We start from the raw sequence: 55609 nt of genomic DNA, 5'->3' as shown, positions 1-55609 counted from the left end.
ACGCGCGCAGCTCGGGTCGGCCGATCGCCGCCGGCAGCGCGCCGGCCATCGCTTCGGCCTCGCGCTGCGGCGCCGGCTGGCCGAGCAGCGCCGCGGCGCGCTGGCGCTTGCGGTGATCGGCGGCGGCGGTGCGATCCATCGGGCGATACAGGATGGCGTTGCAACCGGCCACGTAGGATCGCCGCGTCGCCGGCCGCAGCGCGGCGAATTCCGGGCTGCGCTGCCAGTCCTCGATTAGGTCGGCGACGGTGCGGCGCAGCCGCGGCGCCGGCGCGGCGGCGCGCGGCTCCTTTGACTTGCCCGGCTTCCCCTTGTCCGCCTTGCTGCCGCCAGCCTTGCCGGCCTTGCGTGCCGCGACGATCGCCCCATAGGTGCCGCTGCGGCCGTCCGGCCCGTAGAGCCAGAGGCGGACGTCCTCGAAGCTGTACCAGCGCCCGTCCGGGTGCTGCAGATCGCACCCCGAAAAACCGAGGGCGATCTCACGGGATGAGGGGGCGAAGCGCGGCCGGCAGCTCCGGTCGGGCTGCTCGCGCCACTGGATGAAGGGCGTCTTGGGCTGGGCCATCGGTAGGGCTCCGGTGCAGCGGAGAGGGCGAGGCGAAGCCTTTGCGCTTCGCCCGGCGCTGTCAAGGCGCCGTCGCGCCGGACGCGGCCCGCGCCGGGCCGTAGGCGGCCGCCAGCAGCGTCCGGTGCTCCTCGACGGTGACCGCCGCAGGCGGCGGCGCGGCGTCGTTGGCGGGCGCCTGAGCGGCGCGGGCAGGGTGGTGGCGCGTCAGCCACGCCATCATACCCGAACGCTCCCATGACAGCCGGCCCTTGCGGATCGTCGCTGGCATACCGTCGAGCAGCCGCCAGCGCTCGTGGCGCTTGTAGACGGTGCAGAGCGAGACGCCGAGCCGGTCGGCCAGCTCCTGCGCCGACACAGGGCGCTGATCGGGTTGGGTCATCGCGGCCTCCTCGGCAGCATGGCGAAGGTGAACAGGGCGAGCGTCGCGCAGGCGAATAGGATCTCGGGCCAGCGCGCGACGATCTCGGCGGTATTGAGCGGAGCCCATGCGGCGGATGCAGTCATTGCGGCGCGCTCCGCTGCGGTGACTGCGCCGGGCTGGTGGCGGCGTCGGGCGCGCGCCAGATGCCGAGCCGCAATTCCGGCGGGAGCGGCGTTGCCGGCGGCGGCGCGGCGGCGCTGGCCGCCAGCAGCGCGCGGCCGAACGCCTCGACATGCCGCGGCGTCACGCCGCCGGCTCCCCAGTGAGCTGCAGCACGCCGTCGGCGATCCACGCCGGAACGTGGCGGTAGTTCAGCGTACCGTCGGCGAACGTCAACGCCGGCTGGTACACCTTGCCACGCAAGAGGATCGCCAGCGGCGCGATGCCGCCCGCGATCGTCAGAGTGCCGACCGCTTCGACCTTGTCGCCACGCTCGTCGGTCAGCCGCACTGCGGCGACACTGATCGCAGGCTTATCGCCTCGCCGCTTCGGCAAATTTGTGGTTTGTGGAACAGTCATATCGCCCTCCGCTCAAATCGAACGCGGGCATGATATCAGTCAATTTTAGATATGCAAGAAGTCACATGACAGATGGTTTCGTTTCACATGAAACCTTATTCATCTGAGCTTATGCAGCCTTATTCACAGATCGCAGGCGGTGCCCGAGCACCACTCCCTTGATGTTGACGTTCTTGCCGTCGACCAGCGCCGGCTCGCCTAGATTGGGGTCGAACGACGCTGACACCAGAAGCTGTATATTTCCGCTGGTGCGGAGCCTTCGCCATACCAGATCGGGCTTAGAGCGATCGAAGTCGTAGATCTCCGCCAGCACGGCGTCGCCGTCGCTCGGGCGCGCATTGTGATCGACCAGCACCACGTCTCCCGGTAGGAAGCCGGCGGCTTCCATGGTGCGGGCGCGAACGGTCCATGCGGTCCAATCGATGCAGCCGGCGCGTAAGGCATCGAGCGCATGATCGAGCGGGGTTTTCACGCCCGACGACCTGTAGGGCTGGGCCTCGGCGGCAAAGCTCGTGCTGTCGACGCTGCCCGAAATGGTCGGATCAAGCGCGAATTGCCAGCGGTTGGCGAGCTGCTGCATCGTCAGCGGCGAGATCGTGCGCCCGTCTGTCGACTTGAAGCGCGTCAGGGTCGAGGGGTCGATATCGGCTCCCCGCGCCAACTCAGTCGCCGTCTTTTCCGCGTGACGCTCCAGCGCGTCCAGCCAGGCTAGCTGTGAAGTTCGCAGCGCAGCATTGGTTCGGCTCTTCGGCGATCTTCCCACAGGCCTCACCCTTGTGTGTGGTTGAAATCGTTGCCGAAAATGAACCGCACTGGTCCTTAACGCGACGTGATGATTTTCCACTTGCGTGGACGCCGCAAATCAGATTTGCGTGTGACAGAAGTCATATGAACAGACGGGCGGACCAATCGCAATGGATAAAACCATCCTCGAACGGGCGAAATCTGTCGGATTTAGTCAACTTTCGCTGGCCCGGGCGGCAGGCGTTCACGAACAGACGATTTCCGGTCTGGCCGCAGACCGCCGGCGCGGTCCTGTCGCCGCGAGCTTGCGCAAAGTCGAGGCCGCGCTGTCGGAGCGCGAGCGCGCTGTGCTCGCCGATCTGCTGCCGCGCCATTTCGACGCCGAGATGGCGACGATCGAGCGCCTGCTGATCGCCCGGGGCCTGCGCCTTACGCGGGGGCAGGCCGATGCGGCCTGATGCTTCCGCCTTCCCGAAAACAAACCGGCGTATGACGGCCGCCGAGGCGCGAAGCGACGAATTCCTGATCTCCGCGGCCGGTGATCTGTTCGCCGCCGGGTTCGACACGGCGCAGATCGCCTCGCGATTTGTCGCGCCGGAGGCGGCGATTGCGGCGGCGCTCGCCGTCGCGCGGCAGCGCCGCCGCGTCGCTATCGCGGGACTGATCTGCAACGCGCTCGCCCACGGATGCGCCCGATGACGCCTCGATCCCCGAAACACGTCTCCCCCGAGCAGGCCGAGGACGCTCGTCTTGCGGCTGCTTGGATCGCGGCGGCCGTCATGGCCGGCATCGCCGCCAACTGCCTCGCCGTCGCCGCCGCGGCGGCGAGGCTTTTTCATTCCTGACAGGAGAGGGCGATGGGCGCCGAACTGTTCGACGTGCCGCGGTCGCAGGACAAGCAGATGACGAGCCAGCGCGAGCAGATCCATCCGCTCGATCTCGACGGCTGCGGCATCGTCTACATCCACAAGCGGATGAACGAATTCGAGCTCAAGCAGGGCGGCGTCGCGCACCGCTTCGACACATGGCCCGACCATGTGCGCATCGACATCCAGCGCGAAATCGACGGCTGGATCGCGCGCAATCCGAACGCCGCCATCAAGGCGATCACCATGGGCGTGAACGACGGCGCCTGTACGCTGGCGCTGCACTGGCGGCCGAAATGAGAAGTCCTCTCGACCATCTGTCGGCACTGTCCGGCGCCGCTGCCGCATCGGCGCTGCCGACCGACGACGTCTCGGTACTCAACCGGCTGATCGCTTGCGCCGAGCGCGCTATGCAGCGCCGGCCGAATTTCGAAGAACACGTCATCGACGCACTCGCCGCCGACGTCGCCGCCGCGGCGCGCCGGCCAAGCGAACAGCCGGCGCGTGCGGTCGACGATCACAGCATCGCTTTCGCGGCGCTGGTGGTTCTCGCCGATCGCGCGCTGCACCGCCACGATCGCGAGCTGACCACTTACTACATCTGCGCGATCGGAACGATGCTGCCGCATGTGCAGAACGATCTCATCCGCGCGCTGGAGCAGCGCGCCAACACGAGGCCGACGCCATGAGATGCGTCATCATCCTATTCCCGATCGTGCCGCGGCCCCGGTTCGACTATCCGGACTGGATGGAGCAATTCGGCCGCGAGCGCGACGCGCGACTGGCGATGCGGTTCGAGCCGCCGCCGCGGACGCGGCCAGTGGCACTCACTGCCGCGCCTAAGCGACAGGCAGAGGCGATCGACCGCGACAACTATCAGCAGATGCTCGACAGCATCGCCGCATTCATGAACGAGGGCCGCGCGGCCTTCGAGCGGGAGGCGTGAGGCGATGGCGGGAAACGAGCAAGCGGCGATCGTCGCGAGTGTGCCGCCCATCAGCGCGGAGAACGCAATCAGCTACGCGGTCGATCTGATCGACGATCACTACGATCGGCTGGAATTCCTCGTGTGCTGGCGCGACGGGAACTGGCAGGCGCTGCGCGAGGAATGGCCCGAGGCGTTCAAGCACAAGAGGCCGCGATGACCACGGCTTCCTACCTGTCGGCCCCGACCGATCCGGCGCACGGCCGGGTCGCGCCGCGGCAGCTCGATATCGAAGCCGACACGGCACTCGGCGGCGTTGGTATCCATTCGTCAACTACGCCAAAAATCGCCATTGGTATCCATTCGTCAACCGGCCCAAAAGACGCCGTTGGTATCCATTCGTCAACCGCCCCGAAAAAGTCCGTTGGTATCCATTCGTCAACCGCGTCTTTCAAGCGCATCGACACGCGTCGCGCGTCGCTCGGCATTGCGGTGGCGCGCCTTTGCAGCGCCGCGCAGATCCATCCGAACACCTATCGAGAAATTCGGATCGGCAATTGCGTCGCGAAGTCCGCGACCATCGAAAGGCTGATGGGCGCGCTCGATCGGCTCGCCGCCGGCGCCGTCGTCGATGAGCAGCGCACGCTCTGTCTCGCGCTGCTGCGGATGATCCAAGGGCAGCTCGCCGACCGAACCGGCTGGGACCGCCAGGTGATCCTGTCGCAGGATCTGAAAAACCAGCGGCCGAACGATCCGCTCTATGTGCAGGCAGCGCGGCTGCGACGCTGCGCGGTCTACCTGCTCGCCGAAGGGCTGATGATCGGTAAGGCCGCGCTTGGCCACGCGCTCGGGATCAGCCGGCAGGCCGTGCACAAGACCGTCAGCGAGATCGAGGCCGAACGCGACACCTCGCCGGAATTCGACGCACTGATGCAGAGCATGATGGATCTGGTGAAGGGATAGGGACGATGAGCTGGGAAGCATGGGGCAGTGGCGACGAATTCTACGATGACGATCGTCAGATAGACCGTCTGATGGACGCTGGATGGCTGTCGCCTGACGGCGCTGAGGCGCTCATCAATGCGCTCAAGCAGTGCCGGACGGTGCTCGGCAACATGGCGCTGGAGAACGAGCGTTTCTTGGCGAAGTGGGGCTTCGCCCGTCGCTGGCCGATCAACCACGAACCGCTGCGCAACGACGCGAAGAACCTTCTTCTGATCATCGACGAACTGATCGTGACAAAGCCCGGCGCATGACCATCAACCTCCGCACCCGCCAGGGCTGGGAAGATCTCAAGCGGATACTCGACGACCGGATCGGCGAGGTGCTGAACCTGTGCGGGCTTGATCTGCCGCGGCGGGGTGGATGGACGGTGCTGGACGATCCGCTCGGGCAGGGCCACGACAGTTTCGGCCTGTGCCTGCGCGCCGACGGCCTGAGCTGGAAGCGCTTCAACGGCACCGAGAAGGGCCGGGCGCTGGAGCTGATCGCCTATTGCAACGGCTGGTACGATCTGGCGAACCGCGGCGCCGAGCCGGCGGCGCGGCTGGCGATGCAGCGGCTCGGGCTCGGGCGGATCGACGAGGCGCAGCTCGCGCGCGACCGCGCCGCCGCCGCCGAACGCCGCGCGCAGGCCGAGAAGGACGGCCGCGATCAGGCCGAGCGCCGCGCCGCCGCGGCGTTCGCAATCTTCGTCAATGCCCAGCCGGTGCTGGGCACCGTGGCCGACTATTACTTGCGCGAGCGCCGCGGCATCGACCTGTCGGCGCCGCCGTTCATCGGGCCGCGCGGCGGCTGCCTCGCGCCGGGCTCGCTGCGGTTCGCCCCGCAGCACCGCTACGTGATCCGCGACCGGCGCAATCTGCGGGTCGGTGAGTATTTCGGGCCGGCACTGATCGCCTGCTGCACCGATGCGGAAGGCCGCGTCCGCGCCGTGCATCAGACCTGGCTGCGGCCGGACGGCAGCGACAAGGCGGACATCCCGCCCGCGCCCGATGGCAAGGCGCAGAAGGCGCGGCGCGTGCTCGGCGACTTCAAGGGGCTGGTCATTCCGCTGTGGCGCGGCGACGGGCATCTGTCGGTGCGAGAGGCTTGCGAGCATGGCGTGCTGCAGACGCTCGGCTTGTCCGAGGGCGTCGAGGACGGCCTGACCGGCGTGCTGGCGAAGCCGGACTGGCGATGGTGGGCAGCGATCTCGTTGTCGAACATCGCCAACGTCGCGAGCCGGCTTCCGGACTGCATCGACGCCGTGATGGTGCACCGACAGAACGATTGGGACAAGCCGGAGGCGGTCGCCGCCTTCGACGCCGGTATGGCGGCGCTGCGCGCGTCCGGCCGCGCCGTCGCCGACTTCGCCGCGTTCGGCGGCAAGGACATCAACGACACGTTGAGAGGAGAGGGATGATGCGGTTTCCCCTGCGCGATCAGCGCCGATGGCACCGCATCTTCGCAATCATCCCGCGAGAGATTGAGGGCGAACTGGTTTGGCTCGAATGGATCGAGCGCAGAACGGTCGGCATCCGGTTCAGTTTAGGCTTTTTCGCTGAGGACTACGAGTATCGAACGATCACTCGTTGAGAGGAGAGGGATGATGGAGGACGAAACGACATTGGTGGAGTTGCATGCGCATGGCGCTCCCGGCAGCGGCAAGTCGACGCTACTCAACTACATCCGGGATTTGCTCGGCAATGATGGGTTTGTCGTGGCGAAGTCGTTGCCCAATGAACGCCTCTCCTGCCACATGCCGGCGAACTTCGCTACCGAACGCGCTTTCCGTGATAAGCACTGCTTGAAGCCGCAGGACATCCGCGACATGGCAGCCAAGGTCGCCGAGTTGCAGACGCTGCTGGCGCACAGCGGCCGGGCGCTGTGGATGGCGCACGAGATCTTCGCGCGGGAAAACCAGGACGGAGAACTGGCGTCGTTCTTTTACGCCAGAGGCAAAAAGGCGATCGAAGCCGCCGGCTGCGCCCATCAGTCCGACGACGACATTCCGTGGTGAGGCCAAGACCGGCGGCAGGGACATCAACGACACGTTGAGAGGAGAGGGATGATGGACGCAGTTACTGGTGCATCGGTGCAGGATGAACCGGCGGTGCGGATCGCCAAAGATCAGCTCAAGGCGATCATCGAGCGGATCGAGCGGCTGGAGGAGGAAAAGAAGACGATCAGCGACGACATCCGCGAGGTCTACGCCGAAGCCAAGGGCAACGGCTACGACGTCAAGGCGCTGCAGACGATCGTGCGCATGCGCAAGCAGGACGCCAACGAACGCGCGGAGGCGGAGACGATCCTCGAAACCTACATGCAGGCGCTTGGGATGCTCTAGCGGTGCGCGATCGACGGCCGGGCTCGCCCGGCCGCACCGCCTCTCTCTGACTTTCCGGAATTCCCGTGGCCGATCCGAAGAAAACATCCGCCGGCAACCGCGCCAACGTCGTGTCCATGGACCGGGCGGCGCGGGAGATCGAGCGGCAGAAGAAGATGCGGCGCGACACGCCGCCGATGGAGCCGCGCGGGCCGAACAAGGTGCTGGCCGGGCAGTGGACGCCCGACCTTTACGGCATGCCGTCCGACCCCGAATGCGAAAGCCCGGTGATGCCGATCGGCTTCGAGGGCGCCTACAAATACGTGATCGACAGCATGGGGCAGTTCCGCGTGATGAAGGCCGCGGACTTCAATCAGGTCGGCATTCAGGATCTCTACAGCGATACGCCGAACTATCCGAAATGGATGTGCCCGCGCTGGTCGAAACCCGTCGTCGACAAGAAGGGCGTAGTTACCAAGCCGGCCGAGATCGTCTCGTTCGAGGCCGACGACATCAAGGAAATCCTGTTTCAAGCCTGCGCGCGGATGGGCTTCTTCTCGCCGAACGACAAGATGCGCGGACGCGGCGCGTGGACGCTGCGCTCTGGGGCGCTGGTCTACCACGCCGGCAACGCGATCTGGCAATGCCGCCGCGGCAAGTTCTCGACCCTGCCGACCGGGATGATCGAGCAGCACCTTTACCCGCGGCTGTCGGCGCTGCCCGAACCTTGGACCCAGCCGATCGGGCTGGAGGACAACCCCGCCGGCAAGCTGCTCGCCACCTTCCGCAAATGGCACTGGACGCGGCCCGAGGTCGACCCGGTGCTGCTGCTCGGCTGGATCGGCGTCGCGTTTTTGGGCGGCGCGCTGGACTGGCGCAGCGCCTGCCTGCTGCTTGGCGACCGCGCCACGGGTAAGAGCACACTGCAGGCCGCACTGCGCGACATTTTCGGCGAGGCGCTGTTTCGGTCGGCCGATACCACGGCGGCCGGCATCTATCAGGCGATGGCGCACGACGCTCGCCCGGTGGCGCTCGACGAATTGGAGCCCGACGCCGACAGCCGCAAGCTCGACAACGTGGTGCACCTGATGCGGACGTCGTCGAGCGGCGATATCGGCCGGCGCGGCGGCCCGACCAAGGGCGAGGCGAGCGAATTCCAGATGCGCTCGGCGTTCCTGTTCAGCGCCATCAACAACCCGCTGCGCAGCGCGCAGGACATGAGCCGCGTCGCCGTGCTGCGGCTGTTGCCGCTCGACCTCAATCAGGAGCGGCCGGCGCCGGTGAATGCCGACACCGCCGGGCCGATGATCCTCGCGCTGATGATGCAGGGCTGGGGCGAAGCCGGCGAAGGTTTCCGCGCCGAAAAACAGCGGTTCTCCCGCGCGCTGGCGGAAGGCGGCCACACCAACCGCGGCCAGGACACCTACGGCACGCTGCTGGCCTGTGCGGCGCTGATGCTGGGGCCGGAGCTGGCCGCCGAGCTGGATGTGCCGCTCGGGCCGGAGGAGGAGCGGGAGTGGGCCTCGCTGCTTGCCGCCGACGCGCTGCCCGAGATCGAGGACGCCAAGCCGAACTATCGGCAATGCGTCGACCAGATCCTGACCGCCTCGGTCAAGGCGTGGCGCAACGCCAGCTTCAACACCCTCGGGCAGGTGATTTGGGGACTTCGCACAACCGATGACGACGGCGCCGCGATCGAGCCGGAGATCGACCGCGCCACGGCGAAGCGCCACGTCAACGTCGCCGGCTTTGGTCTGCTCAACACCCACGAGCTGGTTGCCGGCGTGATGCGCGCGCAGGGCATCGGCCTCAACGAGGCGCTGATGCGCTACGGCCTGCCGGCGGCCGGATGGGTGCTCGCCGTGCCGAACAAGAGCACGAAGGTGGCCGAGCATCTGGAAGGCAGCGACTGGCAGCACGGTGCCTGGAAGGACGCGCTGCGGCAATGCCCGGTCCCCGGCGTGATGATCACCAACGCGGACATCAACAAGGTCACCATCGACGGCGCGCAGCAGCGCTGCACGCTGATCGTGCTCGACAAGTACCACGCGGCACCGGAGCGGTGAGTGTCAACCAGAGAGCAGGATTGATCATGGCCCTGCACGAACAATGCGTCGGCAAGTCGGACGAGTGGTACACGCCGCCGCACGTCTTTCAGGCGCTTGGCTGCGAGTTTGACATTGACGTCGCCTCGCCTCCGCTGCGCCAGTATGTGCCGACGCGGCTCTGGCTAACGAAGGAGGACGATGGCCTGAAATATGCCCCCTACTGGCCCGGGTTCGTCTGGATGAACGCACCGTTTGGCGGTCGGAACGGGCTCGCGCCGTGGCTTGATGCGTTCTTCGAGCACGGCGACGGCATTGCCTTGGTGCCAGATCGGACGTCGGCGCCGTGGTGGCAGCGATTCGCGCCGCGCGCAGACGTTGTTCTTTTCGTCGGCCGCAAGATCAGGTTCATCGCCGGATTTGATGACCCTGAGTATGGGATCGAGCGCGGTAAGCCTGGAAAGTCGCCTGCTCAGGGAACGGCGTTGTTGGCGGCCGGCGCCCGCGGCGCTGAAGCGCTACAGCGCGCCGCGTCAAACGGCCTTGGCAGGTTGTTCAAGCCAATCGCTATCACAGCAGAAGAATGACCATCCCCGACCTGTCCGGCACGCCGTGGCGCGCGATCATCCTCAGCGAGCGCGAGGAGGTGTGGTGCCTGGTCGACGCGATCGATTACGGCTGGCTTGTCGAGCGCAATTGGAACGTCTGGCATGCCGGCCGGACGCGCTGGCAGATGTACGCCAAGCGCAACACCGGCAAGAGCCGCGCAACGGTCCGGATGCATCGCGAGATCATGCTGCGCGCCGAGCCCCGCGCCGATGCCGCGCAGCTCGTGGTCGACCACATCAACGGCTGCACCCTGGACAATCGCCGCGCCAATCTGCGCTGGGCAACCCACTCGGAGAACGCCGCCAACCGCTACGGCTTCGGCCAAGCGCCGGCGCTGCAACTGATCGTCATGAAGCTCAAAGCCAACCTGCGCCGCGCGCAGCCGGCCTTGCTGGAGGAGGTGCCGTTTTGATGCAGACCGGACTGATCGCCGCGCTCTATGTCACTGAGGGCGGCTGCTATTGCAATCTCCCACATGTCGACGCATGGCCGATCTCGCGTGATGCGCGCCTGTATGAGGGGCCGTACCCCGTCGTCGCGCATCCGCCCTGTCAGCGGTGGGGACGTTTCTGGCATGGGAGCACCCGCAAGCCTCACCAGTTTCAGCTCGGCGCTGATGACGGATGCTTCGCCGCGGCGCTCGCTTCGGTGCGCAAGTTCGGTGGCGTGCTGGAGCATCCGGCGGAGAGCCGAGCGTGGGCGCATTTCGGGATCAGTCGGCCACCTAGGCGCGGAGGGTGGGTTACAGCAGACTGGCACGGGGGCTGGACCTGTTATGTCGAGCAGGGACACTACGGCCATTTCAGCCGCAAGCCGACGTGGCTTTACGCGGTGCGCTGTCACCTGCCAGAACTGATCTGGGGGCCATCACCGCAGCGACTGCATCCCGTCGCTGTCGAGCGCTACGGATACGAAAAAGCGCGCCGGATTGGCGTCGCCGCAATGATCGGCGGCAAGGACAAGACTCGGATCAGAGAGGCGACGCCGCTCTGTTTTCGCGACGTTCTGATCTCGATCGCACGGACCGCGATCAAACCAACTTTCCAGTTGGCGACGCCAGAGGAGGTGTCTTCTTACACCTGTCGGCGCTCTGGCTGATCGACGATCTCGGCTAGCCGCAAGGTGGGATCGTCCGGGAAGCGCTCACGAGCGCGGGCCATTTCCTGGGCTCGCTCCTCCGCAGACAGCCCGATTGATCGACCAAACCAGAGCAGCATGATACGGGAACACAGTGCACGAATGTAGTGCATTGACCCAAGCCCTTGACGAGACTTCAATGAACGCGCATTTTGAGGGCGGAGCTAGAAACTCCTTCTCTGAGAGCGGATGCTGCCCCGTCATGACGGCCTTGTCGAATCCTAAATCAGACACGACATGCCCCTATGGCGGGGGTGCGACGGTATAAGCCGCGCGAGCGGTCGAAGAAGTCCGCCTGTCTCTCAGCAGGTTTCTAGCCCCCGCCACCAGCGGGTCGAGAAAGCCCATGGTCGCGGTAACCCGCCACTGAGAGGGCTTTGCTATGACCCGCCACATCTCCCCGAACGACCTCAAACTTGTAGGAACCGAGCCTCGCGTGCTCGATCTGTCGCTCGCCAGCGCGCTCGATCTCGCCGATCCGCACAAGATCCGCAATCTGATCAAACGAAACACCCAAGAGCTAACTCGCTACGGCGAGGTTTCCGCCATGGTGGCGGAAACCTCCCCGGCCGGCGGGCGTCCCAGCCTCGCCTATTGGCTCAACGAGCCGCAATCGATGCTGATCTGCATGTTTTCGGAAGGCGCCAAGGCTGCTGATGTTCGCGAGGAGATCATCCGGGTGTTCATGGACTGGCGGGCGCAGCAGGCGGACAGGCCGGCGCCCGCGCCCGATCCGCTCAGCGAATTCCCGAGTGCCGACGGGCCGCTGGCCGAGCATATGGCCAAGCTGGCGACGCTGCGGGAATGCCGGATGATCCACGGTGCCCGCGCCGCGGCGCGGTTGTGGAAGCGTCTGGGGCTGCCGCAGGTGAGCGAAAGCGTCCTCGAGGAAATGGACGAGGGCCGTCGCTGCCTGCTGCATCTGCTCGGCACAGTGGCGATCCCCAGCGTCAACGGCTCGGAGGAGCGCACGCTGCGCCACGCGCTGGAAGCAGCGATGGACGGTGTCGACAACGCCCAGCAGGCGCTGCGCAACAATTTCGGCCTGCTCGCCGTGACCAATGATCCGGAAGGCCTATTCGTGCCGAACTGCCTGATCCACAAGCACCTGTTTGCCGGCACGCCCTGGGCTGCCGGCCGGCATGTGGCGGCGCTGCGGCGGCTCGCCGGGACGCAGCCGCAGCGGCGCACGGTGATCGGCCAGGATCGCGGCACGTTCATCCCCTACACGCTGATCGAGGCGCTGCCCGTGCCAGCAGACAGCGGCGGCAACGTCGTGCCGCTGCGCTGATCCCTCGCCATCTGTCCGCATCTACCGAGGCCCCGGTCACCGCCGGGGCCTTTGCTTTGGCCCGCGCCCAATCACCCTCGCGTCTCCCGCGCCCGCGCCCGATGGCGTTCTAATCGGTCCGCGCGGCTTGTCCCGCCGCCGCGCCTTTGAGGCTTCCGACGACGCGCCGCCGAGCGGCGACGGCGCCGCGCGGGCTCTGATTTGTCTGCAGACAGTGATCGAACCCGGTTGACGGCCTCGGATCGGTGGCAGCGTCGCCGCGCGGCGCGCCTCAGGCCACCGGGCGCGGGGGCGAAAGACACCAAAATAGCCATATGTCTACGCCGCTGGATGGCGCAAGCCGCTGAAACATCATCACAAATCGCGATAGCAGACACTTAAGACACCTAGACAGGGTGCAGCCTCGCATGTGCATGCGCGCGCGGGCGCGCGCGTAAGAGCAAGCGGTGTCTTCTGTGTCTACAGTGTCTGAAAATAGAAATAGAATTGATTGATCAATGATTTGCGTCATCCAGTCGAAAAGACACTGAAGACACTGACGGCCGATCTTCGCCGGTTGCCGGCGCTGCGGCTGAATTAAATATGCCCGGAAAATCAAGCGGAAGGCTGCACATGACGCGAAAACAGTCCTCGGAAGCAGTGTTGGCGGCGGCGGCGCGGGCGGAAGCGCGGACCGGCGGCGCCGAGGTGCAGTTCGATCTGCTGCCGCCGACGCGGTTCCATCCGGTCGACCACGAGGGCGAGCATCGGAAGATGGCCGAGCGCGTCGCGACGAACCGCAGGGGCCGACCGCCAGGCGCGCAGAACAAGACCACGCGCGAAATGCTGGATTTCGTGCGCAAAACGATCGGCGATCCGCTGCTGGAGAGTGCGCGGTGGCTGTTGCACACGCCGGAGAGCCTCGCGGCCGAGCTGGGCTGTGATGTGGCCGAGGCGTTCGATCGGCTGGAGAAGATCCGCAGCGACCTGCGGCCGTACTTCTACGCGAAGCAGGCGCCGGTTGATGCGCAGGGAAAGCCCGTTCCCGGGTTGACGATGATGTTCTCAGGGCAAGGTGGCCCGCAGATCGCCGCCGACGGCACGCCAAGGCCGCCGTGGCTGTACCTGCAGGACCTCGATGCACCGAGCGAGCAAAATCAACGACTTATCGACGTGTCGCCGAGCGTGTCGAATGGCGACGCGCAAGGTCGAACCGAGAAGTGAAACGATATCAGCGCCTTGGCATCGCCGGGACGCTGATCCCAAATCATCGCAGTCGGGAGTGCAGGCCCGATCTGCGGTGATGCGCCGCCGGCCGTCGAGTTGTCCTCCGGCCGGCGGCGCCGTCTTCAACCCGCGAAAAAATCGGACGGCGGACGGAACCCACCCCCCCCGGGTGGCCGGCCGGGGTACCCCCCAAAATCGCGACGCACGCCCGCCGTGCCATGCTTTCCTGAGATTTTTTCCAGCTTCCGCCCTGTTCGCCCCTGCGGCCGATCGAAGGGCACGCGAGATTTGTTCTGCCGACCGGGGGCGGGGGGAGCAGCGCCGATGACCGCTGCGCTGCCTCTAGCGGATACGTCGCTCGCCGATGCGCTCGGCAATGCCGATCCGTACAAAAACCAGATGAGCTACCTGGAGGCCGACGATGAGCTGCGCCGCGCGCGCCCTGATCTCGTCGAGCAAATCCACAAGGGGGAGAAAACCGGGCGGGTGAACCTGCTGCGGAGCGCGGGGCCGATCAGCGACGCCTACATTCTCGGAACGCATCCGATTAGTTGCCTCTGCGGCCCGGTGGGCAGCGGCAAAACGATCGCCAGCGAGAAAAAGGGATTGGTCGAGGCCCAAAGGATCTATCCCGGTGCAGACGGGGTGCGTCGCTACAAGCTCGGCAACTTCAGACAGAAGTACGATGCTTTGTGGAAATCCGCAATCCCGTCGCACTGGAAGCTTTTCCCTAAGGATTTTCCCGGGTCCGAGTGGGCCGGCGCCAGCCCGCGGGCGGCGCGCCACGTGCTGAACTTCAAAGATAAGTACGGGCTGATCCAGATGACCACCGACTTCCTTGCGCACGGCGAGGATGCTGATCCGGAGGATCTGCGCGGCCTCGAATTCACCGATGTGCAGCTCGGCGAGATGGACACGCTACCGAAAGAGCTGCTGATCGGTCTCGGCCGCGCTGTCGGCCGTGAGCCGCCGCGCGAGGTGACGAAGCGCCTCGGCCGCATCTTCGGCGACATGAACGCGCCGGACGTGCTGAACTGGACCTACGAGACGTTCTACGAGAAATGCGCGCTGCCTTATCACCTGTACCGCCAGCCCGGCGGCATGGATGAGGGCGCAGAGAATTTGCAGGCGCATGGCGGCGACCGCGCTTACTACGAACAGATCATCGCCGCCAACGCCGACAACCCGTGGTACGTGCGCCGCATGGTGCACGCGATCCCCGGCGTCACTCGCGCAACCGATCTGGTCTATCCGCAATACGACGACAACGTGCACCTGTCGAAGGCGACGCTGCAGCCCGATCCGGCGTTGCCGGTGGTGGTCGGCATCGACGGTGGCCTGACGCCGTCTGCGGTGTACGGGCAGGAGATGCGCGACGGCCAGTGGCGCACCCTGCGGGAAATCGCGCTGGAGCGCGGCGGCCCGGAGGAGCTGGCGGCGGCGATGCTGGCGCTCGAAGCGCGCGACTTCCGCGGCTGCGATTTTCACGACGTCTGCGACCCGGCGATGGTGGCGGGTGAGGACAAGGACAACGACGCTGCGACCGAACAGCGTGTGTCCAAGGGCTCGGATCGCCAGCGTCTCGCCAAGGCGCTCGGCCGCAAGGTGCACCTCGCCGCCTCGAACGAAACCGGCAGGCGCTGGTCGGCGGTGCGCGGCAAGCTGTCACTGCATCTCGGGCCGGCTCGCCCCGGCTATCTGCTCGACCCGTCCTGCACCGGGCTGATCCGCGGCAAGCGCCAGACCTATCAGTTCCGCAAGCTGCGCGGCTCGAACGAGCTGACGAGTGTGATGCCGACGTTCGATACCCACGTCGCCGATGCCGAGCAGTACGCGATGATGGAATGCGGCAGCGAGGCCGCGAAGCGCCGCACCACCGACATGCAGCGCGAGCGCGACAAGCGCCGCGAGCGGGCGCGCGAGGCCCCGCGGCGGCGCGTGTTCGGAGGGCGGTGATGCGCAACGTCCGCGATGCCACCATGGAGGACATCATCCGCGTCTGCGGCCGGCTGCGGCCGGAGGATCGTGCGGAGCAGTTCGCCCGGCTGCCCCACAGCAGCGGCGCGGCGCTGGCCGATCTGCTGCTGCAGCTCACGCCGCTGGTGATCGGACGGTTCGCTATCTGCACCCCGGACGGTGAGGCTCAGACCATCCTGGCCGCCTACCGGGGTGGCGACGGCCTGGCGCAACTGCACCGGATCTCGACGGATCGCTGGGATGACGTATCGCGAACCGTGTTTGTTTTCGGCGTCCGACACTTCGTGCCCGAGGTGCTGCGGCCGAATGCCCGCCGCGCCGAGTGCAGCGTGATGACGCGTCACACGGCGGCCGGCGACATGCTGCGGCGCCTCGGCTTCCGTGCTTCCGGGATCGAGGCGCAGTGCGGGCGCGGCGGCGAGGAGTTCACCCGGTTCGTCTGGACCAGCAATGGGGGTAGGGATGTGTGATCCAATTTCGTTGATCGCCGCGGCGGTTGGCACCGGAGTTGCGGCGGTTACGCAGACCAAGAGCCAGCAGCAGGTACAGGCCAATCAGCAGCTCTCGGAAACCAACGTCCAGCAACAGAAGCAGCTCGCCGAGCAGCAAGCGCTGATGGCGGAGCAGCAAGCCGCCGCGAAGGCTGATCTGGACGCGGTCAACAAGAAGTCGCAGGACGAAGCCGCCGCGGCGCTGAAGGCGCAGCAGGAGGCGATGAAGGCGCTCTCGGAAAGCGCCGTGGCCGCCGACAGCGCGCAGGCGCGCTCGGCATCCGAAGCGCGGATGCGTCGGCTCAAGGCGCTCGGGCTGCAGCGCCCCACGGCGGCCGATCAGCTTGCGCCGCCGCCGGTCGGCTATGCAACGCTGCTCGGCGGGGTCGGCTCGTGAGCGAAGCGTCCGCCGAGGTCCTGAAGGCGCACGACAAGCTGCGCGAGCGGCGCCGGCGCGAGGAGCCGGTGTGGCGCGATCTGGCGCGGATGCTACGGCCGGACGATCAGGACTTTTCCAGCGCCGAGCGCGTCGACGGGCGATCTGCCAAGCGCGACCTGTCCGACGCCGAGCTGTTCGACAGCACGCCGCTCTATGCGCTCGACGACTTCGCCAAGGGGTTGTTCAAGCAGGCGTCCAATCCAGCCAACCGCTGGTTCGAGATCACGATCGCGAACCCCGATCTGGCGAAGTACCGGCCGGTGAAGGACTGGTGCCACACCGTCACCAACATCATCTATGCGTCGCTCGGCCCATCGGTGTCGCGCTACTACACGCAGGTGATGCCGTGGTTCGGCAATCTCGGCGCCTTCGGCTTCGGCGTGCTGTACAGCCAGGAAGATATCGGCCGCCAGCGCATCATCGACCGCTCGCTGCCGATCGGGCAGATGTATCTCGATGTCGATGCCGAGGGCGAGTACAACACCGCGCACCGCGAGTTCAAGCTGCGCGGAAACCAGATCAAGTCCAAGTTCGGCGACCGTGTCCGCCGCCTGACGCTCGACGACGACAAGTCTTACAGCCTCGTTCATTCGGTGCGGCCGAACCTCGATTATCGCCCCGGCATGATCGGTCCGCGCGGCATGTCGTATCTGTCGAGCTACGTCTCGCCGGACCTCAAGGAGATGCGGCTCGACGACGGTTACTACGAATTCCCGTTCTTCATCCCGGTGTGGAACGAGCGCGACGGCAGCCCGTATCCGACCGGCCCCGGCCACATGGTTCGCGCCGACGCCGCGATGCTGCAGGAGCAGGAACGCTCGCACATCGTCGCGGCGCAGTTCGCCGCCGAGCCGCCGATCCTGCTCGACGAGAACAGCATGCTGACGGCGGCCGATATCGTGCCGAATGCGGCGCTGCACGGCGGCATGAGCGAGCAGGGCAAGCGGCTCGTCGAAGTGCTGGAGCGCAAGCAGCAGCCGGTGCTGTCTCTGCAATTGTCGGAGCAGCGCCGCAATGCGATCCGCAACGCCTTCCTGTTCTCGGTGCTGCAGCTCCTCAACCGGCCGCAGATGACCGCCACCGAGTTCAACGGCTTCTCGCAGCAGCAGCTCGAGCAAGCCGCGCCGAACCTCGTGAACATCCAGACCGGCGGGCTGACGCCGTTCATCCAGCGCCGCTATCAGATTTTGTCGCGCGCCGGACAGTTGCCGCCGGCGCCGCCGGAGCTCAACGGCCAGCGGATCGACATCGACTACGTCTCGCCGCTCGCCAAGGCGCAGAAGATCGGCAGCGCGCGCTCGGCGCTGTCGTTTGCGCAGTCGGTGATCGGGCTGTCGGAAGCCTTCCCGGAGGCGCGCGACAACGTCGATATCGACGAAGTGGTGCGGCTGATGCACGACGGCATGACCGATAATCCGGCGCTGATCCGCGATCCGCGCGCCGTGGCCCAGGCGCGCGAGGCGCGCGGGCAGCAGCAGCGGGCGATGATGCAGATGCAGCTCGCCGAACAGGCGGGCGGGGTAATGGCGGACGTCGCCCATGCGCGGCAGGCCGCGACGCTTGCGGACGGGCGGGGCGGCAAATGAGGGACGCGCTGATCCGCCTGATGGCGCAACGCTGGCCGCGAGCGGCTGGCCGTCTCTCCGTCCTGCGCGAATGGTCGGCGGTTGGCGAGCTGACGCACGTCCTCGCGGATATCGCGCTGCGCGGCGGCGTCTACAGCCAGCCCGCCCGCATCCCTGGCGACGTGTTCGGCGACGGCATCAACGAGGGCCGGCGCCAGCTCGCGATCGAGCTGATCGAACAGGCCAACGTTCCATTCGAGAAGATCTACGCGCTGCTTGAAAAGGCTGCACCCACCACCAGCGAGAGGACTACGCGATGACCGACGAACCGAACAATCCACCGCCGACCGGCGGCGAGACGTCTCCGCCCGCCGGCGGCGACGTGGCGTGGTACGCCAAGCCCGAACTCGGCCTGTCCGACGAGGCGGCGCTGTTCGCCAAGGGCCACAACTTCACCGATCTCAACGCCGCGCTGAAATACGGCGCAGAAGCCGAGGCGATGGCGCGCTCGCGCAACGTGATCGAGAAGCCGGACCCGGCCAACTTGTCGGGCTGGAAGGGCTGGTCCGAACTCGGCTGGACCGAGAAGGTCGAGGACTACAAGGTCGAGCCGTCGAAGGAGCTGAAGAACTTCAACGCCGACCCGACGCTGCTCGACGGCTTCAAGAAGCTGGCGCACGAGCACCGCGTTCCGCTGTCGGCCGCGAACGGCATCTACAACGGCGTGGCGCAGATGATGAGCCAGCGCATCGCCGATGCCGAGGCGCAGGCGCGGACCGAACAGGAAGCCGCCGCCAAGGCTGCGAGCGAAGCGCTGCGCAGTGAATGGGGTAGTTCCTACGATACCAACCTCGAACTGGCGAAGCGCGCGGCGCGCGGCGTCGGCCTGTCCGAAGCCGCATCGACGGCGCTGGAAAAGGCGCTGGCGGGTCCCGACGGCAAGGGCGGCTCGGTCGAGCTGCTGAAGCTGTTCCACGGCCTCGGCAAGCGGATGGGCGAAGCGCCGCTGGTCGGCGACGGCGCCGAAGGCGGTCGCTCGGCGATGACGCCCGGCGAGGCGCGGCTCGAACGCCTGGCGCTGGAGAAGGACCCCGAATTCATCAAGGTCCTCAACAACCCGCGCGACCCGCTGCACGCCGACTACACGGCCAAGCGCCAGCGCCTGATCAAGCTCGAAGCCGGCAATGCCGGGTAGCAAGGGAGACCGATGATGGTCGACGACACGAACCAGACCCCCGACCCGGACGCCGCCGCCAAGTTGAAGGCCGCGGAGGAAGAAGCTGCGAAGCTGAAGGCCGCGGAGGAAGAAGCCGCCAAGTTGAAGGCCGCTGAAGAAGAAGCCCGGATTGAGGCGAAGGCGCGCGAGCTGGTGGCGAAGCAGGAAGCCGAGCGCGCCGCCGCCGCGCAGGCCGCGGCCGACAAGCGCCGCAAGGCGCGCGAGGCCCGCATCGCGCGGCGCGGCCCGGAGGACGCGCAGGCGTTCGCCAAGGAGCGTGTTCGCTCGCTGAGCGAGGCGGTCCATCGGGCGGTGCCCTACGAGGCGCGCCAGCACGGCTGGATGGCGATCCCGCCGGAGCATCCGCTGAACGAGCAGGAGCACGACGTTCCGGATGCGGTGTTCCGGGTGCTCGGTCGCGACTGGCTGCTGCGGTTCGCCGACGGCCGGCTGGTCGAGATCATCAGGGCGACGCCGCGGATGGACCCGTCCGACTACATCGAATTCGCCTGATTTCCTCCGCCGCGCCCGGTTGACGGGCGCGGCGCTCGCTTAGCGTTGCGTCGTGTCAGGGGGAGGGCGGCCGCACCGGCCGCCGCTTGAGCCCGCGTCTCGCTTCTCCCCGGCGAGCCCGGCTGCTGGCGGGAAAGTCCCGTCGCCGATCGCAGGCGCAAAACGATAGGCAGGCCCGCTGATCCTTCAGCCGCGTCCTGGCCGAAACAAACCCGTCCCGTTGTTTCGACCGGAGATGAGACCCATGGGTCCGATCACTGACGAATATAAGCTCACTTACGCGGCCAACGTCGCGCTCGTGGTGCAGCAGACCGACAGCCGTTTCGAGGACACCTTCACCTATCGCCCCGGCCTCAAGGGCCGGCAGATGCAGCTCCTCGATCTGATCGGCAAGACCGACATCATCGTCGACGGCGCTCGCGGCGGCGACACCCCGAACATCGACAACCAGACCGAGCCGGTGTGGATCCGCCCCCGCCAGACCGAGTGGGGCAAGATCATCGAGAAGGAAGACTGGATCAAGGCGCTCACGGACTACCAGAGCGAATATGTCCAGTCCGCCGGCGCGGCGATGAAGCGTGGTCCCGACAAGGCGATCTACATCCCGGCGCTGTTCGGCCCGCGGGTGATCGGCGCGGACGGCGGTGCTACCGCCGCGTGGGCGGGTTCGACGGTCGCGAAGGAAGTCGGCTCGTCCGACGGCGCAACCGACACCGGCATGAACGTCAAGAAGCTGGTACGCGGCATCCGCCTGTTGCAGGCCGCCGACGTCGACATCGACACCGAACAACTGTTCGCGCCGATGAACGCGCAGCAAATCGAAGATCTGTACAACGACATCACCTACGTCAACAAAGATTACCGCTCCAAGGCGGTGCTCGAAGAGAAGCAGGTCCGGGAAATCCTCAACGTCAAGATCATCCCGACCGAGAACATGCCGGACTACGACAGCACGCACTACACCTCGGCGCTGTACTGCAAGTCCGGCATGCACTGGGGTGAGTTCTCGCCGCTCGATATCAACATCGGGCCGGCTGTCGGCAAGAAGTTCCGGCCGCAGATCTACATGGAGCGCTGGCTCGGGGCGACCCGGTCGGAAGACGCCAAGGTCGTGAAGATCGTCACCAAGAAGTAGCACGGCGCCGCCCGCTTCGCGCGGGCGGTGTCCGCCCCCGGATCAAGCCAATGGAGACACAGCATGGCTGTCAAGACGTACTATGGCGACGGCTACAAGGACCCGTCGTCGGTGCTCGCGGTCAACGCCATCAAGGCGGAAGCGACCGTCAAGAACATCTACTCGAAGTTCATCTTCGCCAGCGGCGACAGCTCGACCACGACGCTGTTCGTCGGCCAGGTGCCGTCGAATGCGCGGCTGCTGCGCTCGTCGACCCTCAAAACATGGGGCGTCGCCGGCCTTACCTCGTTCTCGCTGGGGTTTGGCAAGAACGGTGCCGTGGTGAACAGCAAGGGTGCGGCGCTGATGAGCGCGGTCGATATCGCTTCGGCCGCCTCGAAGGACCCGCTCGCGGCGCTGACGGCCGGCGACATCGGCAAGTTCGCCTGGCAGCTCGCCGGCTACAGCGCCGATCCGGGCGGCATGCTCGACATCATCGGCACGACCGGCGCCGACACCAGCGGCGCCGGCACCATCGAATTCGAGATCAACTACGCGAAGTGAAGAACCGCGCCGCGGCGTGAGCTGCGTTGCGTCCGGCGGTCCCCGGAAATTGCGCCGGGGCCGCCATCCCTCTGACCGGACCCTGCCATGAGCGACCGCGCCCGCACCGAAGCCGACATCGCCTCGATCGCGCTCGATCATATCGGCGAGGACCCGATTTCCAGCCTCGACGACGGCTCGGCCCGCGCCGTCACCTGCCGCATTCATTTTGGCTCCGTCCGCGACGACGTGCTGCGCGAGCACTGGTGGAATTTCGCCAAGGCGTGGGTGCGGCCGTCGCAGGACCCGGTGCCGTCCGAAGGCCCGCTCAAGAACCGCTTTCCGCTCCCGGCCGACTGCGTCGCAGTGCGCTTCGTCAAGGATCTCGGCGCCGACGAATGGGAGCTGGAAAGCTCGTATCGGCCGGGCTCCAGCGAGATCGAGGCGCAAGTTCTGGTGTGCAATTCGGCCGAGCCGTTGGTCTGCTATACCCGCCGCGTTACGAACGTGTCGCTGTGGGATGCTGAATTCTGCACCGCCTTCGCGTTGAAGCTGGCAGCTAAAATCGCGGCGCCGCTGGCACGCAGCTTCTCGCTTGCGTCCCAGCTCGACGCCCGCGGCGACGTCAAGGTTGGTGGCGCGCAGCGGCGCAATGCTCGCGAGAAAGCCGGATCGACGATCTCGCGCGACGTCTCGTGGATCAGGGCGCGCTTCGTTCGCGGGTGGGGCCGATGAAGGCTTCCGGCCTGGTCGAGCGCAACACCTTCGTCTCCGGCGAAATCTCGCCGGAACTACGCGAGCGACCGGATCTGGCAAAGCACCAGACCGGGCTGGCGGCTTGCGAGAATTTCATCACACTGTTGGAAGGCGGCATCACGCGGCGGCCTGGAACGTCTTTCGTCATCCCCCACAAGGCGGAGGATGAGCTGTGCGCCTTCGTGCCGTTCCGATATTCCGGCGCCGACAGCTACATGCTGGTGTTCAACGGCGGGGTGATGCGGATCGTCTACAATGGCGGCGTGGTGCCGTCGGTCGCCGATCCCTACGAGCTGGAAATCCCATATCTGTCGGACGATCTCGCCAGCCTGCGTTATGCTTCCTATGGCAATGTGATCTATCTCGACTGCGATGGCTATCCGCCGATGCTGCTCACGCGGCGGGCTCATCTCGATTGGACGATCTCGCGCTACGACCCGGACGGCGGCCCGGTGGCGGATCAGAATATCGATCAGTCCAAAACGGTGCAGTCATCCTACGTCGTCGGCAATGTGACGCTGACGGCCAATGATGCGCGGTTCCGGCCAGAGGATGTTGGACTGATCTGGCGTCTCGACGAAAGTGACCTGTCGATGACGCCGCTTTGGAACGCCAATGAGAGCGTTCCGATCAATGTGATCCGGCGCAACGCCGGCAACGTCTACCAAGCGCTCAACGCGGCGTCGGCCGGCATCAATGCTCCGGTGCATACCGAGGGAGATGTGTCCGCCGGGTCCGACAAGGTGACGTGGCGCTACCTGCATTCCGGCTACGGGCTGGTGCGGATCACCGGCTACACCAGTCCGACGTCTGTGTCCGCGACTGTGCTGAATTATGTGCCGGCCAGCGTTTACAACAAGCCGACGTTTCGCTGGTGGCGCGGTGCTTGGAACGAGATCGACGGCTACCCGAAGATCGTTCGCGCTAACAACACCCGTCTGCTGCACATCCGCAACGACGAGTTATGGCTGTCGCAGCCGCAGGCGTTCAATTCGATGCAGGAAATGCCCGGCTCCGATGACAGCGCATTGCACTTCGCCATTACCTCTCCGGATGGGGCCAGCGTCGAGATCGTGTGGGCGGCGTTCATGGGTGCGCTGGTGCTTGGCACCCGCGACGGCGAGTGGATCGTGCGAGGCTCCAACCTAACCGATCCGCTGACGATCGACACTGTGCGGCCGTCGCCGGAAACCGCCGAGGGTTCGGCGCCGCACATTCCGGTCATCACTCCGGAAGGCGTTGTGTTTATCGGCCGGTCACGCCGCCGGCTGCACCTCGCGCGTCTGGACAAGCTCGGCGAGACGTTGTCGCTGTCGGAACTAACCAAGACGGCGCGCCACATCCTCCGCGGCCGCGCGCGGGCGCTGGCCTATCAGCGCGACCCTCACCGCGTACTGTGGATCGGCTGCGAGGACGGCAAGCTGATCGCCGTCACCTTGCTGCCATCGGATGAAGTGGTGGGGTGGCACCGTCACCCGATGCGAAACGGCTATGTCGAAGCGCTGATGTCTGTGCCGACCTCGGACGAGGCCAGGAGCGACGTTTATCTGAGCGTCCGACGGACGATCAACGGCCGGACGCGGCGCTACATCGAGCGCCTGGCCGATTTCTTCGACCCGCGAGATCAGGATATTCCGACAGCAGAAGGCGCGCGTTTCGTTGACAGCGCCGTTGCCTATAGCGGGGTTCCGGCGGTCAGCTTGCTCGGGCTCGATCACCTCGAAGGCCAGACCGTAACCGTATTTGCCGACGGCGCGCAGCAGGCCAGCCGCGTAGTGCGGGCTGGCGGCATCACGTTGGAACGCGAGGCCTCCGATATTGTGGTTGGCCTGCCGATCGTAGCTCGCGCGCGGCTTCTGCCGCAGGACCTGAAGACGTCGGCCGGATCGAGCCGGGGCCAGATGAAGCGGTCGTCTCACGCGCTGGTACACGTGCTCAACAGCGCCGGCGGTACGGTTTCGTGCAACGACGGTGAGCCCGAGCCGATCTTCGAAACCGGCTCGCTCGACTACGGGGCGCCGCTGTCGCTGTTCAGTGGCGGCAAGCGTGTCACCATGCGGGCTCCAATCCGGCCGGAGGCGACACTCGAACTGGTTTGCGACAACGCGCTGCCGTTCACGCTGCTCGGCCTGTCGCCCGACCTGTCGGTGATGGAGGATTAGCCGTGTGCGACGTCTCCTCACTCGCTAGCGCTGCCGGCATCGGATCGCAGGTGTTCGGCGCCGCGACCGCCTATCAGGGCCGGCAGACGCAGGTAGCGGCAGCGGAGCTAAAGGGACAGGCGGCCGACTTCGCCGCCGGTCGGCAGATGCGCTCGGCGGCGATGTCGGCGGACGCCGAGACGGTGCGGGCGGAGCAGGCCGGCATCAATGCCGATCTACTCGCCCGGCAGGTCGACCTGTCGCGCCTCGCGACTGATACGATCTATGCCAAGGGCGTTTTCGACGAAAACAACTTCCGCGACAAGCTGGCGCGTGTTGAAGCGAAACAGAAGGCCGGGCTCGGCGCCCGCAATATCGACGTCTCGACCGGATCGCCACTACTGCTCGCCGGTTTCACCGCCGCGCAGGGGGAGGTCGACGCGCGGCTAATCCGCGCCAACGCCCACAAAGACGCCGCCGACAGCATGATAACCACGGCGTCGATCGCCGCCAACGAAGCCGGGATGCGCAGCGCCAAGCTGACGGCGCTGATGCGGGCGAACCAGTATCTCACTGCGGGCATCGATGCTGGCGAGGCCGGTGTGTTTTCGATCCGCGCTGCGGCGCTGGAAGGGGAGGCCGCACAGATATCGGCAATGTCTGAGCTGGTGACGGGGGCGACCGGCATCTGGAAAGGGCTGCAATCCGCCAAGGGATCGTTCTCCTCTGGCTCGTTCGGAAGCGGCTGGTACGGCACCTCGGGCGGCACCGGCGGCGGGCTTGGAGGAGTGTACTGATGGTGGTCCCGATCTATATCTCGACGGGCGAGCCGTCCGCGACGCCGCCGCGCGCGCTGGGTCTTCAGGCGTTGCCGGATCAGCCCGGCGGCCAGATCCTCGCCGCGTCTTCGGATCGGCTCGCCGCAGCGATGGGGAGCGAAGCGGGTGCGCTGTCGCGGGTCGGCGAGGCGCAGGCCGGGCTCGGCCGTGCCGAGCAGCAGGCCGGCGGCGCGATGGTGGCATTCTCTGTCGCGCTGACGAATGCCAAGAATGAAGCTGTCGCGGCCAACGCGCACACCGACTACCTGACGCGGCTGCAGAGCGCGCAGCAGAAATGGGAAAACTCTCAAGACTATCTCAATGCGTCGAGCGGCTTCGCGCAGGATCGCCAGCAGGCCGAGACCGACGCGCTCGAACAGATCACCGATCCGGAGATCCGCGCCAAGACGCAGCTTCAGATGCGCCGCGTCGGCCTGACGGCGCAATCAGCCGTCGACCGCACGTCGCTGTCGCGGATGGTCGATGCCCAGCGCAGCGGGCTCGACGTCAAAACCGACGAATATACCACGCTCGCCGCCATTGCGCCTTCGCCGGTCGAGCAGCAAGCGTATCTGAAGAACCTCAACGAAGAGATCGACCGCAACGCCGCTACCGGCGTGATCAGTCAGGCCGACGCCGTCAAGCGCAAGCTGACTGCGGCCTCGACGATCGACTACGTCCGCGCCCGCAGCGCGATCATGAGCAACCCGGACGGGGCCGCCGCGGCGCTGGCCGATCCCGAGCAATTCCCCGGGCTCGGCGCGGTGCAGCGTCAGCAACTGATCGAACAGGCCCATGCTCAGCGCGACGGGCTGATCACCCGCGACCTGACGCGATCGGCCGCGACCGGCAACGGCGCCGGCGCCATCGCGACCGTCGGCATAGTCCAGAACCCGGCGCAGATGTCGCTGATCTTCGATCGCGGCATTCTGGCGATCGAGACCGCGGGCGATCCGGCCTCGATCAGCCCGAAGGGCGCCGCCGGCCTCGCCCAGATCATGCCGGGCACCGCGCGCGATCTGCTGCGCGCCCGTGGCCGCGACGATCTGGCTGCGCTCGACGATGCGGCGCTGACCGCGAAGCTGACCGAGAACGGCAGCCGCTTGTCGGTCGAGCTGGGCCGCGACTACTGGATGCAGATGGGACGGCGCTATGCCGGCGACGTGCCGGTGATGGCGGCGGCCTACAATGCCGGCCCCGGCAACGCCGACCGCTGGCTGCAGGCGGCGAACGAGAAGTTCGGCCCGCATTTCACCGCCGAGCAGTTCGCCAGCGTGATCGACTACAAGGAAACCCGCGACTATGTCGGGCGGCTCTACACAACGCTCGGCGCACCGATGAACGCCGCCGGCCTGTCGCCGAGCGCGCGCTACCAGGCGTCCGGCGCCGTCGGGGCCGCGGTCGCGCAGGAAGATGCGGCGCGCCGGCAGATGTACAAGGCCGACGCCGCGTCCTCGCGCGATGCCGCCGACTTCGGCGAAATGTTCCGGCAGGGGCAGACCCCGGACCCGGTCGCCTACGGCTCGGCGCTGCACCGGAACACGCTGGCGGCGCAGGCCGGCGACAGCTCGGCCGCCGAATGGCTGACCAAGACGCAGTTTCAAGAGCGGATGGCGCCGGTGCGTGACGCCGGCTACCGGATGCCGCCGGCCCAGCTCGCCGACACCGTCGCGCGGATCGAGGCCGACCAGCGCTCGCGCCCGGTGACGCAGGACGAAATCGACCGCCTCGGCGTGCTCAAGGAGACGCTGGCGGATGTCGGGAAGCGGGCCTCGAACGATCCTGTCGGCCTCGCCGAGCGCGCCAAGCTGATCGGCATGCCGGTGACGGTCGATCCGCAGGCGCGGGCGGACGACCCGGCCTTCGCGGCGTCGCTGGTGGCGCGGTCGGCCCATGCGCAGACCGCGCAGGCCTACTATCAGGGCGAGTTCAAGGTACTCAAGCCGGCCGAGGAAGCGGCGTTCCGCAATCGCTGGGCATCGGCCTCAGCCGATGACAAGGCGGCGCTGCTGCGCACTGCCGGCGCCTCGCTGCCGCCGCCGGCGTTCCGCGCCTTCATCGGGCAGGTGGCGGGCGACGACAACAAATCGGCGATGCCGGTGCTGACGCTGGCGGCCGGGCTGCACGCCGCCGATCCGACGCTCGGCGCCAGCCTGCTCGAAGGCATCAAGGCGCAGAAGACGGACGATCGCTATGTGCCGGACAGCGGCGCCAACAAGCTGCTGTGGCAGAAGCGCAAGGACGAGCTGCTGCCGGCCGCGGCGTTCAACCGCGCCGCGCGCACCGATCCGGAAGGCCCGCTGGCAGCGATGAGCGCCGCGATCGACGCGCGCTACGCGTTCCTCTCCGCGCAGGCCAACGATACCAGCGGATCAATCAATTCGGCGCGCATTAAGCAGGCGGCCGAAGACGTCACCGGCGGCGTGCTCGCGCACAACGGCGCGCCGGTGCTGGCGCCGTGGCGCGGCGCCAGCCAGCGCGATCTCGACGCGACGCTGACGGGCCTGACCGACGCAGACTTGGCCGACGCGCGCACCACGGGCGGCAAGCCGATCGGCGCCGACTACGTCCGCTCCCAGGCGAAGCTGACGGCGTTCGGAGACGGCCGCTATCTGGTTCAGGTGAACCGCAACGACGACGCGCCGCAATACGCCGCGACCGCCGCCGGCAGGCCGTTCGTGCTCGATCTACGCAACCGGGCGCGCGGCGCGCCGCCGGCGGTCGATCCGTTCAACAACGGAATGCCGCTGCCATGAGCCTCGATCTGTTCGGCGGAACGCAGGATGCGGTGCTGGCCGACGCTTCCCGGCATTTGGCGGCCGATCTGCCGGCAGGTTTCGGCGAGACGCTGGATATCGCCTGGCGCCGCGCCTCGGAATGGAACAGCGCGCTCGCCGAGAGCAACGCGCGGGAGCGCGCGCTGGCGAGCTATTACGACGACGTCAAGGCGCGCGCCGGGGTGCAGCTCCCGCTGTACGGCCTAGGCGGCGCGGTGACGCTGGACGATCTCAACAAGAAGATCGGCGAGATCGCCGACAAGGACCCGGAGGGCGGCTGGCTGCCGCTGTCGGAAGACGATATTGCGACCATGACGCGGCGGCGGATGGCTGCCGCCCATGACGACGCCAAGGCGCTCGACAAACGCGAGACGACGTGGGGCGGCACCGCCGGCACCGTGCTCGGAACGCTGTGGGGCGGCATCGCCGACCCGGTGACGCTGGCGACGCTTCCGCTCGGGCTCGGCGAGGCGGGCATCCTGCTGCGCGCCGCCGAATTCGCCGGGCTCGCCGCCGGCACCGAGGCGATCAACGCGGCGTCGTCGTTTCAGGCGCGCGAGGCGGCGGTGCCCGGATCGTCGCGCGAGATCCCCGGCGAGATCGCCGGCGCCGCCGCGATGGGCGGCGCGATCGGCGGCGCCTTCGGCGCGCTGGGCAAGCTGCTCGGCGCCGGCCGCCGGCCGCTGCTGACCGAGGCGCGCGACGATCTGAACGTCGCGACGTCGGAAGCCCAGCTCGCTGCCGGCAACCCGTTCCCGACAGTAGCAGGCGAGGCGGCACACCGCGACGCTGTCAGCGAAGCGCTGACGGCGCTGGCCAAGGGCGAGCGCGTGACGGCCGGCGACGCCTTCCCGGCAGCGCATGTCGGCGATCTGGCGACGGCGTCCGGCGCGCGGACGATCGACGACCTGGCGCTGGCCGCCGAGCGCGACTATCGCCCGCTTAGTCACGCCGACATGCCCGACGTCGAGCGGTTCGATGCGATGCCGCAGGCTGGCGAAGATGCGGCGAGCTATTGGGAGCGTCGGCTTGCGGAGGCTTCGCCGGAAGAACGCGCGGCGATGGGGGCGACGGATGCGGCTCCGTTTCCGGTCGCGCCGCGCGCTATCCGCGAGCGGGTTTCTATCGGGCCTTCAAGTTTCGAGACGACGCCGCTGCTCGGCAAGACGGTCTGGCACGAAACATCGCCGGATGCCGCGGCAAAGTTGTTTGCCGAAGATGCGACAAACTATGTCGATGGCGTTTGGACGTCGAACATTTTCGTAGCCGACAACAAGGACATCGCGATCGGTCAAGGTGGTTCGGGCGTCAAGATCGAGTTTTCGGGCAACCTCGTTTCCGCGATCGAGCATCGCAAACCAGGCACCGGCGATCTGACGGGGCGGGAATATCGCGTCAATGCGATTGCGAGCGGTGCGATCAACGCAATCGAGTTGCAGCCCGGTGTGAAACTGCCGCTGAAGCCGTCGATGCGCTCCCGTTTCGATGCAGAGTTCATCCGTGCTGATCTGCCGGATGGTTCGGTGCGCTACGAGCGAAAGAGTGCGCCAGCGCCTACGCCTGCCGCTGACGCTGCGGCGCGCGGTGCCGTCGATGCCGCGTTCGATACGACGCGGGAATTCTGGCACGGGACCACGCGCGGCAAGTTCACCGAATTCAGGGATAGCGCGCAGAGTAACGACGTGCTCGGGCCGGCGGTCTATCTCAGCGCGAGCAAGTCGGGCGCCGAATTCTATGGCCCCGGTCGCGGCGGCGAATTGCTCGGGCCGTGGCATGTCCGCGGCAACATCGTGACGCCGGAGACGATGGTCCGGCTGAATTCGGACGGGTCCGGCCCGATGGCGCCGGCCGGCATCTTGCTCGGAAAGCTCAAGCACGCCCTGACCGATGCCCGCATGCGCGAGCCGTGGGGCCGTGACATGAGTGGCGCTGAATACGCCCGCGAGTTTTGGAAGCGTCGCGGCGTCGACGGCTACAGTGCGTCTGGCGGCGCCGAAGTGGCGATCTACGACCCGAATAACATCCGGGCCGGCTTCCGGCTCGAACCTGACACGGTGCCGCAACAGCCGCGGGTCGGTGCGCCCGCTGCCCGCGACCTATCGCCCGAGGAGGTCGCGAAGCTGGCCGCCGATCCGGAGACCGAAAGTGCGGTGCTACGCGATCTCGACCGCTTCCGGGTGTCGCGTCCGGATGCCGTCTATACCGAAGCCGTGCGGCTCGACGACGGCAGCTATCGGTTAGACGCCCGGCCGCTCGAACAGGTGATGGACGAGCTCGATGCGATCGACGGGCTCGGCAAGGAATTGCAGGCCTGCGCGACCGGGCTGATGGCAGCGGAGTAATCGGATGAGCATCAAGGATTGCCTCGCCAAAATCGTCAAACAGGGGCGGGCCACAAAGGAGCAAGCGGCGGCGGCAGAGGCGTTGTGGCGGCGGTATCAGGGCAAATTCTCGCTCGACATGCCGCCGGCCCGCGCCGATGCGGCGGCGGCATTGCAGGCGGCGCGCGAGATGATGGCGCAGAGCCGGCAAAAGAAGAACGCGGTTGCGTTGCAGGTGAAGCGCCAGACCGACGCCGAGCGGCTGCAAATGGAACATCCGTTCGGGCCGGCGGCCGGCGCGATGGCGGTGCTGACGCGGGACATCTACCGGCAGGGCGGCGGTAATGTCGACACCCGGGCGCAGGCGCTTCGCGAGATGCTGTTCTCGAAGTTCAACGCCGGTATGGAAGCTTACAAATCATCGTTTGCCGGGTTGAAACAGAACACTGCCGGCATCCGCAACATGGTGTCGGAACTGTTCGGCGTGTCGACCGGTGATCCGGTCGCCAAGGCCGCGGCCGAAGGCTGGACGGCGGCAACCGATTGGGGCGTCAAGTACGTGCAGAGCGCCGGCAAGATCTTCGAGGAGATGGAGAACTGGCGGCTCCCGCAGTTTTGGAGCGCCGACCGTGTCCGCCGCTTCGGCATGGGCGAGGAATTCCGCCGCGATCTGCAGAACGCGGTCGAGCGCGGCGGGCTGAAAGTCTTCGACAAAGAGCGGCTCGAATTCGCAACCAGCCCGGACCGCATAGGCGCGCTGCTCGACAAGGCGGTGCGAGACGTCATCACCGAGGCCGGCTCGGCGCCGGCGTTCTCCAAGGAGATGCGGACGTTCCACTTTCAGGCCGGCACCGAGGGCCGCGACGCCTTCATGGCGCTACAGGACAAATACGGGCAGGGGCAGGACATCCTATCGACGCTGTCCGGCCACCTCGGCGCGATGGCGCGCGAAGCGGCTCTGGTCGACGTGCTGGGGCCGCAGCACGCCGCGACCGTGGCGATGCTGACGAAGAATGCGCGGCAGTGGGAAGCGCTCGGCAAGCCCGGCCAATCCGGGCTGCGGCCGGCGCGAATGCTGGGCATGGAAAGCGCGGGCGCGATCGAGCGCACCTATGCGGTGCTGAACGGCCGCGCCAACGGCGTCGACAATCAGTTCTGGGGCAGCGTGCTAGGCTCGGCGCGGTCGCTGATGGCGGCTTCCTCGCTCGGCTCCGCCGTGGTGCCGGCGACGATCGGCGACAGCCTGACCACTCTGCTGGCGGCGCGCTACAACGGCATGGACGGCGGCGCGGTGCTGAAACGCGCGGTTGAAGCGATCTTCGCCGAGAACCCGAAGATGCAGGAGGATGCCGCCCGGCTGCTGATCACCGGCCATGCCGTCAGCGATCATGCGGTGTCGACGGTGCGCTACGCCGACCAGCTCGCCACCCCGGAGCTGATGCGCAAGACCACGGATTTCGTCATCCGCGCCTCGGGGCTGACGGCCTGGACCGAAGGCGTCAAGAAGGCCTTCACGATGGAAATGCTGGGCTTCATCGCCCGGCAGTCCGATCGCGGCTACGCCGATCTGGAGCCTGCGTTCCGAGGCCTGCTCGACCGCGCAAGGATCAGTGCCGCCGAATGGGATCATCTGCGGGCGCTGCCGCCGTTCGAGATCAAGGGCGCGACGTTCTTCGACAGCAGCCGGGCGACGTCGGACGAAGCGGTGCGCAAGCTGTACGAAGCCGTCCTCGAGGAAAGAGCGCTGGCGGTGCTGGAGCCGGACGCTCGTGTGCGTGGCGTCACCACGCAGGGCTCGCGATCCGGCACCTTCCTCGGCGAGGTGTCGCGCTCGCTGACGATGTTCCAAAGCTTCTCGATGACGATGATCGCCACCCACATGCACGCGCTGGCGATCCGCGACGGCGTCGCCGGCAACCGGGCCATGAACAACGCGCTGTTCTACATTTCGCACATCCTCGCCGGCGCCGCGATCGTACAGGCCCGGCAGATCCTTCAGGGGCGCGACCCGGTCGACATGAGCAATCCGAAATTCTGGTGGCAGGCATCGACACAGGGTGGCGGGCTCGGTTTCTACGGCGACCTGATCGGCGGCGTTACCGGCGCGGCCGACCGCTCGATCACCGGAAAGTTCTCCGGACCGCTCGGCGGCATTATCGACGACGCCGGACGGTTCGGGGCCGCGCTGGCGAAGGGCAGCGAGGGCGCGATCGGGCAAGGCATCCAACTCGCCAGGCACCTCACGCCGGGGCAGAACCTTTGGTTTTCGCGGCTCGCGACAGACCGGCTGCTGTTCGACCAGCTCCAGCGCGCGATCGACCCGAACTACGCGCAAAGTTTCGCCCGCCGAGAGGCGCGGGCGATGAAAGAATATCGGCAGGAGTATTGGTTCCGACAGGGCGAGCTGGCGCCGCAGCGCGCGCCCAGCTTCGCCGCCGCGATTGGCCAGCGCTGACGGCCGGTTGACGGCGGCCGGCGGACCGTAAGGTCTGCCGCGGAGCAGGGCCGATGACCGTCAACACCGAACGCTGCTACAGCGAATTGATCTGGACCGGCGGGCAGACCTCGTTCGCTGCCGGCTTCGTTGCCAACGATGCGCTGCACGTCGCGGCGCGCTATCGCAACGCCGCGGGCGTCGTCTCCGATCTCGTCCGCGACACCCAGATCAAGATCCTGCGCGACCCGATCACGGGCGCGATTTCGGCTGTGCCGCTGGCGATGCCGGCGGCGCCCGGCAGGGTGATCCTGTCGCGCCACACCCCCGCGCAGCAGGACACCGACTTCGCGAACCTCAAATCATTCAATCCCAGCATTCACACGCGCCTGCACGACGCCGCCGCGATGCGCTCGGCGGAAGCAAGGCGGGACCATCCAGTAACGGTCGATCTGCCCGAAGGCGAGACCGGGCGGATCGACTACGGTTCGGCTCTCAATGTGGCCGGCGCCGCCCCGCGCGGCCCGCGCGATTTCATCACCATGGCGTGGGCTGCCGCGAACCTCGGCATCGACAATCTGCAGGCGCTGTTCGACGGAGCAGCTGCGACGCTGTCCGGAATGATCGCCTCGGCGCAGAGCGGCTTCAACGCTACCTTGGCGGCGTGTCAGGCGCTGATTTCGGACGCGACCGCGTCGTTCGGCGCCCAGATCACGGGGCTACAGGATCAGTTTCAGACCTACATGGATGGCGCCTCCGCCGCGCTGGCAACCGCCGCGGCCTCGGCGACGGCCGCGCAGGTGCAGGCAACGGCCGCGACGGCTTCCGCCGCCACGGCGCAGGCATGGGCCGAAAGCCCGACTGACGTGATCGCCGGTCATCCTTCCGCCAAGAGCTGGGCCGGCACCGCGCAAGCCTTCGCAACCGCGGCTGCCAATTGGGGGCAGGCGCTGGCGAACACTGACTACGGCGATTTCAGCGCGGATGACGGCACCGGGCCGTCCGACTATGGGGATTTCTCATGAGCGGCCACGTTCTCAGGATCAGGCGCGACACCACGGCTGTGCTCGGCACGCGCACGCCGGCGCTCGGCGAGCCGTTCATGAACACGACCACAGGTGATCTCGGGCTCGGCACCGGCGCCAATATCGGGACCGACCCGGCGATCCTGCTCTCGAAGCAGACCCACATCCACAACGCCAGCGTGATCGACGTCACCGCCGCCGGGCTGATGCAGAAAGCCAAGGTCGACGCGGCGCTGCTGGCGCTGTTCGGCCTGTGCCCGAAGATCCTCTCGCGCGTCACCACGGCGCCGCCGGCGACGCCGTCGGTCGGCGACAGCTACATCGTCCCGACGGGCGCCAGCGACGCCTGGAACGGGCAAACCAACAAGATCGCGACCTGTTCGGCACCGTCGCCGTCCGTGGCGTGGGCGTTCACCGCACCGGCCGCCGGGCAATACGTGATCAGTGATGAGGATCAGAAGCTATTTCGCTACACCGGCAGCGCCTGGAAACCGGCCGGCACCACATCGTTTCTGCAATCGTCGGTGACACCGACGCAGATCGTCGCCAATACCAACAACTACGCGCCGGCCGGCGCCGACACCGCGCAGGTGCTGCGGATCTCCGCCGACACAGCACGCGACCTCACCGGCATCGCATCCGGGGTCGACGGCCGTCTGCTGGTGCTGCAGATGCTGTCGGGCTCCGGCACGATCACGCTGAAAGACGAAAGCGATTCGTCGAGCGCGGCGAACCGCTTCTCGTTCGGCAGCGATATCAAGCTGAAGGCGATGGAGCAGGTGCGGCTGCGCTACGACGGTACGTTGTCGCGCTGGGTGCTGATGTCGCGCAGCTATGTGGTGCTGACCGATCTGCCGCAGGACATCGCCTTCTCGGGCGTGGTAACGGCCGCGCCCGCGGCGAGCCAGAACGACTATGCGCCGCCCGGCGGCGGAGCGGCATCGACCTTCCTTCTCTCGCCGACGACAGTGCTGGACATTACCGGCCTGGCTGGCGGGCGCCTCGGCCGCGAGATCGTGATCGTCAACATGGCTGCGGCGACGCTGACGCTGAAAGACGCCTCGGCGTCGTCGGCCGCGGCGAACCGCTTCTCGTTCGGCGCCGACGTGCCGCTGTCGCAATACCAGAGCGCGACGCTGCGCTACGACAGCGGTGTCTCGCGCTGGCTGCTGATCGCCTCGACCGCGGGCGCCGCCGTCGCCGACGGCGCGGTCAGCCCAGCCAAGCTGTCGTCGGATGCGACCGGCCTGCGCGCCAAGATCATGGGCGCCTCGATCGCGGCGGCCGCGCCGCTGGTGCTGGCACTGAACCCATTCCATCGCCTGGCGCAGAAAAACGGCACCGCCGTCGTCGGCAATATCGGCGCGACCGCCGGAGTAGAGGCCTACATCACCGACGGATGGAAAGTACGCGCTAAGGGCAGCCTGCGCGTGTCTGGCCAGGGGCTTGCGATGGCTGGTCTCGCCGGATTTGTCGGCGGCACGCAGATCACTGTGACCACCACTCAAAGTTCACTCGGGAGCGGCGACTATCTGCAGTTGCGGCAGTCGATCGAGGGACGTAATTGTGCGCAGCTCGGTTTCGGCGCAGTCGGCGCTAATCCGCTGTCGCTGGCGCTGTACTTGCTATCGAGCATCTCCGGCACCTTCGCGGTCGAGCTGTCGAATGCTGCGGGCAACCGCTCGATCGTCAAGACGTTCACGCTGGCGGCGAACACCTGGACCTTCGTCAGCTTCGCCGGGGCGCCCGGCGCTGGCCAGACCTCGTTTCCCGGCGACACTTCGGGCACGTGGCTGACCAACAACGCGGCCGGGCTCAACCTCTCGATCACGCTCGCGGCCGGATCGGCGCTGCAGGGCACCGCCGACGCTTGGCAGGGCGCCGAGATCATGGCGACCTCGGCGCAGACCAACCTTGCGGCGACCTCTAACGCTACCTTCACCGTGGTATTGGCGGCGCCGCTCGCCGGCACGGAAACCTGCGACCTCGCCAACGCACCGTTCATCGGGCGAACTTGGGCCGAGGAGCTGATGCGCGCGCAGCGCTACTGGTTTAAGACCTACGATTACGACGTCGCGCCCGGTACGGCCGGGAACTTAGCCGGTTCAGTGTCGTGGACTGGTTCAGCCGTTGCCGGCTATGCGCAGTTCCCGCTGACCCCGGCGATGCGCTCCGGCCCGACGGGGGTGGTCTACAGTCCGGATACCGGCGCCGCCGGCTATCTATGGAATGGCGGGGATCGCACGGCAATCATCGCTTTTGCCGGGCAGAACGGGGTTGGCATCGCCAACACGGCGCCGACAGTCAACGACGTCATACGCGCCCACATCACGCTCGACGCACAGCTCTGATCGCCGGTTGACGTCGTGCATTCGGCCGCATCCTCGCGCGACAGGCGAGCGAGGATGACGGCGATGCAGGCAACCTACGACAGCGCGATGGCGCGGGTGTTCGCGGACGAGGGCGGCTACACCAACCACCCGAAGGACCCCGGCGGCCCGACCAATTGGGGGATCACTATCCGCGACGCGCGGCTGTACTGGAAGGCGTCCGCGACCGCCGAAGATGTTCGGGCCATGCCGAAGGATGTGGCTGCTGAGATCTATCGCAAGCGCTACGCCGCTCCGATCCGCTACGACAAGCTGCCGGCCGGTTACGACTACACCTGTCTGGACGCCGGGATCAATTCCGGGGTCGGCCGCGTAGTGCCGTGGTCCGCCAAGGCGCTTGGGCAGCCGGTGCAGTCGATCGGCGAGGTGGTGACGGCCGCGAATGCAGCGCCCGACAAAGTGGCACTGATCCAGAAATTCTGGCGCGTGCGGATGAGCTTCCTGAAATCGCTCAAGACGTGGTCGACCTTCGGCAAGGGCTGGGGGCGTCGCGTCGTCAACGGCGAGGCGGCGGCGGTCAAGATGTGGCTGCAGTTCGGTGCCGGCCTGGCGCCGGTCGCAGTCGGCGCTTTTTTGCAAGGCGAAAGCGCCAAGGCGAAGTCGGCATCGAAGAAGGCGGCGGCCGGTGCAACAGCGAGCGGCACGGCTGGGGGCACGGCTGGCGGCGCCTCGAACGATCCTTCCGTGCTGGGTATCGACCCTGTGCTGCTCGGCTCGTCCGGCAAGGTCGCCGCCGCTGTCGTGGCGGTTTTCCTGATCGGCGTTGCCATCGTGCTGTGGCGCCGGTCGGTTGTGGACAAGCAACGCGCCGACGCCTACGCGGCGGCCTGACAGGAGGCTTTCATGCTGTGGTGGATCTTCGCACTGTTCGGTCTTCTGGTCGGCACCTATCTGGTGATCCGTCCGATCCTGCGCGCCTCGCCGCGCTTCGCCAACTTCTACGCCAATGCCGACACCTTCTGGCAGAAGGTCGCGGCTTTCGGCTACAACTCGGCGACCGTGGCTTTGTCCTATGCGCTGGCGGCGCTCGGCTTCCTCACTTCGCAGATCGACGCTCTGGCGACACTGCTCGGCGATCCGCAGGTGAAACAGCAGATCGCCGACGCGCTCGGCGCCAATCCGAGCGTGCTGGGCTGGGTGATGATCGCGATCGGCGTCATCACCTTCGCGGCGCGGATGCGCTCGATCGTGCGAGGCTGAAATGCTGTCGCTCGTCACCGCGCTCGCGCCGCTGCTGATCGGCAAGCTGGCCGACGCCTTCACCGCCTACAACAACAAGCAGATCAGCGCCGCCGAACTGAACGCCAAGGTTCAGCAGGCGTTGATGGAGTGCTTCGCGGAGGTGATGAAGTCGCAATCCGACGCGCTGGCGAAGACCTTCGCGACGTTCGGCCAGGTGCTGATCAACTCCAAGTTGGTCCGCATCGTGTGGGCGATCGTGGTGCTGTCGCAGCTCTGCGTGCTGCTGTGGCTGCAGGTCGGGATCTCGGCGCTGGTCTACACATTCGGCGGAACCTGGCCCAGCGCCGGCGCGACCGGGGATTGGGCCTATCTGCTGATCGCCGGCCTGCTCGGGCTCGGCCCTGTGGTGCTGAACGGCGGGCCGGGCAAGGTTAATCTCGATGCCGTCAAGCCTCCGGGGAGATAGGGCGATGTCGGGAGAGACGCTTGCCGAGCGGCTGCAACTCGACATTCTGCAGACGCTCGGAACGTTGCAGAACCAGGTCGGCGTATTGCAGGCGCAGTGCGCTCACATCATTCAGTCTCAGGACGAAGCCGCGGTGCGGCGTCGCGCCATGTACGAGAAGATCGATAAGATCGCCACTATCGAGAGTACGCTCGACCGGATCGCGCCGCTGGTCGACGCGCACGAGCAAAAGCATCAGCGCTCGATCGGCGCGCTGTGGCTGATGCGCGGCGGCTGGACCGTCGGCGGCGGCGCGGCCGGTGCTGGCTTCGCTTGGCTGGCAAAGTGGATGAGCGGCGGCGGTCCGCCCCACTGAGGAAGGGCACCTGCGGGGCGAAGTTCCATTCGACAGATGCCGGAAAACGCCAAAACCCGCCAAGTCGAACGGTGCCAAGTCTTTGAAATCGGCCGTCCGGTGATTAACTCTTAATCAGCGGGTCCCAGGTTCGAGCCCTGGTGCGCCCACCATCAAAATCCCTGAAAACATTGACGAATCGAAGCGCAGGCGAACGCCGCGCTGAGGCGCGTTTGCGCTGGGTCCCACCTAGGTCCCGCACGCGTTCAGATGGTTTTCGGCGGGAGCTTCCGGCCGCGGAGATATCCCCAGGATCCTGCCGCCGCGTAGACGCGTTCGGCCTCTTCCTCGAGCAGGCTATTGGCGACAATCAGGGCCCGCACGGCGGCCACCGGGTCGCCACCACAGGCCTCGATGGCCTGGCCGGCCGCTGCCTCGAGCTCGGCCGCCTGGGCCTCCAGATCAGCTTCTGACGGGACCTGGGGGCTATCGGTGGTCTCGGCTGGCTTCGGCATGTCGGCGATCTCGGGTTGACGGTGCATCAGTTTTGTTCTCGTTTTGTACCATCGTCAACGGGAGGGTGTGGACATGGCTGGGCGAAGACCTGCGAGCTGGCGGTTCCCGACGGAGAAGCAGGCGCGCGTCGAGGCAATGACCCGGCGCCTGACCGAGGAGCAGCGCAAGCGCGACGCCGAGGCCGACGAGGAGGCCTGGTGGGCGGCCGTCCTGTCGGACCATGGGGCGCTGGGTGAGGGGGACCGGTAGTAGCGCATGATAAGACGCGGTCACATGCTCGATTCACGGACGCCGAGTACCGGCTCTCCGGCGACGTCGATCCAGTCGAGCTTGGTGGCGGTCTCGAGGACGCTTGCGAGCACTTCGAACATGCGGTCATCGCACACCGCTGGCCGCGTCATGACCTGGTCGAGGGCCGCGAGCGCCCGCGGAGACTGATCGCGCAGGATCCGGCGGAGTTCATCGGAGGCGATCTGCGCGCGGCGCCTCGGCGTATGAGATCGGCCTCGGCGGCGTTAAGGTGAAAGACAGTGGTCGCAGTGGTCATGACGCGCTCCCATTGCCGTTGAGATAGTTCTCTCGATCTCTCAAGATCGGAAGGATGTTACGCAACGGCGGCGGCGGAGTGATCTTCTCAATCCAGTCCTCTACGGCTAGGCATTCGATCATGCAAAGGTCGCTCCATCCGTCCATCTCGCGGATCAGGTAGCTTCCTTTCGTTTCGTGCTGGTAGGTAGAACCGACGGCCTTCCATCCAGCGGCTTTCGCGATGAGCCGTGCCAGTCCTTCTTGCGCGGCTCTCTCCGGAGACGACGACGAGAAGTCTCCCTCGAACAGGGCCTGCAGGTAGTTGATCTTCTGACGAAGAAGAAATGCTTCATGTGTTGGTACCATCACTCGCTCCTGTTGCCCATGTCGGCGCACATCTCCGGCACCGGGTTACGGCGCTCTTCCGGATCGATCTCGCGGATCTCGTCGGCGAGCTTTCGCATGTTGTCGCACTCATCGACGGCGATAGCGTCGATCTGCCGCCGGACGTGGACGTAGATCGCCCCCGCGAAGTGCGCCGTCGTGCCGGCAATCACGGCTCCGACGGCGAGGACGAAGGAGACCTGCTGCATCAACTCGAACTCAGCAGCGATCTCCTGGAGTCCATTCTTCTGCAGCATCCCTGGGATCTCGTCGATCGTTGTCATCCTCACCTCCCTGCTTCGGCAGCTTGGCGCACATCTCCGGCATCGGATCCCGGCGCGCTTCCGGATCGAACTCGCTGATCTCGTCGGCCATGCGCCGCATGTTGTCGCACTCATCGGCGGCGATCTGGTCGATCTGCCGCCGGACGTTGACGTAGATCGCCCCCGCGAAGTGCGCCGTCGTGCCGGCGGCGATGGCGCCGACGGCGAAGACGAAAGCGATTAGGCGGAGGGCATGCGTCAGCAGCAACGCGTACGATCAATCTTCCAGTCAGGAGGAACCTTGGTTGCGGCGCCTGCATCCGTCGTGTCGTCGGTCTGAGTTCTGAACTCGAAGACGGAGGGCTCCATCAAGACGAATCCCATGCTCTCGAATTCCTTCAGCTTCGCAGCACGGCGCTTCTCGTCGTTCAGGTAATGGATCACATCGGCGAGTCTGCCGTTCGCGCGTTGCTTACCGAACAGAACGGAGATCTCGTCGAGATACTTGGTGTAGTCGGATCCATTCAGGCGAAGCCACTCCGAGAACAGCTTTGCTTCTGCCACCGAGTGAGCGATCTGCGTCGCGAGCTTGTCGGCCTCGCTGAAAAGGGCCAGAGAGCGGATCGAGAACGAGAAGTTGTCGAAGTTACGGTCTTTGAGTGCCTGCGCTGCTGACCTGAGGTGGTTGCCGATGAGTTCAGTGATGGTCATGGCTTCTCTCCCGTGTTGACGATCTCGAGAATCGTCACCCGGTTTCCTGAGAGTGCCAAGCGATACTTTTGCGACCGATTAGTACGACGTTGCCATCATTACTGATCGTACGACGATGCCATCATTGCTACGTCAATTCCCCGTCGGCTGGGAGTCTTCGGCGTAGTCGAGGCGCCATAGCCGGTCTGTCGCGCGCGCCCACCGCATGTGGGGATCCACCCACACGAGCCGTCCGGTGCGCATGTTCTCGCCGTCCTCGATCTCGGGGTGCCCGTGGGCGCGGCCCATCAGCTTCAGGACTTGGCGGCCGTTTTCGTTTGTGATCAGGGTGGCCCATTCTTTCATCCGCGGAGCGATCTGCATCTCGACCTCGGAAGGCGGCACGTTGCGCAGATAGCCGTCGAAATCGTCGTCGAGCAGCTTCGCCATCACCTCGTCCATGCCGGCCTCCGTCAGTGCCGCGGCGCGCAGGCGTCGCGCGCCTCGAGGGTCGCCTCGACCAGGCGCGCCAGCTTGCGCATCGAGAATTTCTCCCGGGCCCACGCCCGGCCGATCACGTCGAGCTCGTCGGGCGCCAGTGGTGGTGCCCCGGCGCGCGCGTCGTCGTCCCGCGCGATGTCCTGCAGGACCAGCGCCGCCAACGCCGGCAGGTGCGCCAGCGTGGGGGACGGGACGCGGATCAGCCTGAAGCGGTCGCGCAGGAACGACGGCAACCGCTCTGTCGTGTTCGCGGTGGCGACATGGTTGACGTGCGAGAGATCGAGCTGGGCGTCGAGGCCGCAGTCTCTGTAGCTACGCGAGGTCTCGCGCTCCAGAAGAGGCGCCATCGCCGACCATAGGTTTCCGTTCATAGTGCTCTCGGCGGCCTTCTCGATCTCGTCAATCATCACGATTGGGTTTGCGCGCATCGCCGCCGCGATCGCGCGCGCGGGCACGGAGGGGGCCGACGAGTGCCATGCGCGGTTGGTGCCGGCGAAAAATCCGTCGGCGCTGGCGGTTGCGTCGAGCCTGTAAACATAGACGCCGAGTAGTTCCCCGATCCGGCGCACCAGGCGCGACTTGCCGGAGCCTGGGGGACCAACGAGGAGGGTCGGCCGCATCCGGACCGGCTCGCCGTCCCGCAGATCCTGCGTCAGCATCGCCACGGCAGCGCGCGCGTGCGGGTACTCGGCCTCCAGTGCCTGCCGGACGACGGCAGCGTCGCGGCAGACTACCAGCGGCACGTCGGCGCCTTCCAGGCGCTTCCAGACGTCCGGCATGTGCTTCTTCTCGACCGGCGCCTCGGTCATCACGACGACAGCAGGGCCATCCGGCGCCGGCCTCGGCCTGGCCGGCGACGACGGGAGGCGCACTTTCCGGCGACTCAGCGCTGCATGGGCGCGATTGCAGAGCTCTTCGACCGCCGGATCGTCATGACCCTCGTCGGCGTGCAGGGACTCGGACTGCTGCGCGGCGATCACGAACATGTCGCGCGGATCGCGGCCGTACTCGCCGGAGGCTGCCAGGGTCCATATAGCTAGGCGCGCCGTCAGCTTGGACTTCTGGTCATCCGACCATGTGCACCGGTCCGCGAGATGCCTCAGAGCCGGCAGGACCGGCAAAAATGTCCGCGTATCGGCCGGGTCGGCGGCGAGCATCCGCCACGCGAGCGCGGTCGCTCCGGCGAGGCCATCGTCGGCGCGCTCGGATAGCCGGGACGACATCCGGCGGCACTCAGTGCGCCACCAGATGCGCCGATCCCCGTCCTTCGGCGGCGTGCTCACCAGGAAGTCAGGAACATCGACGTACGGTGGTCCCGAGATCTTCCGCGTGTATTTGACGACCAGCGCGACGGCAGACTTCTCGTCGTCGCAGAGTAGCACCGAGAGCGGAACTGACCCGTAGTTCTTCCGCATCGTCGGATTCTTCGATCTCATAATCTCTTCCTCGGCGATGGCGAAAAGGTCGCGGTTGTCGTCCACGTACTTGCCGGCGTAGGCGCGCCTCCAGACACTGAGTCGCGCCTTGATCTCGTCGGCCTTCTCCGGCCACCGGATCCGCGGGGCGATCTTCGCCAGGTCGACAGCGACCGCGCACGTCCCGGGGTCTCGCGGCGATGACGACAGCATCCACCAGAGGAGGGCGGCTTCGTTAGCTGCGGCGCCGCCGATCGCTTCGAGTTCAGAGGCTATCGCGCGGCACTCGGACGACCACCGCAGGCGATCGATGGCATCGGCCTTTGGCGTCCGCATCTTGGCTAAGTCGACCTGCAGGCGATCCGTCCGGCCGCGCAGCGCGACCTCGGCGCGCACGATGGCGCAGTCGACCGCCTCGCGCTCCGTCGGGCACAGCATGGCGTCGATGGCCGCGGTGGGGAGCTCGAGGATGTCGAGATCAGCCGGATCAGCCGGCGCCGGCGCGGACTCTGCGCGGTCCTCCTCAACGGTTGTCAGCCAGTATTCTTCCGTCTTGCTTCTCGAATCGCTGTCCGACATGCTATTTGTCCGTACGACGTTGCCATCATTGACCGGAAATGTATGACAACGAGACCACGTTTTTCAAGGACTCGGGAACTGCATGGTTAAGGATTCGAAACCGAAGGTGGCGGCCGCCGCGGCCCCGCGCGCGAAGAGACAGGCGCGCCCGGACGACGCCCGCTCGGGGCGGCTGATCTTGCGGGCCCATCCGGATCTCCTGCAGGTCCTCACTGTCCGGGCCCGGGTCGCTGGCATCTCGAGGTCGCGGTACGTCGAGAGGCTACTCATCGCCTGGCTCAATGCCGACCCCAGGAATCCGAGGATGGACGCTGTCGGGAAGATTCGGACCGGCTTCGACCAAGCCAGGCACGCCGCGCCGTCAGCACTTGCGCGGGCAGAGCGTTGGACACGATACAACTCGGCTCATGCCGCTCTTTTCGGCGTCCCCCTGCCGGACTCCGATTTCGAGGATCCGGAGCAAGAGTGGGACGCGGCCAAGACGTTAATCGATGTCGACGCCGGCGGTGATGACGACTGATATTTCGAGAGTCGAAACGTCAAAATCTCAAAACGTCACCGAGATCCTCGGACATCCATCCGAGAAACTGAACCGATATCAATAGCGTAGTTCACGCGTACGACGTTGCCATCATTAGTAATCGCGCTCGGACTCCCGGATAGACGGCGCCGGTGGTCACGGCTGATGACGACATTTCGACTCTCGAAATGTCTCCGAATTGCCTTGGTCAGTCGTCGACTTTTCCACTGAAATGGTGGCAATTTAGCACAGTGAAATCAACGGCTTGACACTCTCGGTCCTTGCGGTGACGATGCCGGCTTGATCGCCTGACCCGGACATCACCCCGTTGACCGACGCCGCAGCAACCACCGCCACGAAGCCAAAGCGTCCGCGCCCGCCGCGGATGCGGCCGATGCATGCGCATCTGTCATGGGACCTGCCGAAGGACTACAAGTCCATCGTCCACCGCGACGGCGACGATTACGATACGATCGAAGACGCAACAGATGCGGTCGATGTCGACGTGCACCGTAGGAGGAGGTCTCCAGATGCGTGATCCAACGGAAGACGAGATGAAGAGGATCAAGGTGATCCGGAAGGTGGCGTTGGGCTTCCGGACACCGGAGCCTCGGTCGACCGGCCCCCGCGGTCGTCAGCATCCGGACGTGGTCCGGGCTCAAACGGCACTCCGGACAGCCGCTTACCGTGATCGGATCAGGAACGAGAACAGGCCGACGGTTGAGGCCTTCGGCAGGGCGTTGGTCACCGCGATCGCGATGGCGCCGGACGACGTGCTCTCACGGTTGACGCGCGACGACGCGCTCATCGTCGGACCCGCGCTCCGGACCATGGCGGAGAAGGGATACGATCCGAGTGACGTAGTCGCGCTCGTCAAACGTATACGACGGATGCGTCGCCGCGGTGCGCGCGTAGAAGAGACCGTCGAAGAGTAGTCCGATTTTTTCTTGACGAGGCCATTGACGCTCTCAGAACGATCGCCGAATCTCTGACTTGTCAAGGGGTTTGGCGATCTCCGGCACAACGCCCATCGCGGTTCCGCAAGGAGAGCCCCACCGCGATGGGCGTTTCCATGTGTGCTATTAGTATCGACGTCGACCGGATCGTTTGATGACGCGTCACTGGTGACAGTCTCCACCATGACGACGAAATCGACACCGGGACGGGATCGGACGGCGGCGTATCGCGCCCGCCTTGCCGCGTCGCGCGAGCCGCCAGCCTACGTCGTCGCCAACGCGATCATGATGACGGTGGCCGCCACCTTGGGTACTTTGCCGATCTCGTACCCCGTGAACATCGGCAGCCTGGTCGTATTCGCCGGCCAGAGGTAAATCGTGCGAGAAATCGAGGAGAAGACCCAGACCCTCCTGGTGGCTGCCCACCATGGAGGCGTTGTCCCTCGGTTCGAGCGAAGCACGATCGAACCGGCACATGACCGGCTGATCGCGGAGATGAGGGCCGCCTACGAAGGTGGTGACGTGCCGCCCTATCTCGACCAGAGCGGGAGGGACCTTCTGTCGGAGGGCCGGGAGACCTTCCGCGATTGGAATCTCGATGCAATCATCCTGGTGCAGGAGGAAGCCGACCTGCATCTGCTCCTCCGGCGCGGTACGCAGGCGACGGCCGTGTTCGGTGCGGTGCTGTCGATGGCAGGGCTCGAATGCGAGGTCCACGATCTCGGCCTGATCCTGCCGAACACGAAGGGCGAGGAAGTAGCCCCGATCCTTGAGAAGCTCGTCACAATGGAGAAGATCGACCCGATGGATGTCGCCGAGTTCGTCAAGAACATCGGTGACGGAAGGTTTCGCGAATCTGTCCCGGAATGGCTCGCACGTAAGCAGTGGGCTGATCAAAATGCCTCACTGATCAGGACGGTGCCAACTATGGCCAAGGCTGTGTTGACGAACGCGACCTCGACTTGGACGTAATACTTCCGCTTTTCCAATCAGGTGTATTTATTTTAGATGCAGTCGGCAACCTTGCCGATGCTGATCTTGGAGTACTGAGGCAGCAAATAACAATCTAGACCTAATGTTCGGTCCGGAAGTGCTGGTCGGTTATCGCGGCCGTACGAGTTTCGGCGCGGCTCGTGGCATGTACCTAAGCGCTCCGAAGCCGTGCCCGACGGCATCGGAGCGCATTATAGCTCTCGGAAAAAGGAGAGGCGTCCATTTGAAGGAAGTCGACTGGGACGATCGCATATTGTGCTGCATTCACATCTCCCCGATTTGAGGGGGCAGAGGCCTTAGTACCCCAAAATTCCCCGCCACCTGGGCGATGGGGTGCCAGCCAGCGGGTACACTTCGTGGCAGATGTCAACAACCGTAAATGCGACCGGTCTACGCTCGGGTTCATTCGCGAGCCAGCAACGGGACTATCTTCAACCTTAGCTCGCGCTTTCCTGGTTCCATACGGTAAGATTGCGGCGCGAATCTGAGGCAGAAATGGAAATCAAATTCTTTCTTCCGCAGGGCCCCCAGCCAACGGAAATGGCAGGGCTTGAGGACATTCGCGCAACCTTTCCAAAGCATTGGAAGGGCTACGCGAATTTCGTCATGCGCCAACCGCAGCGGCGGGGCCAGGACCGCGAAATCGATATTGTGATCGTCACACCAGATCGCATCATTCTCGTTGACCTCAAGCATATTCGTGGGCGCATCGAGAATCGAGGAGGCATCTGGCACCGCGACGCAGACATTATCGGTGCGTCACCAGCTCATAAAATCCGCGACAATGCCAAAGTGCTCGCGTCGTTGATAAGGTCGGAGATCCACCATTTTCCCGCAGTGCCGCCTGTCGAAAGCCTTGTCGTCCTCACACATCCGCAATGCGATCCTAGCGGTCTCGATCAGGTCGAACGTGATCGAACGCTCAAGCTTTCTGATTTCCTGAAGATTACGCGTGAACAGAATTTTCGGAACCTCTTCACCGGTCCAACCAAGTACTCTGAGTCCAACTCGCTCTGCTCGGGGCAATGTGGAAACGCTCTCCAAAAGTTCTTCAGCAACGGAAAACTCTTTGAGCCCCGGAAGACGCGTTTTCATGGCTTCATGCCAGTTGGTGATCCGGCTTTCAAGCATCCTCTTTTTGAAGAGTTTTCCTGCCATCAATCCGAAGATCCGAACTACACGGGCCTTCTTCGGCTGTGGGACTTTAGTGTCGATGGCGAATTTATCGTTGAAGAAGCGCGTCGCCCGATCGCTGAGCGGGAGAGAGCGGTTCTGGGGCATATTCGGGTTCAAGATCCAGCCCTCTATGAGAACTATGTTCTCCGCTCTCTCCATTTCGATTCCGAATACACGCTGAGATACTCTGAAATCTTCGATTGCCTGCCCGATTTAGAGCGCCTCAGCCGTTACCATAGCGTACTAAACGATCTCACATTTGAACGACGGACTGAGCTGGCCAGGCTTTTTTTGGATCGCATTGCGAGTTTGCATCGTATCCGGGTCGCTCACCGGGATTTGGATCGGCATTCCATCTGGATCGATGAGCGACGCAGCAAAGTGGTGCTGTCGAGTTTCGGGGCCGCTCATTTTCCAGAACGAAAGTCCATCGGGGGCGCCCGTTCAAAGCTGCTGGCGGGTGGTTATCGAGTCCCGGAGGACGTTGGCGAAAGCCAAAAGGGAACTCCGTTCCAACAGGATGTGTTCCTTGCAGGAGCGGTTGTATGGAATCTTCTGGTAGGAGCCCGACTGGAGGAGATAGACGGTGTGCCGGTCTGGAGCTCTCGCGACCTTGAGGACGTTGGCTTACCCGATGCATTTCAGGGATGGTTTGAGCGTTGTTTAAAGATCAACGCAAACGAGCGCTATGAGAGTGGCGTCGATGCGGCTGACGCGTTCGCTGAGCTGCTTCGGAAAACTGAAAAGGCATCGCTAGAACGGCAGTTGGATGCCTATCGGCGTGATATCGATCCTATATCAGACTATGAGCCTTCGGACTGGATAAGTAAGAAACCTTATCGCATCTACAAATCTTTGAAGGATAATGAGAGCCACTTCGTCAAGAGTTGGCCAGAACGAATTCTCGGTGAGCGCAGAAAATCGGCCGCGCGACTGATCGAGTTCTTCGGCAAAGCCGATGCGTTACGACGGATCGACGCCAAATGGCTTCCGCGAATAAGTGTTGCGTGTCTTTGCACCGACGGTCTTCTGCTTATTCAAGATTGGGTTGATGGGGAAAAGCTATCCGCTTGTGACGTCTCGACCTGGACACCTGAAGGCTTGCGTCGCTTCGTTGTCGGGCTGATCGACGCCGTCGACGAGCTTCATAAGCTTGAACTGAATCACGGCGACATCTCGCCGGAGAATATCCTTGTCTGCTTCGATGGGGACATCCCCCGACCTGTACTAGTTGATGTAGTCGATTTTTCTGCGGATGACATCGGACGCAGCACCCCTGCTTATTGTCCCGCCGAGGACAATGATTTGAGGAGTCGAGACCGATATGCCGTCGGTCAAATTGCGTTGGAGCTTGCAGAAGCCTGCACGGACGCAGAGACGAAAGCTCTGCTTCGATTGGGTGCCGGCAAATGCGCCGAAGGGGCCGCACCGTGGCTCACGCTCAAGGCCCTGAAGGATGCAGTCGTATTTCGCCGAGTGGCACCAACCAAGATCAAACTCGATATCGAGATCGAGACTCCCCGCACAACGTTCGAAGGCGCAATGCTGTCAGACAATGGCGTATTCCACATTGTCAAGTCGAAGAGGGCGCCTGACTCGATCGAAGTGTTCGGGTTCGATCAACGCGTTACGATCGATTTTGATCCGAAAGATGCCAAGCCGGTAAAAGCGATCGCGAACAGAATCGATATGGGGCAGGCGGCGTGGGCTCAACGACACCGGCTCCTGTCCTTTGAGGGGTCGCTCAAGATCGTGCGAAGCAGATCAAGGAGATTTGTCGGACTCGACCATCTGCCCGAATTAGTCGCGTCCCATCTCGGTTCAGAGCCTGTAATCGCAAAGTCGGAGGCTGCGCCGAAGGTCACCGATGCCCCAGATCCTGCCGCACCGACCACAAAACCTGCCACACAGAAGTTTCCAGTCGAGGATTTCTGGAACGGGACTATTCTGGCAGAAGATGAAATCAGCCCGGAGTTCACGCTTGCGCAGGAGCCGAGTTATGACCGCGATGAAAGGACTCTGCACCTTATAGCGGAAGATAACCTGCCGGAATTTGAGTCCGGAGATGGCCAGTCGATCAGTATACAATGGAACGGGTATAAGCTCGGCGATCTAGATACGGAGAGATCGCGGGGGACCACGGTCGTCGTCCGGAATGTACGTAACGTGCGCGGGTTGAATAAAGGGGCAGTGTTAAAGATCCCGGACGACCTTGTCAGCTTCCAGCGGCGGTCTCGGGCAGTGGGTCGCATTCTGGATCGAAAATCGCAGATCCCTAATCTTATTGGATTTTTCGATCCGGCTGTCGATCTTGCGCCTCAGACGTTCGGGCCCGAAATCGACGACGCGATCCTATCGCGTTATGGACTGAATCCAGCGCAAAACGACGCGTTCAAACATTTGTGGCGTTATGGACCGCTTGGGCTCCTTCAGGGCCCGCCGGGTACAGGCAAGACGACGTTCATTGCTGCATTCGTGCACTATGCGTTGACTGAACTCCGGCTGAAAAATGTGCTGGTTCTTTCACAATCCCACGAAGCTGTTAACGCGGCCTCCGAGAAAATCCTCCAGACGGCTGCCAAGCACGGCGGCAACATCGAGATGCTGCGCGTGGGGCAGCACTCGAAGATTTCGCCGATCCTCCACAATTATCACGCCTTCGCGATCCAGGATCGATACCGAGAATTGTTTAGAGCTGCGGTGAAGGAGCGTGTTCTCGCTCCGCTAAGTCGGTTGGGTTTGGAAAGGGACTACATTTACGCTGCTGTCGAGATCGAGAATTCACTCGGCTCGCTACTTAAGCAGATCGAGTTTTGCGAACAGGATATTGCGACGTCGCGGGATCAGGACACCGTTGCGGCGGCGCATGAACGCCTGGAGGGCCTGAACCTCGCGTGGGCAGACGCTGTGGAAGAGCACGGCGTCTCACCTGAATTGGATCCAAGAAGCGCGCTTGAGGAAATCCGGGATACGTTGGCTGACCAGTATTCCGTCCATGACGTCGATGCACGGCGCAGACTCCTGCGCGTCCACGGGTTAGCACTGGAGTGGGGAGCAACGCTTGGAATGCGAGGGCGGAGTTTGGAAGAGCTCATTGCAAGGAGCCGCAATCTGATCAGCGGCACATGTGTGGGTATTGGGCGATACGGTATCCAAGTCGATCGGAATGTGTACGATCTTGTGATCATCGACGAGGCCGCACGCTGTACCCCAGGCGAACTTGCGGTTGGAATGCAGTCTGGCCGACGAGTAATTCTGGTTGGCGACCACAAGCAATTGCCGCCCCTTTATGGTCATGAGCTGATCGCCGCTCTCGGGGAAAGGCTGAATATCCGCTCCAAGAGGGAGCTGAACCGCAGCGACTTCGAACGAGCTTTCCATTCAGCCTACGGGAAGGCTGTCGCTCGAACGCTGACAAGCCAGTATCGAATGGCGCCGAAAATCGGAAAGCTTGTTGCTGAGACGTTTTACCCAGGCCAGGAGCTAGAAACCGAGCGGGGTGGCGCGCCGAAGTATTACGAGTATCTGCCGCGGCCGCTCGACGACGAAATGGTATGGATTGATACAGGTCACTCGAAACATTCCAGACGAGAGAGAGAGGCCGGAAGCAGTTTCGTCAATAGGACGGAAGCTGCCGTAGTCATTTCACTTCTGAAAGTGATCGCCGGAACGAAGGGTTTCGTTGATGAGGCGCTCGTCGATCTTCGGGAAGAGGAGCCGCTCGTTGGCGTGATCTGCATGTATGCTCCTCAGGTCGGTATGATAGAAGAAATGTTGATTACGTCGGATTTGTCACCTGACTTCCAGAAGCTGGTTAAGGTCGGGACGGTCGATAGTTACCAAGGCAAGGAGAATCGAATTGTGATCCTGTCTCTTGTAAGAAGTAATCCGGAGAGGAATATGGGTTTCGTGCGCGCGGCTAACCGCATCAATGTTGCACTGTCTCGAGCCATGGAGCGTCTTATCATCGTCGGAAGCACGGGCATGTTCGAAAGAAATGGAAATGCGCTTGCTCCAGTCATTAAGCACCTCAAAGCAGGCGGGAGAGTGCTTCCAAGTGCGGGTGTGTTGCAATGACCGGCTTGGCGGAACAGATTGATATCGATGTCGCGGCTTTCGCAGTCCGTTGTCAGAAATTCAGGATCGCGGCGCTCGTTATGAGGCGCACTTCGATCCCGCTCGCAACGGAATATGCGACGCGCTTGGTTCATCTCGTCCCTGGGATTAGGTTAGACGATCTGCTCGGTTTCTTCGATTTCGAGGGCCCGGAGTCAAAGGTCCTACTGCAAGACGTGCTTGGCACCGGGCTTGTGGAGGAACGGGGCGGTCAGCTATTTCTATCTGCTCGTGGACTGAAGTCGTTGTCGCCGTTGTCCGACAAGCTCGATCTGTTTGAGATCGAGCAGATCACCCCCACAGTGACGTTTGAACTTGCCGCGCTAACGCCCATCGACGAAGCATCGCTCGACAAGCGCGAGGCAAAACTGGTAGAAGAACTCAGGCTGCCGGATCGCGAGAAGGCTGCGACTGCCAGCAGTGCGGCGGCGGACGCATTCGACTTCCACTTTCAGGAGTGGCGCCAGACACAGTCCCGGAAGCGTTGGCTGGATGAAGAAGCCCGCCTCAATTCGATAGAGGATGTGCAGCCTGTTGCTCCCGCTACCGCCGTCATTCAGATCCCCATTCGTTGGAGACCGACGGAAGGAGCGGGCGTGTTTCCTGACTTTTCGGAGCTATCAAACAAGGGCAGACAGGGATCGAGAGGCCCGTTGATCGCAGCGATTAGCGATCAAATGAAGTCGGTTGTGGCGCCACCAGACCACCAGTTGGCCTTTGATTTAATCGATGAAATGGATGGTGGCGTCCTCCGCCGAGGAGGTGCCAGGTCTTCGCTCGATAGACGACAATGGATTTGTGATGCGGTGCAGCCAGCGAACCGGGCGTTAAGTGGAGCAGGCGCACCAGGTTTGCGTTTGGTTGGCTCTGTGGCTTCGGAGAACGTTCGGGCTGGTGTTTTGGACTGGACAAAGTCTGCTGGCGATACCTCGGCCAATACTGTCCGCACGCCTGTGTTCTGGCTCCCCCCCGGGACTAATTCTTGGGGACGCAGTCCATCCTTCGTGGGTTTGGCACGGGATTTGTCCAAAACGAACCAGACAAACGACGGGACAGTTCTTCTCGCGAGGTCAAGCGGGGAAAGCGATAACAGGCGATGGATCAAGCGTTATGGTCAATCGGGAGCCTTACAGCCATTGTTCGACCGCTGCCTGGCCGTACCAGCGCAGCAACTTCCTCTTTCTCTTGAAGTTCTCTTTAAACCAGGAAGTTGGGTCGCCGTCATAATTCATTCTCCAGATGTAGGTTCGGACTACCCGTTTCCGTTCGGGTACATTACCGCCGACATAGATATCGTGGTATCGTACAAGAAAATGATTGCGGAGCTGGCAGCCGCAGCCGACGGTACGAGTGGTTTGCTGTGGACGAGATCAGATGAGGATTCCCATCGCGCGCTCCACGCTATCGACATGTCGCTTGATATCGGCGTAGCGTGACAATTCGCCTAATCGTTACGGCATCGGTGCGCTTAGACGGTGCGCCGGGTCTCCGAATTGTGCCAATCTTCCGCCACATTCGCCGAACTGCGAAATTGGGAAGATTTTGCGCGCACGTCGAGGATGCCGCTGACTTTCGACCCACCGATGCTCCTTGCCGAGTCCTTCGCTTCGTCGATCCGGACAGAGGCGTCTCTTGAGATGGTCGTGTCGGACGCCGCGATATTAGCCGCGCGCGATCGTGTCAATTTTCGTGGCGTAGCTGGACGGTAGCGGAGCCGCTCGCGAGCGCGCTCCCGTCAGGCCGGCCGCATCGTTTCGGTCGCGGTGATCGTGGCCGTCGGCGTCAACAGCGACGGGCGCCGTGAAATTCTCGGGCTAGACATCGGCCCCTCGGAAGCCGAGACGTTCTGGACCGCGTTCCTGCGCAAGCTCGTCCGCCGCGGCCGGCGCGGCGTCAAGCTGGTTATTACCGACGCCCATGAAGGCCTCAAGGCCGCGGCCAGCAAGGTCTTCATCGCCACCCGGCAGCGCTGCCGCGTCCACTTCATGCGTGACGTCCTTGCGCACGCCGGCAAGAGCGGACGCCGCGTCGTCTCCGCGTTCATCGCCACCGGGTTTGCGCAGGACGATGCCGAGGCCGCGCGGGCGCAATGGCGTCGCGTCGCCGATCAACTGCGCCCAAAACTGCCGAAGCTCGCGGCGTTCCTCGACGACGCCGAGACCGACGTGCTGGCCTATATGAGCTTCCCGCCGGCGCATCGCACCAAGCTGCTTTCCACCAACCCGATCTAGCGCCTCAACGGCGAGATCAAGCGGCGCACCGAGGTGGTCGGCATCTTTCCCAACGAGGACGCCATCATCCGCCTGGTCGGCGCGATCCTGCTCGAACAAAACGACGAATGCGGTGCAGCGCGCCCGCTACATGACGCTGGAAACCATCGCCCCGATCGGCGATGATCCCGCCGTCAGCCTCCCGGCCTTTGCCAGCTGACCGGCCCGGACCCACCCGGCCATCGCGGTGACCCGCCGCCAGCTACACCACGTCAGGGGACACGATCCCGCGCACGTACCTCGTGAAGTTCACGGAGACTTGCGAGATCAGGCCGTAGCCGTTGCGCCACCCAGACGCCGAAGAGGGGTACGGAAAACATGCTGCCGCCGAGGTCCGTCATCGGTGTTCACGAAAAACCCCGCCAGCAACGGCGGGGTCTTTTTCACTATCGCTAAGGGAATAATTTATCAGGGGACATTCATTCGCGGTTCCACACCAGTCTCGGCACCGAACTATGGTGTTCAATTACCCGTTCGTCGGCTGAGGCGTAGCTAATGTGCCCGGATTTGGCTTTGAACGTCACTGAGGCAGACCTAAAAGACTCTCACAGTCGGACGCTGCTTACTTGGCGGGCGTGGCGGCCAAACACAGCGGGGTGAGCATAGATCAGGATTTCGCCGAATGTGGCGAGGTGCTTGTCGACAAAATTCAGATCCAGCAGGTGATGCTGAACCTTGTGCGCAATGCCGTCGAGGCGATGGCCAATTCGCCTAGGAAGCTGTTGACATTGAAGCTCCTTCCCCAGGTTGGGGAAATCGAGATGAGCGTCAGCGACACCGGTCCAGGTCTGACGGTCTCCGCGCGGGATCGTCTCTTCAGTCCGTTTTCCGGCACGAAGGATGCCGGCATGGGGATCGGACTTTCAGTCTGCCGTGAGATCATCGAAAGTCACGGCGGGAGGATATCGGCCGGCGAAAATGCTGATGGCGGCACGGTGTTCAGGTTTACGCTGCCCTTCGTGCGGAACGACGACGGGGGTTAGCTGCGCGGATCGGTGCTATCGCTTTCGCCACCACCGGTCCGGCCGCGCGATCGCGACGGTGTCGCCGTCTTGAACAGCTCGGCTACATCGCTCCCCAGTGCCTCCGCAATCGCCTCCAGCATGAGGAGGGTGGGATTCGACCGTTTGTTCTCGATTAGGGAAATGATCCCCTGCTCGACCTCCAAAGCCGCTGCGAGTTGGTCCTGCGTCCAGCCTCTGGCCAGCCGAAGACGGCGAACGTTCGTGGCAAGTAGCTTGACGGCCATACCCTCCCTTTGAGGGAAGCGACGTCCGAATCCGGTCTGCGCCATAACGCGGACCGTCCAGATTTCCCTCAAAACTGGCCATGTGATTTATCAGATATTTTACGGCTGGCTCGGTACGCTTTCTCGCTCAACTCGGAGGGTCAAACATGGGACTGTACGCAGTCAAGGGCACCATCTCGCAATTCGGCCAGTGCGAGGTCGACAACGATCTCATCGTCTACGCCTACATCGAAGTGGTCGATGCTGCCGGCCGGCGAACCTTGGTCAAGAAAGTCGCGGTCAGCGTCGACGTGCAAGCTGTCATCGAATTGGGTCTTGAAGGGACCTTCTTCTTCGACGAGGTGTTTGTGGTCGGCCGCCGTATCCTCTCCCAGTTGTGGGGCGCATCGACGAGCGATCGTGACGTGATCGACACCACAAACCTACGAACTATACTCGCGGTTACGAACATGCTTAGGGGCATCGTGTTCACTCCCGTTCTCGGCCTGGGAATTCCGTACCTGCTTGCCGGCATCGGGCAGACCTGGTCGCTCATCGACGGTTCTGCCAATCGAAGGCGCTATTTCGACAAAGTAATGACCGGCGATGTCGAAGGACGATCCGGGCCGCCTCTGGCGGAGCGTTTGGGGCTGGCTCTTGGAAGAGCCGTTGCCGACCTGACCCGGAGACATGCGGGCAGCTAGACCCCATCGCAGAGCACCTGACCCCGATGGACGTCGTTGTTCTCGACAAACTCGGCTATTAGCCGTTCGCCAAGTCCGGCGGTCAGTTTCTGTTCCACCTGATCAGCCGTCTCTACGAGCGCACCTCGATCATTGTCACAACAAACCTGGCGTTCGGCGAGTGGCCCAGCGTGTTCGGCGACGCCAAGATGACAACTGCATTGCTCGACCGGTTACCCCTCACTGCGATATCGTGGAGACCGGTAACGACAGTTGGGGCTTCAAAAACCGAGACGACGATCAAGCTACCCGCGCTCGCCTCGTCTCCGCAATCCCGTTCAGCTCCGACGAGGCGAGCGCTACCGCCCCAACCCGCCGAACAAGGGGGTCAAAATTGGAAGCCGATACGGGCGGAATTTGCGAGCCGATTGACAGAGAAGTCGTCGACTGACTCGAATGCTGGCGCGTCAACGGTTACCACGCTGACACGACAACGAATCGACACCGGCAGGGGATCGAACAGCAGCGTATTGCGCTCGCCTCACCGCGTGAGCCGCCGTCCGACATCATCGCCGACGTCATCATGATGACAGTAGCGCAGTCGATACTGTCCGGGAGGGGCCGATCGACGTGCTGACTATCCTGCGCGGA

The 55609-nt window shown here is 64.6% G+C and carries 65 protein-coding genes and 2 pseudogenes (1 of these 67 running past the window's edge); 52 read left to right on the top strand and 15 right to left on the bottom strand.

The features are described 5' to 3' along the window. From IP86_RS03110 to IP86_RS03095, 6 genes are all read right to left on the bottom strand, one after another. Positions 1-565 carry the start of a site-specific integrase gene (locus IP86_RS03110; RefSeq protein WP_054161045.1) on the bottom strand. 1013 nt of this gene lie to the left of the window's left edge, so 565 of the gene's 1578 nt are visible here — the first part of the coding sequence; the start codon lies at positions 563-565; the stop codon falls past the left edge of the window. A 61-nt stretch (positions 566-626) separates the two neighbouring features. Then, the gene (locus IP86_RS03105; RefSeq protein WP_054161044.1) at positions 627-947 is read right to left on the bottom strand and encodes a helix-turn-helix domain-containing protein; all 321 of its coding nucleotides are present in this window, start codon (positions 945-947) and stop codon (positions 627-629) included. Continuing rightward, entirely contained in the window at positions 944-1072 is a 129-nt protein-coding gene (locus tag IP86_RS29560; RefSeq protein WP_283804767.1) for a hypothetical protein, read from the bottom strand. Before IP86_RS29560 ends, IP86_RS03105 begins: the two co-directional genes overlap by 4 nt. Beyond that, the gene (locus tag IP86_RS28495) at positions 1069-1236 is read right to left on the bottom strand and encodes a hypothetical protein (protein ID WP_156332373.1); all 168 of its coding nucleotides are present in this window, start codon (positions 1234-1236) and stop codon (positions 1069-1071) included. Before IP86_RS28495 ends, IP86_RS29560 begins: the two co-directional genes overlap by 4 nt. Further along, on the bottom strand, positions 1233-1508 hold the full coding sequence (locus IP86_RS03100; protein WP_156332372.1) for a hypothetical protein: 276 nt from the start codon (positions 1506-1508) through the stop codon (positions 1233-1235). The genes IP86_RS28495 and IP86_RS03100 overlap by 4 nt, the downstream gene beginning before the upstream one ends. Before the next feature lie 109 nt (positions 1509-1617). Continuing rightward, complete coding sequence (locus tag IP86_RS03095) at positions 1618-2271, bottom strand: LexA family protein (RefSeq protein ID WP_197279601.1); 654 nt, start codon at positions 2269-2271, stop codon at positions 1618-1620. Positions 2272-2422: 151 nt separating this feature from the next. On the opposite strand from IP86_RS03095, the gene IP86_RS03090 reads away from it, so the two are divergent. From IP86_RS03090 to IP86_RS02910, 40 genes are all read left to right on the top strand, one after another. After that, a complete protein-coding gene (locus IP86_RS03090) occupies positions 2423-2710 on the top strand; it encodes a helix-turn-helix domain-containing protein (RefSeq protein WP_054161041.1) in 288 nt (95 codons plus the stop codon). Positions 2711-2741: 31 nt separating this feature from the next. After that, entirely contained in the window at positions 2742-2951 is a 210-nt protein-coding gene (locus IP86_RS03085; protein ID WP_054161040.1) for a hypothetical protein, read from the top strand. Further along, entirely contained in the window at positions 2948-3097 is a 150-nt protein-coding gene (locus IP86_RS28490) for a hypothetical protein (protein WP_156332371.1), read from the top strand. Before IP86_RS03085 ends, IP86_RS28490 begins: the two co-directional genes overlap by 4 nt. A gap of 12 nt (positions 3098-3109) precedes the next feature. Beyond that, on the top strand, positions 3110-3418 hold the full coding sequence (locus IP86_RS03080; protein ID WP_054161039.1) for a hypothetical protein: 309 nt from the start codon (positions 3110-3112) through the stop codon (positions 3416-3418). Then, positions 3415-3807, top strand: a complete 393-nt coding sequence (locus IP86_RS03075) for a hypothetical protein (RefSeq protein WP_054161038.1) — start codon at positions 3415-3417, stop codon at positions 3805-3807. Before IP86_RS03080 ends, IP86_RS03075 begins: the two co-directional genes overlap by 4 nt. After that, positions 3804-4064 (top strand): hypothetical protein, encoded by a 261-nt coding sequence (locus IP86_RS03070; RefSeq protein WP_054161037.1) that lies wholly within the window; start codon positions 3804-3806, stop codon positions 4062-4064. The genes IP86_RS03075 and IP86_RS03070 overlap by 4 nt, the downstream gene beginning before the upstream one ends. A gap of 4 nt (positions 4065-4068) precedes the next feature. Beyond that, the gene (locus tag IP86_RS28960) at positions 4069-4263 is read left to right on the top strand and encodes a hypothetical protein (RefSeq protein ID WP_054161036.1); all 195 of its coding nucleotides are present in this window, start codon (positions 4069-4071) and stop codon (positions 4261-4263) included. Continuing rightward, positions 4188-5006, top strand: coding sequence for a hypothetical protein (locus IP86_RS03060; protein WP_156332370.1), 819 nt, complete (start codon positions 4188-4190; stop codon positions 5004-5006). The genes IP86_RS28960 and IP86_RS03060 overlap by 76 nt, the downstream gene beginning before the upstream one ends. Positions 5007-5011: 5 nt before the next feature. After that, a complete protein-coding gene (locus IP86_RS03055; protein ID WP_054161034.1) occupies positions 5012-5299 on the top strand; it encodes a hypothetical protein in 288 nt (95 codons plus the stop codon). Continuing rightward, the gene (locus IP86_RS03050) at positions 5296-6447 is read left to right on the top strand and encodes a DUF7146 domain-containing protein (RefSeq protein ID WP_054161033.1); all 1152 of its coding nucleotides are present in this window, start codon (positions 5296-5298) and stop codon (positions 6445-6447) included. The genes IP86_RS03055 and IP86_RS03050 overlap by 4 nt, the downstream gene beginning before the upstream one ends. Next, positions 6447-6620 (top strand): hypothetical protein, encoded by a 174-nt coding sequence (locus IP86_RS28485; protein WP_156332369.1) that lies wholly within the window; start codon positions 6447-6449, stop codon positions 6618-6620. The genes IP86_RS03050 and IP86_RS28485 overlap by 1 nt, the downstream gene beginning before the upstream one ends. A gap of 10 nt (positions 6621-6630) precedes the next feature. After that, positions 6631-7044 (top strand): hypothetical protein, encoded by a 414-nt coding sequence (locus IP86_RS03045; RefSeq protein ID WP_054161032.1) that lies wholly within the window; start codon positions 6631-6633, stop codon positions 7042-7044. A gap of 51 nt (positions 7045-7095) precedes the next feature. Beyond that, positions 7096-7371 carry a DUF2312 domain-containing protein gene (locus IP86_RS03040; protein ID WP_054161069.1) on the top strand — a complete coding sequence of 92 codons (276 nt, stop codon included), beginning with the start codon at positions 7096-7098 and terminating at the stop codon, positions 7369-7371. Positions 7372-7436: 65 nt separating this feature from the next. After that, complete coding sequence (locus IP86_RS03035; RefSeq protein ID WP_054161031.1) at positions 7437-9416, top strand: hypothetical protein; 1980 nt, start codon at positions 7437-7439, stop codon at positions 9414-9416. A 26-nt stretch (positions 9417-9442) separates the two neighbouring features. Beyond that, entirely contained in the window at positions 9443-9982 is a 540-nt protein-coding gene (locus tag IP86_RS03030; protein WP_054161030.1) for a DNA N-6-adenine-methyltransferase, read from the top strand. Then, on the top strand, positions 9979-10416 hold the full coding sequence (locus IP86_RS03025; protein ID WP_054161029.1) for an HNH endonuclease: 438 nt from the start codon (positions 9979-9981) through the stop codon (positions 10414-10416). Before IP86_RS03030 ends, IP86_RS03025 begins: the two co-directional genes overlap by 4 nt. Continuing rightward, on the top strand, positions 10416-11102 hold the full coding sequence (locus tag IP86_RS27925) for a hypothetical protein (protein WP_245290515.1): 687 nt from the start codon (positions 10416-10418) through the stop codon (positions 11100-11102). The genes IP86_RS03025 and IP86_RS27925 overlap by 1 nt, the downstream gene beginning before the upstream one ends. Before the next feature lie 421 nt (positions 11103-11523). Further along, the gene (locus tag IP86_RS03020; protein WP_156332368.1) at positions 11524-12432 is read left to right on the top strand and encodes a hypothetical protein; all 909 of its coding nucleotides are present in this window, start codon (positions 11524-11526) and stop codon (positions 12430-12432) included. Between the two features lie 612 nt (positions 12433-13044). Then, complete coding sequence (locus IP86_RS03015) at positions 13045-13635, top strand: hypothetical protein (protein ID WP_054161027.1); 591 nt, start codon at positions 13045-13047, stop codon at positions 13633-13635. Between the two features lie 327 nt (positions 13636-13962). Next, complete coding sequence (locus IP86_RS03010) at positions 13963-15594, top strand: hypothetical protein (protein WP_054161026.1); 1632 nt, start codon at positions 13963-13965, stop codon at positions 15592-15594. Then, a complete protein-coding gene (locus IP86_RS03005; protein ID WP_054161025.1) occupies positions 15594-16085 on the top strand; it encodes a hypothetical protein in 492 nt (163 codons plus the stop codon). Before IP86_RS03010 ends, IP86_RS03005 begins: the two co-directional genes overlap by 1 nt. After that, on the top strand, positions 16078-16503 hold the full coding sequence (locus IP86_RS28480; RefSeq protein ID WP_156332367.1) for a hypothetical protein: 426 nt from the start codon (positions 16078-16080) through the stop codon (positions 16501-16503). The genes IP86_RS03005 and IP86_RS28480 overlap by 8 nt, the downstream gene beginning before the upstream one ends. Continuing rightward, a complete protein-coding gene (locus IP86_RS02995) occupies positions 16500-18131 on the top strand; it encodes a portal protein (RefSeq protein ID WP_054161023.1) in 1632 nt (543 codons plus the stop codon). The genes IP86_RS28480 and IP86_RS02995 overlap by 4 nt, the downstream gene beginning before the upstream one ends. Next, complete coding sequence (locus IP86_RS02990) at positions 18128-18430, top strand: hypothetical protein (protein WP_054161022.1); 303 nt, start codon at positions 18128-18130, stop codon at positions 18428-18430. Before IP86_RS02995 ends, IP86_RS02990 begins: the two co-directional genes overlap by 4 nt. Continuing rightward, the gene (locus IP86_RS02985) at positions 18427-19305 is read left to right on the top strand and encodes a hypothetical protein (RefSeq protein ID WP_054161021.1); all 879 of its coding nucleotides are present in this window, start codon (positions 18427-18429) and stop codon (positions 19303-19305) included. Before IP86_RS02990 ends, IP86_RS02985 begins: the two co-directional genes overlap by 4 nt. A 15-nt stretch (positions 19306-19320) precedes the next feature. Then, complete coding sequence (locus IP86_RS02980; protein ID WP_156332366.1) at positions 19321-19839, top strand: hypothetical protein; 519 nt, start codon at positions 19321-19323, stop codon at positions 19837-19839. Positions 19840-20083: 244 nt separating this feature from the next. Continuing rightward, positions 20084-20974 carry a phage capsid protein gene (locus IP86_RS02975; RefSeq protein WP_054161019.1) on the top strand — a complete coding sequence of 297 codons (891 nt, stop codon included), beginning with the start codon at positions 20084-20086 and terminating at the stop codon, positions 20972-20974. 63 nt (positions 20975-21037) lie between these two features. Next, a complete protein-coding gene (locus IP86_RS02970; protein ID WP_054161018.1) occupies positions 21038-21517 on the top strand; it encodes a hypothetical protein in 480 nt (159 codons plus the stop codon). An 87-nt stretch (positions 21518-21604) separates the two neighbouring features. Beyond that, complete coding sequence (locus tag IP86_RS02965; protein ID WP_054161017.1) at positions 21605-22231, top strand: phage connector family protein; 627 nt, start codon at positions 21605-21607, stop codon at positions 22229-22231. Continuing rightward, positions 22228-24414 carry a phage tail protein gene (locus IP86_RS02960; RefSeq protein ID WP_054161016.1) on the top strand — a complete coding sequence of 729 codons (2187 nt, stop codon included), beginning with the start codon at positions 22228-22230 and terminating at the stop codon, positions 24412-24414. Before IP86_RS02965 ends, IP86_RS02960 begins: the two co-directional genes overlap by 4 nt. A 2-nt stretch (positions 24415-24416) precedes the next feature. Next, a complete protein-coding gene (locus tag IP86_RS02955; protein ID WP_156332365.1) occupies positions 24417-25190 on the top strand; it encodes a hypothetical protein in 774 nt (257 codons plus the stop codon). Further along, positions 25190-27967: a transglycosylase SLT domain-containing protein gene (locus tag IP86_RS02950; protein WP_054161014.1), complete on the top strand. Its 2778-nt coding sequence runs from the start codon at positions 25190-25192 to the stop codon at positions 27965-27967. Before IP86_RS02955 ends, IP86_RS02950 begins: the two co-directional genes overlap by 1 nt. Next, a complete protein-coding gene (locus tag IP86_RS02945) occupies positions 27964-30330 on the top strand; it encodes a hypothetical protein (protein ID WP_054161013.1) in 2367 nt (788 codons plus the stop codon). The genes IP86_RS02950 and IP86_RS02945 overlap by 4 nt, the downstream gene beginning before the upstream one ends. Positions 30331-30334: 4 nt before the next feature. Then, a complete protein-coding gene (locus IP86_RS02940) occupies positions 30335-32764 on the top strand; it encodes a hypothetical protein (RefSeq protein WP_054161012.1) in 2430 nt (809 codons plus the stop codon). Between the two features lie 53 nt (positions 32765-32817). Beyond that, on the top strand, positions 32818-33768 hold the full coding sequence (locus tag IP86_RS02935) for a hypothetical protein (RefSeq protein ID WP_054161011.1): 951 nt from the start codon (positions 32818-32820) through the stop codon (positions 33766-33768). Further along, a complete protein-coding gene (locus IP86_RS28955; RefSeq protein WP_054161010.1) occupies positions 33765-36119 on the top strand; it encodes a DUF2793 domain-containing protein in 2355 nt (784 codons plus the stop codon). The genes IP86_RS02935 and IP86_RS28955 overlap by 4 nt, the downstream gene beginning before the upstream one ends. A gap of 63 nt (positions 36120-36182) precedes the next feature. Then, a complete protein-coding gene (locus tag IP86_RS02925; protein WP_197279599.1) occupies positions 36183-36989 on the top strand; it encodes a glycoside hydrolase family 108 protein in 807 nt (268 codons plus the stop codon). Positions 36990-37001: 12 nt separating this feature from the next. Continuing rightward, positions 37002-37358 carry a hypothetical protein gene (locus IP86_RS02920; protein WP_054161008.1) on the top strand — a complete coding sequence of 119 codons (357 nt, stop codon included), beginning with the start codon at positions 37002-37004 and terminating at the stop codon, positions 37356-37358. Position 37359: 1 nt separating this feature from the next. Continuing rightward, positions 37360-37806: a hypothetical protein gene (locus IP86_RS02915; protein WP_054161007.1), complete on the top strand. Its 447-nt coding sequence runs from the start codon at positions 37360-37362 to the stop codon at positions 37804-37806. Positions 37807-37810: 4 nt separating this feature from the next. Beyond that, the gene (locus IP86_RS02910) at positions 37811-38161 is read left to right on the top strand and encodes a hypothetical protein (protein WP_054161006.1); all 351 of its coding nucleotides are present in this window, start codon (positions 37811-37813) and stop codon (positions 38159-38161) included. A gap of 245 nt (positions 38162-38406) precedes the next feature. On the opposite strand, the gene IP86_RS02905 is transcribed toward IP86_RS02910, so the two are convergent. After that, a complete protein-coding gene (locus tag IP86_RS02905) occupies positions 38407-38682 on the bottom strand; it encodes a hypothetical protein (RefSeq protein WP_011502534.1) in 276 nt (91 codons plus the stop codon). A gap of 46 nt (positions 38683-38728) precedes the next feature. On the opposite strand from IP86_RS02905, the gene IP86_RS28470 reads away from it, so the two are divergent. After that, a complete protein-coding gene (locus IP86_RS28470; protein ID WP_012495564.1) occupies positions 38729-38905 on the top strand; it encodes a hypothetical protein in 177 nt (58 codons plus the stop codon). Positions 38906-38925: 20 nt separating this feature from the next. On the opposite strand, the gene IP86_RS29555 is transcribed toward IP86_RS28470, so the two are convergent. The 7 genes from IP86_RS29555 to IP86_RS02875 all read right to left on the bottom strand — a co-directional run bounded on the left by IP86_RS29555 (position 38926) and on the right by IP86_RS02875 (position 43016). Further along, the gene (locus tag IP86_RS29555; RefSeq protein WP_012495565.1) at positions 38926-39057 is read right to left on the bottom strand and encodes a hypothetical protein; all 132 of its coding nucleotides are present in this window, start codon (positions 39055-39057) and stop codon (positions 38926-38928) included. 142 nt (positions 39058-39199) lie between these two features. After that, entirely contained in the window at positions 39200-39550 is a 351-nt protein-coding gene (locus IP86_RS02900; protein ID WP_012495566.1) for a hypothetical protein, read from the bottom strand. Continuing rightward, the gene (locus IP86_RS02895; RefSeq protein ID WP_012495567.1) at positions 39550-39777 is read right to left on the bottom strand and encodes a hypothetical protein; all 228 of its coding nucleotides are present in this window, start codon (positions 39775-39777) and stop codon (positions 39550-39552) included. The genes IP86_RS02900 and IP86_RS02895 overlap by 1 nt, the downstream gene beginning before the upstream one ends. Positions 39778-39787: 10 nt before the next feature. Then, positions 39788-40099, bottom strand: coding sequence for a hypothetical protein (locus IP86_RS02890; protein WP_012495568.1), 312 nt, complete (start codon positions 40097-40099; stop codon positions 39788-39790). Continuing rightward, positions 40090-40542, bottom strand: coding sequence for a hypothetical protein (locus IP86_RS02885; protein ID WP_012495569.1), 453 nt, complete (start codon positions 40540-40542; stop codon positions 40090-40092). The genes IP86_RS02890 and IP86_RS02885 overlap by 10 nt, the downstream gene beginning before the upstream one ends. 132 nt (positions 40543-40674) lie before the next feature. Next, a complete protein-coding gene (locus IP86_RS02880) occupies positions 40675-40983 on the bottom strand; it encodes a hypothetical protein (RefSeq protein ID WP_011502538.1) in 309 nt (102 codons plus the stop codon). Between the two features lie 11 nt (positions 40984-40994). Further along, a complete protein-coding gene (locus IP86_RS02875) occupies positions 40995-43016 on the bottom strand; it encodes an AAA family ATPase (protein WP_012495570.1) in 2022 nt (673 codons plus the stop codon). 82 nt (positions 43017-43098) lie between these two features. Here IP86_RS02875 and IP86_RS02870 point away from each other — a divergent pair, with 82 nt between their 5' ends. From IP86_RS02870 to IP86_RS02830, 9 genes and pseudogenes are all read left to right on the top strand, one after another. After that, positions 43099-43536 carry a hypothetical protein gene (locus IP86_RS02870; RefSeq protein ID WP_011502540.1) on the top strand — a complete coding sequence of 146 codons (438 nt, stop codon included), beginning with the start codon at positions 43099-43101 and terminating at the stop codon, positions 43534-43536. Between the two features lie 394 nt (positions 43537-43930). After that, the gene (locus IP86_RS28465; protein WP_012495571.1) at positions 43931-44074 is read left to right on the top strand and encodes a hypothetical protein; all 144 of its coding nucleotides are present in this window, start codon (positions 43931-43933) and stop codon (positions 44072-44074) included. 16 nt (positions 44075-44090) lie between these two features. Then, complete coding sequence (locus IP86_RS02865; RefSeq protein WP_245290514.1) at positions 44091-44471, top strand: hypothetical protein; 381 nt, start codon at positions 44091-44093, stop codon at positions 44469-44471. A gap of 204 nt (positions 44472-44675) precedes the next feature. Next, positions 44676-44867 carry a hypothetical protein gene (locus IP86_RS02860; RefSeq protein WP_041809681.1) on the top strand — a complete coding sequence of 64 codons (192 nt, stop codon included), beginning with the start codon at positions 44676-44678 and terminating at the stop codon, positions 44865-44867. A 3-nt stretch (positions 44868-44870) separates the two neighbouring features. Then, on the top strand, positions 44871-45464 hold the full coding sequence (locus tag IP86_RS02855; RefSeq protein WP_012495572.1) for a hypothetical protein: 594 nt from the start codon (positions 44871-44873) through the stop codon (positions 45462-45464). A gap of 516 nt (positions 45465-45980) precedes the next feature. Further along, positions 45981-50738, top strand: coding sequence for an AAA domain-containing protein (locus IP86_RS02850; protein WP_012495573.1), 4758 nt, complete (start codon positions 45981-45983; stop codon positions 50736-50738). Then, entirely contained in the window at positions 50735-52213 is a 1479-nt protein-coding gene (locus tag IP86_RS02845) for a hypothetical protein (protein ID WP_012495574.1), read from the top strand. Before IP86_RS02850 ends, IP86_RS02845 begins: the two co-directional genes overlap by 4 nt. A 297-nt stretch (positions 52214-52510) precedes the next feature. Further along, a pseudogene (locus tag IP86_RS02840) lies at positions 52511-53207 on the top strand (IS256 family transposase); the annotation flags it as partial. A gap of 415 nt (positions 53208-53622) precedes the next feature. After that, entirely contained in the window at positions 53623-54030 is a 408-nt protein-coding gene (locus tag IP86_RS02830; protein WP_150104599.1) for a sensor histidine kinase, read from the top strand. Here IP86_RS02830 and IP86_RS02825 read toward each other — a convergent pair. Beyond that, positions 54027-54296 (bottom strand): helix-turn-helix domain-containing protein, encoded by a 270-nt coding sequence (locus tag IP86_RS02825; protein ID WP_012495576.1) that lies wholly within the window; start codon positions 54294-54296, stop codon positions 54027-54029. The genes IP86_RS02830 and IP86_RS02825 overlap by 4 nt on opposite strands. A 146-nt stretch (positions 54297-54442) precedes the next feature. Here IP86_RS02825 and IP86_RS02820 point away from each other — a divergent pair, with 146 nt between their 5' ends. Together IP86_RS02820 and IP86_RS27920 are read left to right on the top strand one after the other, a co-directional pair. Further along, entirely contained in the window at positions 54443-54979 is a 537-nt protein-coding gene (locus IP86_RS02820; protein ID WP_012495577.1) for a hypothetical protein, read from the top strand. A 5-nt stretch (positions 54980-54984) separates the two neighbouring features. Beyond that, positions 54985-55409 (top strand): annotated as a pseudogene (locus IP86_RS27920) (ATP-binding protein); the annotation flags it as partial. Positions 55410-55609: the final 200 nt, after the last annotated feature.

The organism is Rhodopseudomonas sp. AAP120, assembly GCF_001295845.1.
In the GTDB taxonomy this organism is placed as follows: domain Bacteria; phylum Pseudomonadota; class Alphaproteobacteria; order Rhizobiales; family Xanthobacteraceae; genus Rhodopseudomonas.
The sequence above is the reverse complement of the archived record's forward strand: the minus strand, read 5'-3'. Positions and strand labels throughout refer to the sequence as shown.

Coding starts and splice junctions, on each gene's coding strand:
- IP86_RS03105 (WP_054161044.1), bottom strand. CDS start 947: ATGACCCAACCCGATCAGCGCCCTGTGTCGGCGCAGGAGCTGGCCGAC.
- IP86_RS29560 (WP_283804767.1), bottom strand. CDS start 1,072: ATGACTGCATCCGCCGCATGGGCTCCGCTCAATACCGCCGAGATCGTC.
- IP86_RS03100 (WP_156332372.1), bottom strand. CDS start 1,508: ATGACTGTTCCACAAACCACAAATTTGCCGAAGCGGCGAGGCGATAAG.
- IP86_RS03090 (WP_054161041.1), top strand. CDS start 2,423: ATGGATAAAACCATCCTCGAACGGGCGAAATCTGTCGGATTTAGTCAA.
- IP86_RS03085 (WP_054161040.1), top strand. CDS start 2,742: ATGACGGCCGCCGAGGCGCGAAGCGACGAATTCCTGATCTCCGCGGCC.
- IP86_RS28490 (WP_156332371.1), top strand. CDS start 2,948: ATGACGCCTCGATCCCCGAAACACGTCTCCCCCGAGCAGGCCGAGGAC.
- IP86_RS03080 (WP_054161039.1), top strand. CDS start 3,110: ATGGGCGCCGAACTGTTCGACGTGCCGCGGTCGCAGGACAAGCAGATG.
- IP86_RS03075 (WP_054161038.1), top strand. CDS start 3,415: ATGAGAAGTCCTCTCGACCATCTGTCGGCACTGTCCGGCGCCGCTGCC.
- IP86_RS03070 (WP_054161037.1), top strand. CDS start 3,804: ATGAGATGCGTCATCATCCTATTCCCGATCGTGCCGCGGCCCCGGTTC.
- IP86_RS28960 (WP_054161036.1), top strand. CDS start 4,069: ATGGCGGGAAACGAGCAAGCGGCGATCGTCGCGAGTGTGCCGCCCATC.
- IP86_RS03055 (WP_054161034.1), top strand. CDS start 5,012: ATGAGCTGGGAAGCATGGGGCAGTGGCGACGAATTCTACGATGACGAT.
- IP86_RS03050 (WP_054161033.1), top strand. CDS start 5,296: ATGACCATCAACCTCCGCACCCGCCAGGGCTGGGAAGATCTCAAGCGG.
- IP86_RS28485 (WP_156332369.1), top strand. CDS start 6,447: ATGCGGTTTCCCCTGCGCGATCAGCGCCGATGGCACCGCATCTTCGCA.
- IP86_RS03045 (WP_054161032.1), top strand. CDS start 6,631: ATGATGGAGGACGAAACGACATTGGTGGAGTTGCATGCGCATGGCGCT.
- IP86_RS03040 (WP_054161069.1), top strand. CDS start 7,096: ATGGACGCAGTTACTGGTGCATCGGTGCAGGATGAACCGGCGGTGCGG.
- IP86_RS03030 (WP_054161030.1), top strand. CDS start 9,443: ATGGCCCTGCACGAACAATGCGTCGGCAAGTCGGACGAGTGGTACACG.
- IP86_RS03025 (WP_054161029.1), top strand. CDS start 9,979: ATGACCATCCCCGACCTGTCCGGCACGCCGTGGCGCGCGATCATCCTC.
- IP86_RS27925 (WP_245290515.1), top strand. CDS start 10,416: ATGCAGACCGGACTGATCGCCGCGCTCTATGTCACTGAGGGCGGCTGC.
- IP86_RS03020 (WP_156332368.1), top strand. CDS start 11,524: ATGACCCGCCACATCTCCCCGAACGACCTCAAACTTGTAGGAACCGAG.
- IP86_RS03015 (WP_054161027.1), top strand. CDS start 13,045: ATGACGCGAAAACAGTCCTCGGAAGCAGTGTTGGCGGCGGCGGCGCGG.
- IP86_RS03010 (WP_054161026.1), top strand. CDS start 13,963: ATGACCGCTGCGCTGCCTCTAGCGGATACGTCGCTCGCCGATGCGCTC.
- IP86_RS03005 (WP_054161025.1), top strand. CDS start 15,594: ATGCGCAACGTCCGCGATGCCACCATGGAGGACATCATCCGCGTCTGC.
- IP86_RS28480 (WP_156332367.1), top strand. CDS start 16,078: ATGTGTGATCCAATTTCGTTGATCGCCGCGGCGGTTGGCACCGGAGTT.
- IP86_RS02990 (WP_054161022.1), top strand. CDS start 18,128: ATGAGGGACGCGCTGATCCGCCTGATGGCGCAACGCTGGCCGCGAGCG.
- IP86_RS02985 (WP_054161021.1), top strand. CDS start 18,427: ATGACCGACGAACCGAACAATCCACCGCCGACCGGCGGCGAGACGTCT.
- IP86_RS02980 (WP_156332366.1), top strand. CDS start 19,321: ATGGTCGACGACACGAACCAGACCCCCGACCCGGACGCCGCCGCCAAG.
- IP86_RS02975 (WP_054161019.1), top strand. CDS start 20,084: ATGGGTCCGATCACTGACGAATATAAGCTCACTTACGCGGCCAACGTC.
- IP86_RS02970 (WP_054161018.1), top strand. CDS start 21,038: ATGGCTGTCAAGACGTACTATGGCGACGGCTACAAGGACCCGTCGTCG.
- IP86_RS02965 (WP_054161017.1), top strand. CDS start 21,605: ATGAGCGACCGCGCCCGCACCGAAGCCGACATCGCCTCGATCGCGCTC.
- IP86_RS02960 (WP_054161016.1), top strand. CDS start 22,228: ATGAAGGCTTCCGGCCTGGTCGAGCGCAACACCTTCGTCTCCGGCGAA.
- IP86_RS02950 (WP_054161014.1), top strand. CDS start 25,190: ATGGTGGTCCCGATCTATATCTCGACGGGCGAGCCGTCCGCGACGCCG.
- IP86_RS02945 (WP_054161013.1), top strand. CDS start 27,964: ATGAGCCTCGATCTGTTCGGCGGAACGCAGGATGCGGTGCTGGCCGAC.
- IP86_RS02940 (WP_054161012.1), top strand. CDS start 30,335: ATGAGCATCAAGGATTGCCTCGCCAAAATCGTCAAACAGGGGCGGGCC.
- IP86_RS02935 (WP_054161011.1), top strand. CDS start 32,818: ATGACCGTCAACACCGAACGCTGCTACAGCGAATTGATCTGGACCGGC.
- IP86_RS28955 (WP_054161010.1), top strand. CDS start 33,765: ATGAGCGGCCACGTTCTCAGGATCAGGCGCGACACCACGGCTGTGCTC.
- IP86_RS02925 (WP_197279599.1), top strand. CDS start 36,183: ATGCAGGCAACCTACGACAGCGCGATGGCGCGGGTGTTCGCGGACGAG.
- IP86_RS02920 (WP_054161008.1), top strand. CDS start 37,002: ATGCTGTGGTGGATCTTCGCACTGTTCGGTCTTCTGGTCGGCACCTAT.
- IP86_RS02915 (WP_054161007.1), top strand. CDS start 37,360: ATGCTGTCGCTCGTCACCGCGCTCGCGCCGCTGCTGATCGGCAAGCTG.
- IP86_RS02910 (WP_054161006.1), top strand. CDS start 37,811: ATGTCGGGAGAGACGCTTGCCGAGCGGCTGCAACTCGACATTCTGCAG.
- IP86_RS02905 (WP_011502534.1), bottom strand. CDS start 38,682: ATGCACCGTCAACCCGAGATCGCCGACATGCCGAAGCCAGCCGAGACC.
- IP86_RS28470 (WP_012495564.1), top strand. CDS start 38,729: ATGGCTGGGCGAAGACCTGCGAGCTGGCGGTTCCCGACGGAGAAGCAG.
- IP86_RS29555 (WP_012495565.1), bottom strand. CDS start 39,057: ATGACGCGGCCAGCGGTGTGCGATGACCGCATGTTCGAAGTGCTCGCA.
- IP86_RS02900 (WP_012495566.1), bottom strand. CDS start 39,550: ATGGTACCAACACATGAAGCATTTCTTCTTCGTCAGAAGATCAACTAC.
- IP86_RS02895 (WP_012495567.1), bottom strand. CDS start 39,777: ATGCAGCAGGTCTCCTTCGTCCTCGCCGTCGGAGCCGTGATTGCCGGC.
- IP86_RS02885 (WP_012495569.1), bottom strand. CDS start 40,542: ATGACCATCACTGAACTCATCGGCAACCACCTCAGGTCAGCAGCGCAG.
- IP86_RS02880 (WP_011502538.1), bottom strand. CDS start 40,983: ATGGACGAGGTGATGGCGAAGCTGCTCGACGACGATTTCGACGGCTAT.
- IP86_RS02875 (WP_012495570.1), bottom strand. CDS start 43,016: ATGTCGGACAGCGATTCGAGAAGCAAGACGGAAGAATACTGGCTGACA.
- IP86_RS02870 (WP_011502540.1), top strand. CDS start 43,099: ATGGTTAAGGATTCGAAACCGAAGGTGGCGGCCGCCGCGGCCCCGCGC.
- IP86_RS28465 (WP_012495571.1), top strand. CDS start 43,931: ATGCATGCGCATCTGTCATGGGACCTGCCGAAGGACTACAAGTCCATC.
- IP86_RS02865 (WP_245290514.1), top strand. CDS start 44,091: ATGAAGAGGATCAAGGTGATCCGGAAGGTGGCGTTGGGCTTCCGGACA.
- IP86_RS02860 (WP_041809681.1), top strand. CDS start 44,676: ATGACGACGAAATCGACACCGGGACGGGATCGGACGGCGGCGTATCGC.
- IP86_RS02850 (WP_012495573.1), top strand. CDS start 45,981: ATGGAAATCAAATTCTTTCTTCCGCAGGGCCCCCAGCCAACGGAAATG.
- IP86_RS02845 (WP_012495574.1), top strand. CDS start 50,735: ATGACCGGCTTGGCGGAACAGATTGATATCGATGTCGCGGCTTTCGCA.
- IP86_RS02825 (WP_012495576.1), bottom strand. CDS start 54,296: ATGGCCGTCAAGCTACTTGCCACGAACGTTCGCCGTCTTCGGCTGGCC.
- IP86_RS02820 (WP_012495577.1), top strand. CDS start 54,443: ATGGGACTGTACGCAGTCAAGGGCACCATCTCGCAATTCGGCCAGTGC.